General features: G+C 63.9%; 54 protein-coding genes, 2 tRNA genes and 1 pseudogene (2 of these 57 only partly in view). 36 read left to right on the forward strand and 21 right to left on the reverse strand.

Annotated elements, in window-relative coordinates:
• The 12 genes from IPK75_14595 to IPK75_14650 form a co-directional block, all read left to right on the forward strand.
• Positions 1-585: the 3' portion of a toll/interleukin-1 receptor domain-containing protein gene (locus IPK75_14595; GenBank protein ID MBK8199579.1), read on the forward strand. The gene continues 558 nt to the left of window position 1, outside the view; only the last 585 of its 1,143 coding nucleotides appear in the window; the start codon falls outside the window, past its left edge; it ends in the stop codon at positions 583-585.
• A gap of 35 nt (positions 586-620) precedes the next feature.
• The gene (locus IPK75_14600; protein MBK8199580.1) at positions 621-920 is read left to right on the forward strand and encodes a septum formation initiator family protein; all 300 of its coding nucleotides are present in this window, start codon (positions 621-623) and stop codon (positions 918-920) included.
• 64 nt (positions 921-984) lie between these two features.
• Positions 985-1,995: a pyruvate dehydrogenase (acetyl-transferring) E1 component subunit alpha gene (gene pdhA / locus IPK75_14605; GenBank protein ID MBK8199581.1), complete on the forward strand. Its 1,011-nt coding sequence runs from the start codon at positions 985-987 to the stop codon at positions 1,993-1,995.
• A complete protein-coding gene (locus tag IPK75_14610) occupies positions 1,995-3,401 on the forward strand; it encodes a pyruvate dehydrogenase complex E1 component subunit beta (GenBank protein MBK8199582.1) in 1,407 nt (468 codons plus the stop codon). Before pdhA ends, IPK75_14610 begins: the two co-directional genes overlap by 1 nt.
• Positions 3,401-4,738 (forward strand): pyruvate dehydrogenase complex dihydrolipoamide acetyltransferase, encoded by a 1,338-nt coding sequence (locus IPK75_14615; GenBank protein MBK8199583.1) that lies wholly within the window; start codon positions 3,401-3,403, stop codon positions 4,736-4,738. Before IPK75_14610 ends, IPK75_14615 begins: the two co-directional genes overlap by 1 nt.
• Positions 4,684-5,076: a hypothetical protein gene (locus IPK75_14620; protein MBK8199584.1), complete on the forward strand. Its 393-nt coding sequence runs from the start codon at positions 4,684-4,686 to the stop codon at positions 5,074-5,076. Before IPK75_14615 ends, IPK75_14620 begins: the two co-directional genes overlap by 55 nt.
• Positions 5,076-6,491, forward strand: a complete 1,416-nt coding sequence (lpdA, locus tag IPK75_14625) for a dihydrolipoyl dehydrogenase (protein MBK8199585.1) — start codon at positions 5,076-5,078, stop codon at positions 6,489-6,491. The genes IPK75_14620 and lpdA overlap by 1 nt, the downstream gene beginning before the upstream one ends.
• Positions 6,492-6,567: 76 nt before the next feature.
• Positions 6,568-7,701 carry a DUF2891 domain-containing protein gene (locus tag IPK75_14630; GenBank protein ID MBK8199586.1) on the forward strand — a complete coding sequence of 378 codons (1,134 nt, stop codon included), beginning with the start codon at positions 6,568-6,570 and terminating at the stop codon, positions 7,699-7,701.
• Positions 7,698-8,906 carry an Nramp family divalent metal transporter gene (locus IPK75_14635; GenBank protein MBK8199587.1) on the forward strand — a complete coding sequence of 403 codons (1,209 nt, stop codon included), beginning with the start codon at positions 7,698-7,700 and terminating at the stop codon, positions 8,904-8,906. Before IPK75_14630 ends, IPK75_14635 begins: the two co-directional genes overlap by 4 nt.
• A complete protein-coding gene (gene pxpA, locus IPK75_14640) occupies positions 8,903-9,655 on the forward strand; it encodes a 5-oxoprolinase subunit PxpA (protein MBK8199588.1) in 753 nt (250 codons plus the stop codon). The genes IPK75_14635 and pxpA overlap by 4 nt, the downstream gene beginning before the upstream one ends.
• The gene (locus tag IPK75_14645; protein ID MBK8199589.1) at positions 9,652-10,293 is read left to right on the forward strand and encodes a carboxyltransferase domain-containing protein; all 642 of its coding nucleotides are present in this window, start codon (positions 9,652-9,654) and stop codon (positions 10,291-10,293) included. The genes pxpA and IPK75_14645 overlap by 4 nt, the downstream gene beginning before the upstream one ends.
• A complete protein-coding gene (locus tag IPK75_14650) occupies positions 10,290-11,216 on the forward strand; it encodes a biotin-dependent carboxyltransferase family protein (GenBank protein ID MBK8199590.1) in 927 nt (308 codons plus the stop codon). The genes IPK75_14645 and IPK75_14650 overlap by 4 nt, the downstream gene beginning before the upstream one ends.
• Here the strand turns inward: IPK75_14650 and IPK75_14655 are convergent, their stop codons facing one another.
• The 5 genes from IPK75_14655 to IPK75_14675 all read right to left on the reverse strand — a co-directional run bounded on the left by IPK75_14655 (position 11,217) and on the right by IPK75_14675 (position 18,205).
• Complete coding sequence (locus IPK75_14655; protein MBK8199591.1) at positions 11,217-13,262, reverse strand: TonB-dependent receptor; 2,046 nt, start codon at positions 13,260-13,262, stop codon at positions 11,217-11,219.
• Positions 13,263-13,371: 109 nt separating this feature from the next.
• A complete protein-coding gene (locus IPK75_14660) occupies positions 13,372-14,115 on the reverse strand; it encodes a glucose 1-dehydrogenase (GenBank protein ID MBK8199592.1) in 744 nt (247 codons plus the stop codon).
• Between the two features lie 79 nt (positions 14,116-14,194).
• Positions 14,195-15,553, reverse strand: a complete 1,359-nt coding sequence (locus IPK75_14665) for a sodium:proton antiporter (protein MBK8199593.1) — start codon at positions 15,551-15,553, stop codon at positions 14,195-14,197.
• Positions 15,554-16,825 carry a dipeptidase gene (locus IPK75_14670; protein ID MBK8199594.1) on the reverse strand — a complete coding sequence of 424 codons (1,272 nt, stop codon included), beginning with the start codon at positions 16,823-16,825 and terminating at the stop codon, positions 15,554-15,556. It abuts the gene before it with no gap.
• Between the two features lie 81 nt (positions 16,826-16,906).
• Positions 16,907-18,205 (reverse strand): adenylosuccinate lyase, encoded by a 1,299-nt coding sequence (locus tag IPK75_14675; protein ID MBK8199595.1) that lies wholly within the window; start codon positions 18,203-18,205, stop codon positions 16,907-16,909.
• A gap of 141 nt (positions 18,206-18,346) precedes the next feature.
• Here IPK75_14675 and recJ point away from each other — a divergent pair, with 141 nt between their 5' ends.
• The 8 genes from recJ to IPK75_14715 all read left to right on the forward strand — a co-directional run bounded on the left by recJ (position 18,347) and on the right by IPK75_14715 (position 24,584).
• A complete protein-coding gene (recJ, locus tag IPK75_14680) occupies positions 18,347-20,140 on the forward strand; it encodes a single-stranded-DNA-specific exonuclease RecJ (GenBank protein ID MBK8199596.1) in 1,794 nt (597 codons plus the stop codon).
• Between the two features lie 77 nt (positions 20,141-20,217).
• A tRNA-Glu gene (locus IPK75_14685) sits at positions 20,218-20,292 on the forward strand.
• A 124-nt stretch (positions 20,293-20,416) separates the two neighbouring features.
• Positions 20,417-20,944 (forward strand): cold shock domain-containing protein, encoded by a 528-nt coding sequence (locus tag IPK75_14690; GenBank protein ID MBK8199597.1) that lies wholly within the window; start codon positions 20,417-20,419, stop codon positions 20,942-20,944.
• Positions 20,945-20,994: 50 nt separating this feature from the next.
• The gene (locus tag IPK75_14695) at positions 20,995-21,450 is read left to right on the forward strand and encodes a DUF192 domain-containing protein (GenBank protein ID MBK8199598.1); all 456 of its coding nucleotides are present in this window, start codon (positions 20,995-20,997) and stop codon (positions 21,448-21,450) included.
• Positions 21,437-21,877, forward strand: a complete 441-nt coding sequence (locus tag IPK75_14700; GenBank protein MBK8199599.1) for a PaaI family thioesterase — start codon at positions 21,437-21,439, stop codon at positions 21,875-21,877. The genes IPK75_14695 and IPK75_14700 overlap by 14 nt, the downstream gene beginning before the upstream one ends.
• 90 nt (positions 21,878-21,967) lie before the next feature.
• Positions 21,968-23,386 (forward strand): cytochrome ubiquinol oxidase subunit I, encoded by a 1,419-nt coding sequence (locus IPK75_14705; GenBank protein ID MBK8199600.1) that lies wholly within the window; start codon positions 21,968-21,970, stop codon positions 23,384-23,386.
• Between the two features lie 9 nt (positions 23,387-23,395).
• On the forward strand, positions 23,396-24,448 hold the full coding sequence (cydB, locus tag IPK75_14710) for a cytochrome d ubiquinol oxidase subunit II (GenBank protein MBK8199601.1): 1,053 nt from the start codon (positions 23,396-23,398) through the stop codon (positions 24,446-24,448).
• Positions 24,441-24,584: a DUF2474 family protein gene (locus IPK75_14715; protein ID MBK8199602.1), complete on the forward strand. Its 144-nt coding sequence runs from the start codon at positions 24,441-24,443 to the stop codon at positions 24,582-24,584. Before cydB ends, IPK75_14715 begins: the two co-directional genes overlap by 8 nt.
• On the opposite strand, the gene IPK75_14720 is transcribed toward IPK75_14715, so the two are convergent.
• The 3 genes from IPK75_14720 to IPK75_14730 form a co-directional block, all read right to left on the reverse strand.
• Positions 24,577-26,184 (reverse strand): acyl-CoA synthetase, encoded by a 1,608-nt coding sequence (locus IPK75_14720; protein MBK8199603.1) that lies wholly within the window; start codon positions 26,182-26,184, stop codon positions 24,577-24,579. The two genes, IPK75_14715 and IPK75_14720, sit on opposite strands and share 8 nt — an antisense overlap.
• Positions 26,185-26,329: 145 nt before the next feature.
• Complete coding sequence (groL, locus tag IPK75_14725) at positions 26,330-27,973, reverse strand: chaperonin GroEL (protein MBK8199604.1); 1,644 nt, start codon at positions 27,971-27,973, stop codon at positions 26,330-26,332.
• 51 nt (positions 27,974-28,024) lie between these two features.
• Entirely contained in the window at positions 28,025-28,315 is a 291-nt protein-coding gene (locus tag IPK75_14730; protein ID MBK8199605.1) for a co-chaperone GroES, read from the reverse strand.
• A 325-nt stretch (positions 28,316-28,640) separates the two neighbouring features.
• Between IPK75_14730 and IPK75_14735 the strand changes: the two genes are divergently transcribed.
• The 3 genes from IPK75_14735 to IPK75_14745 all read left to right on the forward strand — a co-directional run bounded on the left by IPK75_14735 (position 28,641) and on the right by IPK75_14745 (position 31,846).
• Complete coding sequence (locus IPK75_14735) at positions 28,641-29,537, forward strand: GGDEF domain-containing protein (GenBank protein MBK8199606.1); 897 nt, start codon at positions 28,641-28,643, stop codon at positions 29,535-29,537.
• A 75-nt stretch (positions 29,538-29,612) separates the two neighbouring features.
• Complete coding sequence (locus IPK75_14740; GenBank protein MBK8199607.1) at positions 29,613-30,815, forward strand: CoA transferase; 1,203 nt, start codon at positions 29,613-29,615, stop codon at positions 30,813-30,815.
• 76 nt (positions 30,816-30,891) lie between these two features.
• Positions 30,892-31,846 (forward strand): IS630 family transposase gene (locus IPK75_14745; protein MBK8199608.1). Its coding sequence is split into 2 segments (ribosomal slippage): positions 30,892-31,239 and positions 31,241-31,846, totalling 954 coding nucleotides; the frame shifts between segments, so codons are not numbered across the junction.
• A 12-nt stretch (positions 31,847-31,858) separates the two neighbouring features.
• On the opposite strand, the gene IPK75_14750 is transcribed toward IPK75_14745, so the two are convergent.
• On the reverse strand, positions 31,859-32,677 hold the full coding sequence (locus tag IPK75_14750) for an SDR family oxidoreductase (protein ID MBK8199609.1): 819 nt from the start codon (positions 32,675-32,677) through the stop codon (positions 31,859-31,861).
• Between the two features lie 165 nt (positions 32,678-32,842).
• Between IPK75_14750 and rpsD the strand changes: the two genes are divergently transcribed.
• Positions 32,843-33,460: a 30S ribosomal protein S4 gene (gene rpsD, locus IPK75_14755; GenBank protein MBK8199610.1), complete on the forward strand. Its 618-nt coding sequence runs from the start codon at positions 32,843-32,845 to the stop codon at positions 33,458-33,460.
• A 75-nt stretch (positions 33,461-33,535) separates the two neighbouring features.
• Positions 33,536-34,363 carry a polyphosphate kinase 2 family protein gene (locus IPK75_14760; protein MBK8199611.1) on the forward strand — a complete coding sequence of 276 codons (828 nt, stop codon included), beginning with the start codon at positions 33,536-33,538 and terminating at the stop codon, positions 34,361-34,363.
• 10 nt (positions 34,364-34,373) lie between these two features.
• Here IPK75_14760 and IPK75_14765 read toward each other — a convergent pair whose 3' ends face one another.
• Complete coding sequence (locus IPK75_14765; GenBank protein ID MBK8199612.1) at positions 34,374-35,309, reverse strand: DUF2807 domain-containing protein; 936 nt, start codon at positions 35,307-35,309, stop codon at positions 34,374-34,376.
• 94 nt (positions 35,310-35,403) lie between these two features.
• The gene (locus IPK75_14770) at positions 35,404-36,381 is read right to left on the reverse strand and encodes a GlxA family transcriptional regulator (protein ID MBK8199613.1); all 978 of its coding nucleotides are present in this window, start codon (positions 36,379-36,381) and stop codon (positions 35,404-35,406) included.
• 66 nt (positions 36,382-36,447) lie between these two features.
• Here IPK75_14770 and IPK75_14775 point away from each other — a divergent pair, with 66 nt between their 5' ends.
• On the forward strand, positions 36,448-37,155 hold the full coding sequence (locus IPK75_14775; GenBank protein MBK8199614.1) for a DJ-1/PfpI family protein: 708 nt from the start codon (positions 36,448-36,450) through the stop codon (positions 37,153-37,155).
• On the opposite strand, the gene rimO is transcribed toward IPK75_14775, so the two are convergent.
• From rimO to grxD, 3 genes are read right to left on the reverse strand one after another with little or no spacing between them, the layout of a single operon-like run.
• On the reverse strand, positions 37,137-38,495 hold the full coding sequence (gene rimO / locus IPK75_14780; GenBank protein MBK8199615.1) for a 30S ribosomal protein S12 methylthiotransferase RimO: 1,359 nt from the start codon (positions 38,493-38,495) through the stop codon (positions 37,137-37,139). The genes IPK75_14775 and rimO overlap by 19 nt on opposite strands.
• A gap of 45 nt (positions 38,496-38,540) precedes the next feature.
• Positions 38,541-39,662 carry a hypothetical protein gene (locus IPK75_14785; GenBank protein ID MBK8199616.1) on the reverse strand — a complete coding sequence of 374 codons (1,122 nt, stop codon included), beginning with the start codon at positions 39,660-39,662 and terminating at the stop codon, positions 38,541-38,543.
• A gap of 19 nt (positions 39,663-39,681) precedes the next feature.
• Positions 39,682-40,020 (reverse strand): Grx4 family monothiol glutaredoxin, encoded by a 339-nt coding sequence (gene grxD / locus IPK75_14790; GenBank protein ID MBK8199617.1) that lies wholly within the window; start codon positions 40,018-40,020, stop codon positions 39,682-39,684.
• Positions 40,021-40,237: 217 nt separating this feature from the next.
• Between grxD and IPK75_14795 the strand changes: the two genes are divergently transcribed.
• Complete coding sequence (locus IPK75_14795; GenBank protein ID MBK8199618.1) at positions 40,238-41,173, forward strand: hypothetical protein; 936 nt, start codon at positions 40,238-40,240, stop codon at positions 41,171-41,173.
• A 78-nt stretch (positions 41,174-41,251) separates the two neighbouring features.
• Here the strand turns inward: IPK75_14795 and IPK75_14800 are convergent, their stop codons facing one another.
• Together IPK75_14800 and IPK75_14805 are read right to left on the reverse strand one after the other, a co-directional pair.
• The gene (locus tag IPK75_14800) at positions 41,252-43,075 is read right to left on the reverse strand and encodes a M2 family metallopeptidase (GenBank protein MBK8199619.1); all 1,824 of its coding nucleotides are present in this window, start codon (positions 43,073-43,075) and stop codon (positions 41,252-41,254) included.
• 82 nt (positions 43,076-43,157) lie between these two features.
• Positions 43,158-43,388: a BolA family transcriptional regulator gene (locus IPK75_14805; GenBank protein MBK8199620.1), complete on the reverse strand. Its 231-nt coding sequence runs from the start codon at positions 43,386-43,388 to the stop codon at positions 43,158-43,160.
• A gap of 88 nt (positions 43,389-43,476) precedes the next feature.
• Here IPK75_14805 and IPK75_14810 point away from each other — a divergent pair, with 88 nt between their 5' ends.
• From IPK75_14810 to IPK75_14820, 3 genes are all read left to right on the forward strand, one after another.
• A complete protein-coding gene (locus IPK75_14810; GenBank protein ID MBK8199621.1) occupies positions 43,477-44,511 on the forward strand; it encodes a M28 family peptidase in 1,035 nt (344 codons plus the stop codon).
• Positions 44,508-45,011 (forward strand): DUF1993 domain-containing protein, encoded by a 504-nt coding sequence (locus IPK75_14815; protein MBK8199622.1) that lies wholly within the window; start codon positions 44,508-44,510, stop codon positions 45,009-45,011. The genes IPK75_14810 and IPK75_14815 overlap by 4 nt, the downstream gene beginning before the upstream one ends.
• Positions 45,012-45,276: 265 nt before the next feature.
• Positions 45,277-45,882, forward strand: coding sequence for a porin family protein (locus tag IPK75_14820; GenBank protein MBK8199623.1), 606 nt, complete (start codon positions 45,277-45,279; stop codon positions 45,880-45,882).
• Positions 45,883-45,952: 70 nt separating this feature from the next.
• On the opposite strand, the gene purL is transcribed toward IPK75_14820, so the two are convergent.
• Entirely contained in the window at positions 45,953-48,211 is a 2,259-nt protein-coding gene (gene purL, locus IPK75_14825) for a phosphoribosylformylglycinamidine synthase subunit PurL (GenBank protein ID MBK8199624.1), read from the reverse strand.
• A 166-nt stretch (positions 48,212-48,377) separates the two neighbouring features.
• Here purL and IPK75_14830 point away from each other — a divergent pair, with 166 nt between their 5' ends.
• A complete protein-coding gene (locus IPK75_14830; GenBank protein MBK8199625.1) occupies positions 48,378-48,986 on the forward strand; it encodes a hypothetical protein in 609 nt (202 codons plus the stop codon).
• A gap of 91 nt (positions 48,987-49,077) precedes the next feature.
• On the opposite strand, the gene IPK75_14835 is transcribed toward IPK75_14830, so the two are convergent.
• The 3 genes from IPK75_14835 to purQ form a co-directional block, all read right to left on the reverse strand.
• Complete coding sequence (locus tag IPK75_14835; GenBank protein ID MBK8199626.1) at positions 49,078-50,091, reverse strand: adenosine deaminase; 1,014 nt, start codon at positions 50,089-50,091, stop codon at positions 49,078-49,080.
• 59 nt (positions 50,092-50,150) lie between these two features.
• A complete protein-coding gene (locus IPK75_14840; protein MBK8199627.1) occupies positions 50,151-51,572 on the reverse strand; it encodes a VWA domain-containing protein in 1,422 nt (473 codons plus the stop codon).
• A 96-nt stretch (positions 51,573-51,668) separates the two neighbouring features.
• On the reverse strand, positions 51,669-52,337 hold the full coding sequence (gene purQ / locus IPK75_14845) for a phosphoribosylformylglycinamidine synthase subunit PurQ (protein ID MBK8199628.1): 669 nt from the start codon (positions 52,335-52,337) through the stop codon (positions 51,669-51,671).
• A 169-nt stretch (positions 52,338-52,506) separates the two neighbouring features.
• Between purQ and IPK75_14850 the strand changes: the two genes are divergently transcribed.
• A complete protein-coding gene (locus IPK75_14850) occupies positions 52,507-52,659 on the forward strand; it encodes an entericidin A/B family lipoprotein (protein MBK8199629.1) in 153 nt (50 codons plus the stop codon).
• Between the two features lie 35 nt (positions 52,660-52,694).
• Here the strand turns inward: IPK75_14850 and IPK75_14855 are convergent, their stop codons facing one another.
• Positions 52,695-53,039, reverse strand: coding sequence for a DMT family protein (locus IPK75_14855; GenBank protein ID MBK8199630.1), 345 nt, complete (start codon positions 53,037-53,039; stop codon positions 52,695-52,697).
• Positions 53,040-53,144: 105 nt separating this feature from the next.
• On the opposite strand from IPK75_14855, the pseudogene IPK75_14860 reads away from it, so the two are divergent.
• The 4 genes and pseudogenes from IPK75_14860 to IPK75_14875 all read left to right on the forward strand — a co-directional run.
• Positions 53,145-53,270 (forward strand): annotated as a pseudogene (locus tag IPK75_14860) (entericidin A/B family lipoprotein).
• A 235-nt stretch (positions 53,271-53,505) separates the two neighbouring features.
• The gene (locus tag IPK75_14865; protein MBK8199631.1) at positions 53,506-53,910 is read left to right on the forward strand and encodes a hypothetical protein; all 405 of its coding nucleotides are present in this window, start codon (positions 53,506-53,508) and stop codon (positions 53,908-53,910) included.
• A 346-nt stretch (positions 53,911-54,256) separates the two neighbouring features.
• Positions 54,257-54,332: transfer RNA gene (locus IPK75_14870), tRNA-Trp, on the forward strand.
• 115 nt (positions 54,333-54,447) lie between these two features.
• Positions 54,448-55,963 carry the 5' portion of an alpha-glucosidase gene (locus IPK75_14875; protein ID MBK8199632.1) on the forward strand. It continues 101 nt past the right edge of the window, so only the first 1,516 of its 1,617 coding nucleotides appear in the window; the start codon lies at positions 54,448-54,450; its stop codon lies off the right edge, out of view.

Consider the following 55,963-nt stretch of genomic DNA (forward strand, 5'->3'; position numbering starts at 1 on the left):
CCGTTTGCGTCGACGGGCCTGCTGGCCATCGCTTCGCTTGCCTGGGGCTCAGTCGCCGGCGTGGTCGCCGGATTCTTTGGCGGACGACGTGAAGCGCGCCAACGGCCCGCGCTGAAGAAGGCGCGCGCTGCGCCGCCGCCGCCCGCGCCGGCAGCGGAAGCGCGCGAGGAAGCTGCAGCGCCCGACACCTCCGAACCAGCGGCTGTATTCGTGTCATACTCGCGCCGGGATGGGCCTGTGGTTTACCCGATGGTGGCTGAAGTCGAGGCAGGCGGGCGCGCCGTCTGGATCGACAAGGAAGAGATACACGCGGGCGGAAACTGGGCGGGCATGATCGTGCGCGCGATTCGCGATTCCGACACGTTCTGCCTGATGTGCTCGGCTGAGGCCTTCCAGTCCGACAATGTGCGGCGGGAGATATACATTGCCGACAAGTACAAGCGGAAGCTCCTGCCGGTGCGGCTGGATTTCGCCGAGATGCCCGAGGATTTCGAGTATTTCCTGATCGACCGGCAATGGCTGGACCTCACAGCGGTGGATCCGGCGGAGAGAGCATTACGATTGAAGGCCGCTCTGGCCCGGTAAGGGATTGGTTACCCCCGGCGTTTACCAGTGAGTCCATGGTTACTCGGCTTCAGGCTCTCGGGCTCAGTCTTCTGGTGCTCTACTTCGCCTACCACGCATTCGCGGGGGAGAAGGGGCTCGGCCGTTGGACTGATTCGCAGATCGAACTCGAGAACCGCCAGCGAGACCTTGCTCAGGTGCAGGACGAGATCGAACGCCTGCGCGCCGACATTCGCCGGCTGACGCCGGGCGCTGAAGATCCCGACTATGTGGAGGCATTGGCCCGCGACAAGCTGGCCTTCGTGTATCCGGGCGAGATTGTCTTGCTTGTGCCGGAACGCAGCTCTGCAAATTGACAACGATGTTCTGACTTGTCGCTGCAAAAATGCCGCGACATAAGAAGTCAGGGAGGCACGTTGCATGGCCACTAAACCTAAAAGTTCGAAAAAAGTACCCGCCAAGGCCCCCAAGGCCGACATGCTGAAATTCTACCGCGAGATGCTGCTGATCCGGCGGTTCGAGGAAAAGGCCGGCCAGCTCTACGGCATGGGCAAGATTGCCGGCTTCTGCCACCTCTATATCGGGCAGGAAGCAGTCGTGACCGGTATGCAGGCCTGCCTGAAGGACGGTGACCAGGTGATCACCGGCTACCGCGACCACGGCCACATGCTGGCCTGCGGGATGGACCCGAAAGGCGTCATGGCGGAACTGACCGGACGCGTCGGCGGTTTGTCGAAAGGCAAGGGCGGCTCGATGCACATGTTCTCCAAGGAAAAGAACTTTTTCGGCGGTCACGGCATCGTGGGCGCACAGGTTCCGCTCGGAACCGGCCTCGCCTTCGCCAACAAGTATCGCGGCAATGACAATATTTCGGTGGCTTACTTCGGCGACGGCGCCGCGAACCAGGGGCAGGTCTACGAGGCGTTCAACATGGCATCGCTGTGGAAGCTGCCGGTTATCTACGTGATCGAGAACAACATGTACGCGATGGGAACGAGCGTGGAGCGCCATGCCTCAGAGACCGAACTGTTCAAGCGCGGCATCAGCTTCGAGATCGAGGGCGAAGAAGTTGATGGTATGGATGTGCTGGCCGTGCGCGAAGCAGGCGAGAAAGCCGTGAAGCACGCGCGCAGCGGCAAAGGCCCGTTCATTCTTGAAATGAAGACCTATCGCTATCGCGGTCACTCGATGTCGGACCCTGCGAAGTATCGCAAACGCGAGGAGGTCGACGATATCCGCTCGCACCATGACCCGATCGAGGGGCTGAAGGGCCAGCTGATCGAGCAGGGGCACGCGACCGAAGACGATCTCAAGAAAATCGACAACGAGATCAAGGCGATCGTGAAGGAAGCCTCGGACTTCTCGCTGGAGAGTCCGGAGCCCGATGCGGATCAGCTGTGGACGGATGTTTTGATCGAGGGTGAAGTCTGATGTCGGTGGATATCCTGATGCCGGCCCTGTCGCCAACCATGGAGGAGGGCACGCTCTCGAAATGGCTGAAGAAGGAAGGCGACGCCGTGAAATCCGGCGACATTATTGCCGAGATCGAGACCGACAAGGCGACGATGGAAGTCGAAGCGGTCGATGAGGGCGTGCTGGCGAAAATCCTCGTGCCCGAAGGTACCGAAGGTGTGAAGGTAAATGCGGTCATCGCCGTTCTGTCCGAGGACGGAGAAAACGCGTCAGACGCAGCAGCCAAATCGAAGCCTGCCGAGGCGAGGCCTGAGGCCAGGGCGGAAGCTGCTGTGCCGGAGACGGACAAGGCAAAGCCGGAACCGGAAGCCGAACGCGAGGCTGCACCGCCGAAGGCGGCCGTGAAGGCCGATCCTTCGATTCCGGAGGGCACCAACTTCACCGAGACAACCGTACGCGACGCCTTGCGCGACGCGATGGCCGAGGAGATGCGCCGTGACGAGCGGGTGTTCGTCATGGGCGAGGAAGTCGCGCAGTACCAGGGCGCCTACAAGGTGACGCGCGAACTGCTTCAGGAATTCGGCGAGCGGCGCGTGATCGATACGCCGATCACGGAGCATGGCTTTGCGGGTCTTGGTGTTGGCGCTGCCTTTGCGGGCCTGAAGCCGATCGTCGAATTCATGACCTTCAACTTCGCCATGCAGGCCATCGACCAGATCATCAACTCGGCGGCCAAGACGCTCTACATGAGCGGCGGCCAGATGGGATGCCCGATCGTGTTCCGCGGCCCGAACGGCGCGGCGAGCCGCGTCGGCGCGCAGCATAGTCAGGACTACTCGGCCTGGTATGCGCAGATTCCCGGCCTGAAGGTGATCGCGCCCTATGATGCGGCTGATGCCAAGGGCCTGCTCAAGGCCGCGATCCGCGATCCGAACCCGGTCGTCTTCCTCGAGCATGAGCTGCTCTACGGACAGTCCTTCCCGGTGCCGGACATGGACGATTTCATCCTGCCGATCGGCAAGGCGGCCGTGAAACGCGAAGGCACGGATGTCACGCTGGTCGCGCATTCCCGCATGGTGGGTTTCGCCTTGCAGGCGGCCGAGCGCCTTGCTGAAGAAGGCATCAGCGCCGAAGTGATCGACCTGCGCACGCTGCGTCCGCTTGATACGGACACGGTGATCGAGAGCGTGAAGAAGACGAACCGCCTCGTATGCTGCGAAGAAGGCTGGCGCTTCATGGGCGTCGGCGCCGAGATTGCCGCGACGGTTGTGGCCGAGGCGTTCGACTACCTCGATGCGCCGCCGGTGCGCGTGCACCAGAAGGACGTGCCGCTGCCGTATGCCGCCAATCTCGAAGCCCTGAGTCTTCCGAATGCGGATGATATCGTCCGTGCCGCGAAGAAGGTGTGTGAGGGAGCGTTCTGATGCCCGTCAACATCACGATGCCTGCGCTGAGCCCCACGATGGAAGAGGGCACGCTCGCCAAATGGCGCGTCAAGGAAGGCGACGAGATCAAGTCCGGCATGATCATTGCCGAGATCGAGACCGATAAGGCGACGATGGAAGTCGAGGCCGTCGATGAAGGCAGGATGGGCAAGATCATGGTGCCGGCAGGCACCGAAGGCGTGAAGGTCAACGCCGTGATCGCGGTCCTGCTGGAGGAGGGCGAGAGCGCCGCCGACGTGAAAGCGCCTGCCGCGGCTCCGGCGAAGGCAGAAGTTGCGCCCGCGCCAAAGCCATCAACGTCTCCCGCTGCCTCCTCCTCTCCGCCCACCCCGGCGAAAGCCGGGGTCCAGTCTGCGGTGGCCGTTCTGGATCCCGGCCTTCGCCGGGATGAGCGGCAGAGTGGGGGGCGTGTCATGGCGAGCCCCCTCGCCAAGCGCATCGCTGCCAACAAGGGTATTGATCTGAAGGCCCTCAAAGGTTCCGGACCGCATGGACGGATCATCCGCCGGGATGTCGAGAAGGCGAAACCGGGCGCGTCCCAGCCCGCCGCTGGCGGCGCAGCGGCACCGCTCTCGGCCGACGGGCTGATCCTGCCGCAGGTGCTCGACGACCGGGTCTATGCGCCGGACACTTACGAAATGAAGCCGCTCGACGGCATGCGCAAGACGGTCGCGAAGCGCCTGACGCAGAGCTTCATGCAGGTGCCGCACTTCCCGCTGAACGTCGACATCCAGCTCGACAATCTTCTGGAGAGCCGCGCGGCCATCAACGCTGCCGCACCGAAGGACGTGAAGATTTCGGTCAATGACTTGCTGATCAAGGCTTGTGCGCTGGCGCTGATGGACGAGCCGGACTGCAATGCGTCGTACACGGACAAGGGCATCGCCTATCACAAGCAAGCCAACATTTCGGTCGCTGTGGCGGTCGAGGGCGGGTTGATCACGCCAGTGATCTTCAAGGCGGAAGGCAAGGGTCTCGCCGAGATTTCCGAAGAGATGAAGGACCTTGCCGCCCGCGCCCGAGACCGCAAACTGAAGCCCCAAGAATACATGGGCGGCACGTTCTCGATCTCGAACCTCGGCATGTTCGGCATCAAGTCGTTCGCCTCGATCATCAATCCTCCGGAGGGTATGATCCTGTCGGTCGGCGTCGGCGAGAAGCGCCCGGTCGTCGACGAGAACGGTAATGTAGTTGTCCGTACCGTGATGACGGTCACGCTGACCTGCGACCACCGCGTGATCGGCGGGGCAGAGGGCGCAAAATGGCTCGCGGCCTTCAAGCGCTACGTGGAAACGCCAGAGGCGATGCTGTTGTGAAGACAGTAGCGATCATTGGACTTCTGTCAGTTGCGGCCTGCGCGCATACGCCGGTCTATTCAGCCGCCCAGGTCGAGGCGATCATGCAGCCACTGGCGTATGAACAGCAAATTGTTCGCAAATGCGATGAAGCCGCAACCATCGCGGACGCGGACAATTTCCTCGCCAGCCTGCGCGGTGATGCCGCTGAGCAAGCCGCAGAAATCCTCTCTTTCATCACTCTGGAGGTCGCCGAGGGAGAAGCCGAGTACGTCTGCACCGTTGAACTGTACTACTCGACACAGGAGCGCGCCGACGACGCGCGCGCCTTGTGGGCGACACTGAAAGGCAATTCTTGATGTCAAACCAGTATGATCTGATCGTCATCGGTTCCGGCCCGGGCGGCTATGTTGCGGCGATCCGCGCAAGTCAGCTCGGCATGAAGACGGCCATCGTCGAGCGCGAGAGCCTTGGCGGCATCTGTCTCAACTGGGGCTGCATTCCGACGAAGGCGCTGCTGCGGTCGGCCGAAGTGCTGCATCTGGCAAAGCACGCCAAGGATTTCGGCCTGAAGATCGACAATGTCGATTTCGACCTGGACGCCGTCGTGAAGCGTTCGCGGGCCGTGGCTTCGCAACTGTCGAACGGCGTCAAGTTCCTGATGAAGAAGAACAAGATCGACGTGATCGAAGGCACGGCGCGCCTCGAGAAGGGAGCGCCGGCTCCGAAAGTCATCGTCAAAGGCAAGGATGGCAAGGATACGGCTTACCAATCGAAGCACGTGATGCTCGCCACTGGCGCCCGCGCGCGTGACATTCCGCAGGCGGGCCTCGTGGCGGATGGCAAGCTGATCTGGACCTACCGCGAGGCGATGACGCCGGACGTGACGCCGAAACGCCTGCTGGTCATCGGTTCCGGCGCCATCGGGATCGAGTTTGCGAGCTTCTATAACGAGCTCGGCTCTGAAGTGACGGTCTGCGAAGTGATGGAGCGTATCCTGCCGGTGGAGGATGCCGAGATTTCGGCGCTGGCGGAGAAGGACTTCAAGAAGCAAGGCCTGAACATCCTGACCGGCGCGAAGGTTGAGAACCTGAAAGCCGGCAAGACGACTGTGACCGCCGACATCACGACCAAGGACGGCAAGAAGGAAACGAAGGAATTCGACCGGGCGATCCTCGCCGTCGGTATTGTCGGCAACGTTGAAAACCTCGGACTGGAAGCGCTCGGCGTGAAGATCGACAAGACGCATGTCGTTGTCGACGGCTTCGGCAAGACCGGCGTGCCGGGCCTTTATGCGATCGGCGACCTGACGGGACCGCCTTGGCTTGCGCACAAGGCGAGCCATGAAGGCGTGGTCTGCGTAGAGGGCATCCATGGCAAGAACCACGCCGAGCCGTTCGATGCTTCCAACGTGCCCGGCTGCACGTATTCGCACCCGCAGGTGGCGAGTGTCGGCCTGACCGAAGCCGCCGCGAAAGCGAAGGGGTTTGACGTCAAGGTCGGACGGTTCCCGTTCATCGGCAATGGCAAGGCGATTGCGATGGGCGAAGTGAACGGCATGGTGAAAACCGTGTTCGACAAGAAGACCGGCGAACTGCTCGGCGCACACATGATCGGCGCCGAAGTCACCGAACTCATCCAGGGCTATGTGATCGCGCGGCAAGGTGAACTCACGGAACTGGATCTGGCGCACACGATCTTTGCCCACCCGACAATTTCGGAAACCATGCACGAAGCTGTGCTCGACGCAGAAGGCCGGGCGCTGCACATCTGAGCGCACGAACTCGCGGCTTGCGGGCAGGGCCCCGCGCCTGTTACCCAAGACCTCTGGGCAAAGGCGGAGGCGCGGCATGCGGATCAGGTTGTGGGCGTTGGCAGGCGCGGTCTTGCTGGCCGCGTGTTCCCGGAATGATGTGGCGCCCACCCCGGCAGAGGCGGCGCAAATCACCTTGCCGCCCGCACGCGAAGGCGTGGTGGCCGACCGGTTCGCACGCATGGCGCTGGACTGTATCCACCGCGAGTACCCGAACAAGATCAGCCACGTCCTGAATTCGGCCGATGATGTCGGCGCGCCGCACGAGCTTTTTCCAGCGTTCCACGGTTGCTATGACTGGCATTCATCCGTGCACGGCCACTGGCTGCTGGTGCGCCTGTTGAACGCCGATCCGGATACGCCCTTCCGGCAGGCCATCATCGAGTCGCTGGGTCGCAGCTTTACGCCGGAAAATATCGCGGGCGAACTTGCATACTTCCAGGCGCCGGACCGGGCGAGCTTCGAGCGTCCTTACGGCACGGCCTGGTTCCTGCAGCTGATGACCGAGCTGCGGCAGGCAGACTTTCCGGAAGCCGCAGGCTGGATCAGCGCATTGGAGCCGCTCGAAGGTTTCATCCGGGGCCAGACGATGGATTGGCTTACGAAGCTGGTCTATCCGATCCGCATCGGCACTCACAACCAGACCGCTTTCGCTTTCGGCCTGATGCTGGATTGGGCCGACGAGGCTGGTGACACGGAGTTCCGCGCGGCGCTCGCCGCAAAGGCGCTCGCCTTCCACCAGGATGATGTAAACTGTCCGCTGGCCTATGAGCCGTCTGGTGAGGATTTCCTGTCGCCTTGCCTGATGGAGGCGGACCTGATGCGCCGTGTGCTGGCGGAGCAGGCGTTTGCCGAATGGCTGACGGCGTTCCTGCCACAGATCCCCCTTGACGGCAGCGCCGACTGGCTTGCGCCCGGTATCGTGCTTGATGCAACCGACGGAAAGCTTGTGCACCTCGACGGCGTCAACCTTTCGCGCGCCTGGGCGATGGAAGGCATCGCGGCGGCGTTGCCGGCTGATGACGCCCGCCGCGCCTCGCTGTTGGCAGCGGCGGCGGTTCACAAGGAAACAGGGATCGCGGCCGTCAGTGACGCGCACTATTCCGGCGGCCACTGGCTGGCGAGTTTCGCAACGTACCTCGAAACAAAGAGAGGCTTGCCGCAGAAATGAAGTTGCAGGTCGGCCCCGGCGCGCTGGTTGCGGCAGCCTTCATCGGGCCGGGCACGGTCACCGCCTGCACGCTGGCGGGTGCAAATTTTGGCTATGCGCTTCTTTGGGCGCTGGTCTTTGCAACAGCGGCGACGGTCATTCTGCAAGAGATGTCTGCGCGGCTCGGCGTGGTCGCGGGGGTCGGTCTTGGAGAGGCGTTGATGGTGGGCGCCGGCAACGCGGCAATGAAGCTTGCCGTATCGGCCCTTGTGCTGACAGCGCTGGTGCTCGGCAATGCCGCTTATCAAGCCGGTAACCTGACAGGCGGCGCGCTCGGGGGCGAGGCCTTGCTGAGTGCTGCGGCACCGGACCGTCGCGTTATCGTGTTGGGTCTCGCTGTGCTTGCGGCGGGATTGCTTTTTTCTGGCAGCTACAAAGTGCTGGAGCGGGTGTTGATCGCATTGGTCATCCTCATGAGCCTCTCATTCGCAGGCAGCGTGCTCGTCACGCGCCCGGATATTGCAAAACTGTTTGCGGGGCTTCTACCCGCCATCCCCGAGGGCGGGCTGTTCACGGCGATAGCGCTCATCGGCACCACGATCGTGCCCTACAACCTTTTCCTCCATGCCTCGACCGCCCGCGAGCGGTGGGCGGGCGGCGGCGAGCCTGCCCTCGTGGCGGCCCGGCGCGACACACAGGTCTCCGTAGGGCTCGGCGGTCTCATCTCGATCTTCATTCTCGTGACGGCTGCGGCGAGTCTGTTTTCGTCCGGCCTGGTCATCAAGTCCGGCGCCGATCTCGCGGCCGCGATCGAACCGGCGTACGGGCATGTCGCGCGTTACCTGGTCGGGACAGGCCTGCTTGCAGCGGGGCTCAGTTCGGCGATCACCGCGCCGATGGCCGCCGCCTATGCCGTCTGCGAACTCACGCGCCAGCCGCCGCGCGGCCTTGTCTTTCGGATTGTGGCTTTGACGGTCCTTGCCACGGGCGCCGGCGTTGCGCTGCTCGGCTTCAATCCGTTGACGATCATTCTGACGGCGCAAGTGGCGAATGGCATCCTCTTGCCGGTTGTCGCGATTTTCCTGCTGATCGCCATGAACCGGCGCAGCCTGCTGGGCGGTCATGTGAATTCGCCGGTTCAGAATTTCCTCGGTGGGTGTGTGTTGCTGGTCACCATCTGCCTCGGCGCCCGACTGGTCCTGCGCGCAGCAGGCATCTGGCCATGAATCGTGCGATTTGCCTCAACGCCGATCTTGGCGAACTGCCAGGCGCGAGGGGACGGGCGCTAGACGCAGAGATGCTGGCTGTCGTCACACGCTGCAATATTGCCTGCGGCGGACACGCCGGCGACGAGGAATCGATGCGTGAGACCTTGCGCTGCGCGGCCGTGAATGGTGTTCGAAGCGGCGCACACCCATCTTATCCCGATATCGAGCATTTCGGCCGTCGCTCGTTGACCATGCCGCGCGAGGCGCTTGCGGCGGCCCTGTCGCAGCAGGTGGCAGCGCTCGTCGCCATCGCAGCTGAGGAGGGCGTGCGGCTCGCGCACCTCAAGGCGCACGGGGCGCTCTACAATGATGCGGCGCTGGATGGCGACCTGGCAGTCTTGATTGCAAACCTCGCAAGATCATCGGGTATCGGAGAGGTCATCGGTCCGCCGAAGGGGGTAATGCGGCAGGCGGTCGAAGCGGCAGGCTTGAGGTTTGTCGCGGAAGGGTTTGCTGACCGCAGCTATGAGACCGACGGCACGCTGACGCCGCGCGCGCTGCCCGGCGCCGTGCTCGAGAATTCGGAAGGCATGCTGGAGCAGGCACTGGGCTTCATTCAAGAGGCGGCGGTTCGAGTGCGCGGCGGAGGCAGGATCGAGCTCTCCATCGATACGCTGTGCCTGCACGGAGATACGCCCGGCGCAGCTGAGCATGCGCGCGCAATCAGACGGGGTCTCGAAGCGGCCGGGATCGAGGTGCGTGCATGATTGCGGAAGCGTTCGAAATCGTCCCCTGCGGCGACGACGCCTTCCGCGTGCTGTGCGGTCCGGGTGCCGTCCGTCATGCGCTTGCCGATCGGCTCCGAGGAACCGGCGAATGGGTGTCGGTAGTCGTCGGAAAACGGAACGTGACCGTCGAATACGATCCGCATACGGAGCGCGGTTTTGAGGCGAGCGACCGGCTGAAGGAGTGTATTGCTACGCCGGGTGCATCGTCCGTGGCTGTGGGACGCCACCACGTTCTGGAGGCGGAATTTGGCGGGCTCGCCGGGCCCGATCTCGACGCGCTGGCGGACCGCCTCGGTGTGACCGAGGCCGAACTTGTCGGACGCATTGAGGGATCGAAGCTCGAAGTCGATATGCTCGGTTTCACGCCAGGTTTCGCGTATGTTGCGGGGCTGGACGCTTCCCTCGAAGCCGAAAGGCTCGCGAACCCGCGGCAACGTGTTGATGCGGGATCGATTGGGCTGATCACGGGGCAGATCGGATTGTACGCGCTTGCGGGGCCAGCCGGCTGGCCCATCGTAGGGCGCGTGCTGCAGCCATTGTTCGACCGCTCAGCGGCGGACCCGTTTGTGTTGAAGGCGGGGGATACGCTGACGTTGCGCGGCCCGCGCGTGCCATGAAGCTTCTGGTCTTGAACCCCGGCGTGCAGGCAACGCTGCAGGCAGAGCCGCGTCTGGGCTTTCGCCACGCCGGCGTGCCCTCAAGCGGCCCGGCCGATGCTGTCTCCATGGCGCTCGCCAACCGCCTTGTGGGCAATCCACCCCATGCGCCATGCCTCGAAATTTCGAATGGTCCGGCATCCTTCCGGTTTGAATCGGCAGTGCAAGCAGGGCTCGTCGGTGCCCGGACGAATGCGAAACTCGATGAGCAGCCTGCCGGCATGCACGAAACGCTCACCGTTCCGGAAGGGGCGGTGCTGGAGATTGGTGCGATGTCCATGGGGGCGCGCGTTTATCTATCGGTTCGGGGCGGCTTCGAAGCCAGCGCGTTCATTGGGTCGCGTTCGACCTATACGCCTGCGGGATTCGGCGGCTTCCAGGGCAGGGCGCTGGCGGCGGGCGACCGGCTGGAATGGCGCGCAGCCAACGCTGCGGACGCTGTTTCAACGCCTCTGGAACTCCGCCTGTGGCCCACCTCAAGCTACGCGCTCAGGGCGGTTGCCGGTCCCGACGCAGGACCGGATAGAGCGGTCAACTTGCAGGGGACCTTCCGTATCACGGGACGGACGAGTCGCATGGGCGCCGAACTTTCGGGCGATTTTCCAGCTGGGCGTGCAGGCGGGCTGATCCCGAGCTCGGCTGTGTTTCCAGGCGCGCTTCAGGTGACGCCCGAGGGGCGGGGTTTCCTTCTGCTGGCGGACGGCCAGACGACCGGCGGCTATCCGCACCTGCTTCAGGTGGTGCGTGCGGACCGTCATTTGCTGGGCCAGCTGCGGCCGGGAGACTCACTCCGCTTTCTGACGGTTTCGCAGGTGCAGGCCGAAGAGGTCCTGCGCGCCAAGCAAGCCTTGCTGGCGCGCTGGATACCGGACTTCCGTCTGTGATCAGAAGGTGACGCGCAGTCCGGCGCGCACGTTGCGGCCGGGAAGCGGGAGATAATCCTTGAGGACCGACGTGGCCGCGCGCGCCTCCTCATCGGTGGCATTGCGCACATCCACGAAAACCTGCGTGCCGTCGCCGCCATAGCCGAGTTCGGCAAGATTCAGGGCCGCGCGCAGCGAAACAAGCGTGTAGCTGTCAGTCGGCAATTGGCCGATGCCGGCGTCGGACTGGTCCGCGGCCCATTCAGCGCCGGCGCCGAGTTCGAAAAGTCTCCAGCTTGCGGTCGCCTCGGCCGACACGCGCAAGGGCGGTACGAAAGGAACAGCAGTTCCGGTGTCAAGTTTTGCGTCGACGAAATCGATGCCACCTTTCAAATGCCAGTCGGCGCCGAAAACTGCATCGTCAAACCAGGCGTCGCCATAGATTTCCGCTCCCTTGAACACAGCGTCGGCCTGCGAAAAGACAAAGACAGGGAGACCGTCGATTTCGCTTTCGGGTCCGCTGCCCGCATCGGCGGCGCCGGGTGTCAGGTAGATGAAATCCGAAAAGCCGGTGCGGAAGATGTTCACGCCGATCGAATAGCGATCCAGCTTCCAGCGCAGCGAGCCTTCGAGGTTCAGACCGCGCTCCTTGTCGAGGCTGGCATCGCCGACTTCGAATTGGCGCGTTGCGAGGTGCGGGCCGAACGCAAACAGTTCACTCTCGTTCGGAGCGCGCTCAGTGTAGCTGGCCTGAACGCCGGCAAACCAGCCAGTATCGGAGTGGATGTGCGCGCCAGCTGAACCGCTGAACAGGTCGAATTCGGCTTCGCCAAAGTCACGATTGTCGTGCTTGACCCGTTCGGCGCGCAAGCCGCCCTCGAGGCCAAATCCGTTGTCCCAGTCGCGTGCCTCATAAAGAAACAAGGCGCGCGCGTCACTGTCGGTCGGCGCGATAAAGGCTTCATCGCCAACGGTGCTCAGCTCTTTCTGCATCAGCTGAACGCCGAGCGCACCTTCGAACCCGGCGAACGCATGATCGAGCTCGCCTCGGGCTTCGATGCCGTGCGTATCGAAAATCGTGCCTGGCTCGCCGGGGCCCTCAAACTCCGTGTGCGAATAATCCGCGTAGGCAACCGATCCGGAGAGGCGCTTGAGTACGTCACCGCCGAGATCCACGCCCGCGCGGGCATCGTAGCGGGTCTGGTCGAGATCGATGAACGGTTGGGCGTCATCTTCAGGAAGGAGTCCGTAGGTGGCCTGCTGGTTCCGCACGGCCAATCCCGCGAAGCCGAAGGCGCCAACGTAGGAGACGCCTGCACCGAGTGATTGCGTATCGAGGAATGAATTCGAAACGGAACCGCGTTCGTCGTCCGCCGGGTCGCTGCCGCTCAAGGCTTCAAGCGCGCGTTGGCGTGACGACTTTACATATCCCGGGACATCATAGTCGCCAAAATCGCGGGTGGCTGCAGACAGGGCGAGCACGAATGGTCCGCGCGCGCCGCGTAAACGTCCGGCAAGTTCCGTTCCATTGTTGACGCTGCCATAGGCCGCCAGCGCGTCTCCTTCGAAAGCCTTCTCGGGCAGCGATTCGGAGATCAGCCCATCAATGACGTTGACGACCCCGCCGATAGCCTGTCCTCCGTAGGCGAGCGCCGCCGGGCCGCGCAGGATCTCGATCTTTTCGGCGTCGATGCCGTCGGCGGCCACCTGGTGATCGGGACTGGCGGCGGAGACATCGATGACGCCGATACCGTTCGTCAGCACCTGCACCCGCTCGGCGCCCAGTCCGCGCAGCACCGGGCGGCTGGCGCCCTGTCCGAAAGACGTGGACGCAATGCCGGGTTCGCCCGACAGGCTGTCGCCCAGCGTCGAGGCGAGGTCCGCGACGATATCTGCCCGATCGAGGGCGGTGGCGTTGCCAACCAGTTCGTCGCTGGCCCTGTCCGGCCCCGGCGCCGATGTGATGAGCACCGTTTCAAGCCGGCGATCGGCTTCGTCCTCCTGCGCAAAAGCTGCGCCCATGAGGGCATGCGTCGAGAGGGCAGTCGCCAGGAGGGCGCGTTTCATGGGAGGTCTCGCTACAATGTTATATCGTTACGTTTATCGGTCGAGCGTAGGGATGCAAGCCTTTTTTTGCGGCGAGCAGGTCAGACCTTTTTAAATTGAAGCGCGCGCGTCAGGCGGAGCTGCCGTCAACGCGCAGGAGCGATCCTGTCGTGAAGCTGGAACTGGGGCTCGCGAGATAAAGCGCTGCCGTAATGATCTCTTCCGGGTAACCCGGCCGGCCCATGGCGTTGTCGGCGGTCTGGCGCATTTGCTCCGGCCAGGCCTTCGAAATGTCGGTCAGGAACGGCCCTGGACAGATCGTGTTGACCCGCACTTTCGGGCCATACTCATGCGCGAGCGACAGGCTCATGGCATTGAGCGCAGCTTTCGCTGAGCCGTAGGGCACGACGTAAGGCAGCGGCACGAGGCTGCCCGAGGACGAGATGTTGATGATGCTGCCGCCGTCACCATCGGCCATCCGCTTGGCCACCTGGCTGGCGAGGCGGAACGGCCCCTTGAAATTGAGGTTCAAGACGCTGTCAAACAGGCTTTCGGTCACCTCATGGCTGGCCATGCGCGGGCCGGACCCCGCATTGTTGACGAGCACGTCGACCTTGCCGAACTTCGCATAGGTCGCTTCGATCAGGGCGTCGATGTCGTCCCACCGGCCGCAATGGGCGGCATGCGCGTAGGCCTTGCGGCCAAGCGCGCGGACTTCGTCGGCGACCGCTTCGCAGGCATCAAGCTTGCGGCTTGCGATGACGATGTCGGCGCCATGCTGCGCGAAGGCTTTGACCATCTGATAGCCCAGGCCCCGGCTGCCACCGGTCACGAGGGCAACTTTGCCGGTCAGATCGAAATAGGGGCTGGTCATGGTTCAATCCTCGCATCTTTTCTCGCAGTGTTGGGGGCGGCCCGCGCCAGATCAATCCATGCCCGCGCGGCAAGCCGCGTCAGCTGACAAAACCGGCGACGAGGTAGAACGCGAGTGCGCCCGCGCCCGCGAGCAAGGCGTAGGGGATTTGGGTGCGCACATGCTCCAGGTGGTCACAGCCGGAGGCGAGCGAGGCAATGATGGTCGTGTCGGAAATCGGGGAGCAGTGGTCGCCAAACACGCCGCCGCCGAGCACGGCCGCCAGCACCAGCGGCAAGGGCACGCCGGCGCCCGCCGCGAGCGGAATAGCGAGCGGTACGAGGATGCCGTAGGTGCCCCAACTCGTGCCGGTCGTGAATGACGTGATGCTTGCCGCCACAAACAAAGCGCCGGGGATGGCCCAGCTGTAAGGCATGGCGGATGCCATCTGCGCGATGAAGGCGCCGGTGCCGAGCGCCTTCAGACTGCTGCCAAGTGCGAGCGCCAGGAAAATGATGGTCACGGCGGGCAAGAGATCGCCCATGCCCTTGAAGCCCGCGCCCACCAGTTCGCCGCGCTGAGCCTTATGGCGCGCCAACATCAGGAACGCGACAACGGTGGCGAGGCAGACCGACCACAGGATGGACTGCGAGCCCGACCCCGCGAGAATGTTTCCGCCACCGGTCCAGGCCATGAACCCGATCGAGCCGCCGACCAGCACGCACATCGGGATCACGAAGGCCCACACCGAGCCGCTGTTCGGATCGGCGACAGCCGACGCTTTCGGCTCGGCCAGACTGAGTGCATCGGCGGCTTTCATGGGGCCGAAAGAGCGGTTTGACAGGACGACGTAAAACACCAATGCCAACGTCAGGATAGCGTAGAGGTTGAGCGGGATAGCCTTGACCATAACGTCGAGCGGCTGGTCGACATCATTGGCGGCGAGAAGGCCGAGAATATAGGCTCCCCAGCCATTCAGAAGGATCAGCACGCTGACCGGCGCACACGTGGAGTCGATGACGTAAGCCAGTCGCGCGCGGCTGAGTTTTACGCGGTCAAACAGGCGCTGTCCGAGCAGTCCGGTCGCAAGCAGGCTGACATTCGTCTCTACAAAGATGATCACGCCGGCCAGCGCCGTGATGGCGCCTGCCTGGCGCGGGCCCTTGGCGAGCCCTGAGCGCGCCAGCCAGCTCACCATGGCTGCGAAGGCATTGGCGCGTTCTAGGTAGGCGATCAACGCGCCGATGATCAGGCAGAAAAGCAGGATGCGCGTATTGCCCGCATCGCTGAAAACATCAGCGCCCCGGTCGATGCTCCCAAGCAGGCCGAGCGCTGGGTTCAGTCCGGCCAGCAATGTCTCGGACAGCAGGATTGCCGCGCCGAGTGCCCAGTAGACGTTGCGGGTCAGCACAGCGACCAGCAGCGCCATGACGGGCGGAGTGGCTGAAAGCCACTCCATTCAGTTCGGCGTCGCAGGCGATGTTATGGCGGCGGTCTTCGCCGCTTCCACTTCGCGCATCAGCCGCAGGACGTTGCCGCCCCAGATCTTCGCGAGGTCTTCTTCCGAATACCCGGCTTCGAGAAGCGCGGCTGTCACCTTCGGCAGCGCCGTGATGTCTTTCATGCCGTCGACCCCGCCGCCGCCGTCCCAGTCTGCGCCCATACCCACATGGTCCGGTCCGACGAGTTCGAGTGTATAGAGCAGATGCTCCATGAACTTGTCGAAGGTGGAGCGCGGCGCTGGGTAGGTCTTGTCCAGTTCCTTGCGCGCGTCGCGGTAAGCGGCCACCCTTTCCGGGCTGAGCGCGGCGATGTCGGTGCCGTATTCGGCGTCGAGCGCGGCGAGGGCAGCGAGGCGTTCTTCCGATGCGGGTAGGGACTCCAGATAGGCGCCATAGGCGTTCACCTGGATCACACCGCCGCCATCGGCGATTGCCTTCAGAAGGTCGTCCGGCAAATTGCGCGGATGGTCGTAGACGCCTTTGGGGCCGGAATGAGAGAGGATCAGCGGCGTCGTCGATAGCGCCAGCATGTCGCGCACGGTGGCGTCAGATGCGTGCGAGCCGTCGAGGATGAGGCCGAGGCTGTTGGCTTCGCGGACGAGTTGTTCACCCAGCGGGCTGAGGCCGTCGAACACCTGGGCGACATCCGTTGCGCTATCGGCAAACTGGTTGTTGCGGAAATGAACAGGCGAAATCATCCGCAGGCCGCCCGCATAAAATGCGTCCAGCAGGGAAATGTCCGTCCCAAGAGGATAGGCATTTTCCATGCTCTGGAACATGATCTTCTTGCCCGCCGCATTGATGCGGTCCGCATCGTCGGCGGTGAAGGCGAGCTCGACATCGCCGGCATACTTTGCCGCGACTTCCCGGATGGAGACCTGGCGCAGGAAAGCCGCCGTGCGAGCAGCCTTGTAGGACGCGTCATCAAGCGGTCCCTGCGGTGTGAAGATCACCCAGAAACCGCCATCAAGGCCGCCTTCATTCATGCGCGGCAGGTCGACCTGCGTGCCATCTGCGTCCACGTCGCCCCGATTGCCGAACGTGTATTCCGGCGAATGAAAATAGGCCGGCGTGTCGAGGTGGGTGTCCAGCACCATGAAGCGCTGGTGCATTTCTTCGGCGGGCGTTTGTACCGGCGCCTGCGCCGCAGGCTCGCCGCCGGTTGTTGGCGTTTCCGGCGCGCAGCCGGCAAGCATCAGCGCAGGAAGCGCAAGCAGCAATCGTTTCATCAGTCGCCCCATGTGGCCCGGCCCAGCCGGTTCGGTTGGCGCCATCTTGTCGAGCCGGGCGCCCGCGTCAACGACTGCGGCTCAACCTTTTCCGAAGACGCGCTCAAAGATCGTGTCAGCGTGCTTGAAATGATACTCGAGGTCAAAAAGTGCGTCGATCTCCGAAGGCTTCAGGCGCGCCGTCACGTCCGGATCCGCTTTCAGCAACACGTCGAGGTCGCCCTCCTTCTTCCACGTCCGCATCGCATTGCGCTGGACAAGGCGATAGGCGTCTTCACGGCTGGCCCCGCTTTCGACAAGCGCCAGCAGGATACGCTGCGAATTGTGCAGGCCGCCCATGCTGTTGATCGTGCGCAACATATTTTCCGGATAGACAACGAGATTCTCGATCACGCCGCCGAGCCGGTGCAGGGCGAAATCGAGGTGGATGGTCGCATCCGGCCCGATGCCGCGCTCTACGGACGAGTGCGAAATGTCGCGCTCATGCCACAGCGCAACGTTCTCCAGCGCCGGCGTGACCGCTGACCGGACGAGACGGGCGAGCCCGGTCAGGTTTTCGGTCAGCACCGGATTGCGCTTGTGGGGCATGGCGGAAGAGCCCTTCTGGCCAGCCGAGAAATATTCCTCGGCTTCCAGGACTTCCGTACGCTGAAGGTGTCGGATCTCGGTGGCGAGCCGTTCGACTGAGGACGCGATCACGCCCAGCACCGCGAAATACATGGCGTGCCGGTCGCGCGGGATCACTTGAGTAGATACTGGCTCAATGCGCAAGCCAAGCTTGGCGGCAACGTGCGCCTCGACGCGCGGGTCAATATTGGCAAACGTGCCCACAGCTCCGGAAATGGCGCAGGTCGCCACCTCGTCGCGCGCGACCAGGAGGCGGGCGCGGGCGCGTTGGAATTCCGCATGGAAACCGGCGAGCTTGACACCGAAAGTCGTCGGCTCTGCGTGGATGCCGTGGCTGCGCCCGATTGTGGGCGTATGCTTGAATTCATATGCACGTTTCTTCAGCGCAGCGAGCACGCGGTCGATGCCGCCCAGCATCAGGTCGGCCGCGCGAACGAGCTGCACATTGAGACATGTATCGAGCACGTCCGACGAGGTCATGCCAAGGTGCAGGAAGCGCGCTTCATCGCCCACGTGCTCAGCCACGTTGGTCAGGAACGCGATCACGTCGTGCTTCACTTCGCGCTCGATTTCGTCGATCCGGTCGACCTCGAAATTCGCACGTTCGCGCACCGCAGCTGTCACGCCTGCGGGTACCGTTCCCATGCTTTCCATGGCTTCTGCGGCCAGCGTCTCGATTTCAAGCCAGATGCCGAAACGGCTCTCGGGGGTCCAGATCGCAGCCATTTCCGGGCGCGTGTACCGAGGGATCATGGGCGGTTCTCCTTGCGTTGCCTGCCCATAATGGTTTCAGCGCGCCTGCGCCAGTCCGGCCAGCGGGCCAATGCGGCGCAGGCATTCTGTTTCGGCGGCGCAAGGGTTAGTCTGGCGCCTGATTCGAAAGCATTGCGACCGATGTCCCAACCTGCCCGAAAGCCAACTTTGAATGCGCCGGCAGCCGCGCTGTCCGCAGGCGGACGGCGCTGGAAGCTGCTGGACGCCGATCCGAAGCATGTCCAGTCGCTTCTGCCGGCTGTTGGCGGATCGGACCTGCTGGCGCGTCTCCTGGCTGTGCGCGGCGTGCAGGCGGCGGATGCGCCGGGATACCTTGCGTCCACCTTGCGGGCGTTCTTCCCCGATCCGAGCAGTTTTGCGGATATGGACCGTGCCGCCGGGATCATCCTTGATGCGATACAGGACGGCCGCAAGGTCGTGGTGTTCGCCGACTATGACGTGGATGGCGGCACCTCGTCGGCAATCCTTGCGCGGTATTTCCGGGCTTGGGGACGCGATCTTGGCCTGTATGTGCCAGACCGCCTCGAGGAGGGTTATGGCCCGTCGCCGGAGGCGTTCCGATTGCTCAAGTCGCAGGGCGCAGAACTGGTGATCACGGTCGATTGCGGCGCAGCAGCAGTGCGCGCGCTGGACGAGGCGGCGGCGATCGATTTGCCGATCGTGGTAATCGACCATCACCTGATGTCAGGCGCGGTTCCCCAGACCGCGGCGCTGGTGAACCCCAATCGTCCGGACTGCAATTCGGGGCAAGGCCATCTCGCTGCGGCCGGCGTCGTTTACGTGTTCGTCGCAGCGCTCAACCGGCTCGCCCGGGAACGGGGCATCGCGCCGCCGGGCGGGCTGCCCGACATTCTTCCCTTGCTGGATCTCTGTGCTCTGGGGACGCTGTGCGACATGGCGCCCCTCACCGGGGTCAACCGCGCGTTTGTCCGGCAAGGGCTCGCGATGATGGCGCGCGACCAGAACCCGGGGCTCCGGGCGCTCGCGGATGTGTCCGGCATCGGCCAGATCGAGACCGTCTATCACGCGACGTTCCTTCTGGGGCCGCGCCTGAATGCCGGCGGACGCGTCGGCGATCCGTGGTTGGCCGCGAAACTGCTGGCCACCGACGACCGTGCCGAGGCCATCGAACTGGCTGAGCGGCTGCATGGCCTGAATGATGAACGCAAGGCGCTCGAGACGGCCATTCTCGATGCAGCAACGGCGCAGGCCGAACGCGCGCTGGCCGCCCAGCCGGAACGGGGCGTGCTGATAGCCGCCGGCGAAGGCTGGCACCCGGGCGTCATCGGCATCGTCGCGGGCCGCCTCAAGGACCGTTTCCACCTGCCCAGCATCGTGATCGGCTGGGGCGAAGGGCTCGGGCCCGTCGCGAAGGGCTCCGGCCGATCGGTGCGCGGGGTCAATCTCGGCGCCGCCATCGCCGAGGCAGCGCGCCAGGGTGTCATCCTGTCCGGCGGGGGACACGCGATGGCGGGCGGCCTCAGCCTCGAACCAGACCAATTGCCGGCCTTCGACGCCTGGATGCTCGATCACATGTCAGCATTCGCAGCCGAACGCGATGCGGCGCTCGACATGGACGTCGACGCTGTGCTCGCCCCCGGCGCCGCCACTCCGCAACTCATCCGCGAGATCGCCTCGATCGGGCCATTCGGTGTTGGGTCGCCGGAGCCAGTCTTCATGCTTCGCGATGTCAGCGTGACGGGCGTACGCCGCGTGGGTACCCAGCATCTGAAATTTACGGCCGAGGATGCGTCCGGGCGGCTTGAATCAATTGCCTGGCGCGCAGAAGGCACGCCGATCGGCGATGCCTTGCGGCGGGGCGGACGAGTGGACCTGGCAGGCCGCCTGAAGGCCGATACCTGGAATGGACGCGAACGCGTTCAGCTCGAAACCCTTGATGTCAGGCCAGTTTGAACAAACTGTCTGAAACGCTGAAGGGGTGGGTTGCCCTGTCCTGAATCAGAAGCTATATCGCGCGCTTCCACCCGTGCGGTCCCTTCGTCTATCGGTTAGGACGTCAGGTTTTCAACCTGAAAAGAGGGGTTCGACTCCCCTAGGGACTGCCAGGTGGCCTGCCTTCATTTCGCCGCAAGTGCAAACGAATGAGGTCCCGAATCAGTTGGGGCTTGTGAACATCGCGTGACAAGCGCGAGTTCGCAGACTAGTTTTGCCTCTGGGGAATGTGGGTTGATGACGAACAGTGTGGCAAGAAGCGAATCCGAGCCGCCGGCAGCCGAACCAGTTGTCCGCGTAATCGGGCATGTCAAATGGTTCGACAGCGCCAAGGGCTACGGCTTCATCGTTGCTGAATCGACGTCAGATGCGGCGCTGACGGGCGACGTCATGCTCCATATCTCCTGCCTGCGCGACTATGGCGAGACGGTTGCCGATGAGGGCGCCAAGATCGTCTGTGACGCCGTCAAGCGGCCGCGCGGCTGGCAGACCGCCCACATCATCGAAATGGAGCGGCCCCGCGCCGCTGTCGCCAAGGAACGGGGTGAACATCCCGATTTCGAGCCGGTTACCCTCAAATGGTTCAACCGGGCACGTGGCTACGGCTTTGTCCGCAGGGCGAATGAGGAAGTCGACATTTTCGTCCATGCGGTCGCGCTACGCCGCGCGGGCTACGACGACATCGAGCCCGGCACGCCGATCGAGGTTGTGATCGAGACCGGCGCCAAGGGCGACCATGTCCTGACGGTCCGTCCGAAGCGCTGAACAGCCACGGACGCTTGCCGCTTTCGTTCCGGCCCTTTATTCCAGACGCCATGATCCGTTTCGTCACGTCCCTTGTCGCCGCGCTTGCCTTCCTAGGCCAGCTCGCCTTCGCCCAGCTTGCGGTCACGCCGCTGACCATCAAGTCGGACGATGCGTCCCACGTCTTCCAGGTGGAGATTGCCGACACGCCGGACTCGATCCGTCAGGGCATGATGTTCCGCGAAACGATGGGCGCTGACACCGGCATGCTGTTCGACTTCGGCGAAGTCCGGCCCGCCAGCATGTGGATGAAGAACACGCTGGTCTCGCTCGACATGCTGTTCATGGATTCCAACGGCAAGGTCATCGCCATCGCCCGCAACGCCGTTCCCGGCTCCCTGCGCTCGCTCGGCCCCGGGGTTCCGGTGCGCGCGGTGCTGGAAATTCCGGGCGGCCGCGCCAAGGAGCTCGGCATTGTGCCCGGCGACACGGTGGAACACCCGATCTTCGGGAATGCGCGTGGCTGATGCCGGCGCGTCCGCGCGCGAACCCCGTCCGGGCTTTGCCACGACACCCTCACGCGGCAAGTTCACGATCCACAATGGACCGAGTTACCGGGCCACGGCCGAAGGCGACATCCGCACGGGCCTCTGGGTGCTGGACCGGCACTGCAACGGCATGGGCTTCCTGCACGGCGGAATGGTTTCGGCCTTCGCTGACAGTGCGCTCGCCTGGGCCGTCTGGTCGGCCACCAACAAGATGTCGGTCACGATCAAGCTGACCATCGAGTTCATGGAAATTGCCCGTGAAGGCGAATGGATCGAAGCCCACCCGGTCGTCACCGCGATCGAGGGCGATTTCGTCCACGTCACGGCGCGCATCGTCAAGGAAGATGGCGGCCTTGCCGCCCGCGCTGACGCGGTATTCCGGACGGTTCGCCGCAAGGCGGCCTGAGGCAGAACACCGCGCGTCATCGGGCTATGTGACGTGGGTCCGAAAATCTGACACTGTTGCCACAGACCCAACAAGTCCGGGGAATCGGCAATGGAATTGGATGCCCTTCTGCTGTCACGACTGCAGTTCGCCTTTGTAATTGCGTTCCACATCCTGTTCCCGGCGTTCACCATCGGTCTCGCTGCCTTTCTGGCTGTTTGCGAAGGCCTGTGGCTGCGCACGAAGCGCGACGTTTTCCGGCGGCTTTACCTGCACTGGATCAAGATCTTCGCGCTCGCCTTTGCGATGGGCGTCGTGTCGGGCGTCGTGATGAGCTACCAGTTTGGCACGAACTGGAGCGTCTTTTCGGAGATCACCGGTAGCGTCATGGGGCCGCTGCTCGGCTATGAAGTGCTGACCGCCTTCTTCCTTGAGGCGACCTTCCTGGGCGTGATGTTGTTCGGATGGAACAAGGTTGGCCGGAAGCTGCACTTCGTCGCCACCTGCGCGGTCGCGGTCGGCACCACCATCTCGGCCTTCTGGATTCTTTCCGCCAACAGCTGGATGCAGACGCCCACCGGCTTTACGGTCGATCCGCTCACCGGCAACTTTTATGCGGTTGACTGGATGAAGGTGATCTTCAATCCCAGCTTTCCCAGCCGACTCCTGCATATGCTGCTGGCCGCCTATACCACCACCGCTGCGGTGATCATGGCGGCCGGCGCCTGGCAGGTCATCAAGGGGCGCATCACCGAGCCGACGCGCTGGCAGATGCGCATGGCTGCTGGCACGCTGGCGCTCGTCATGCCGGTGCAGATCTTTGCCGGCCACTGGTCGGGCGAGGTCGCCCACGCGCACCAGCCGGCGAAAATCGCCGCCATAGAAGGGTGGTGCACCTCGGCGCCGGTGCAGGGCACTGTTCTCGTCGCGTGGCCGGACGAGTCCGAGTGCGGCCACGCGGGCATCACGGTGCCTGGCACCAGCCCCTTCCTCTTCCCCAATCTCGAAGAGGGCGAGATCCTGCATGGGATCGACGCATTTTCGCCGGAAGACAGCCCGCCGATGTGGCCAGTGTTCTGGTCGTTCCGCATCATGGTCGGCTGTGGCCTCGGCATGCTCGCGATCGGGCTTTGGGGCTGCTTCCTGTGGTGGCGCGGCCAGCTCGACCAGCGCGGCCTGTTCCATCTCGCGGCGGTGCCTGCCGGCACTTTCGGTTTCCTCGCGGTCATCACCGGCTGGATCGTCGCCGAGGTGGGCCGCCAACCCTACACCGTGTACGGTCATCTGCGCACCGCAGACAGTCTCTCGCCTGTGAGTGCGGGGCAAGTGGCTACCTCGCTGCTGGTCTTCATGGTCGTCTATGCGATCATCTTCACCGCAGGGGTGGTCTACATGGCACGCATCGCGACGCGCGGCTTTGACGACGCGCCGCCCGGCACGCCCGGCGAACCGCGCCGGGCTCCGGGGTCGCCGCTGGCAGCGGTCGATGAACCGGCCGAAGCCCCCGACGATATCGTGGCCACGGAATAGGAGCGGGGCATGTCACTCGATCTACCCCTCATCTGGGCTTTCATTCTCGCGGTCGGCGTCATGATGTACGTCTTGCTCGACGGCTTCGACCTCGGCGTCGGCATGCTGACGACGCGCGCGCGCTCGGACGAGGAGCGCAATATGATGACCGCCACCATCGAGCCCGTCTGGGACGGAAACGAGACCTGGCTGATCATTGGCGGCGGCGGACTTTTTGCTGCGTTCCCCACCGCCTACGCCGTTATCATGCCTGCCTTTTACCTGCCGGTCCTGATCATGCTGGCCGCGCTCATCTTCCGCGGCGTGGCGTTCGAGTTCCGGCACAAGGCCGTCCGTGATCTGACGAAAAGGTTCTGGAACGGAGCTTTTGCGGGCGGCTCGTTCACGGCGGCCTTGGCGCAGGGCATCATGCTGGGCGGCATGGTTCAGGGTATCGCGGTGGAAGACGGCGCCTTTGCCGGCGGCACATGGGACTGGCTGACGCCGTTCACCCTGCTCACGGGCGTTTCCGTGGTTGCCGGCTACATCCTGCTCGGCGCCTGCTGGCTGGTGCTGAAGACGGAAGGCGAACTCTTCCAGCGCGCGCGTCGCTGGGGGCTCGGGGCGCTGGCGGCCGTTTCGCTCTGTTTCTTTGCGGTCAGTCTCGCAACATTGGCGGTCGATGCCTCGATTGGCGACCGATGGGGTTTCTCGATGCAGCATATCGATTTTGCGACTCTGCTGCCGCTGTCTCCCGTGCCGCTCGCCGGCATGGCGCTGTGCGTCTGGCTCGCGCGCGATCTCTGGATGAAGCCGGGCCCCGGCGGCGCGCCCGACTGGCGGCCCTTCCTGCTCGCAGCGGGCATTTTCCTCACCGGCTATTTCGGCATCGGCATCAGCCTCTTCCCGCACATCGTGCCGTTCGAGATCACGATCTGGGATGCGGCTGCGCGCGACAACGCCCTTGGCTTCATGCTGGTCGGAGCAGGCGTGATGCTGCCCGTGATCCTCGCCTACACAATTTACGTGTACCGGCTTTTCTGGGGCAAGGTGAAACCGGGTGACGGCTACCACCATGATTGAACCGGTCGGCCCCGGCGACGACGATCACCAGCCGCTACACCAGCGGCTCGCTTGGTTCTTCGGCATCGCCTTCGCGTCTATGCTGGCCGTTGCGGCCGTTGCCTACGCGCTCCGGGCCGTGCTTTTCATCAAGTAAGGCCGAGCTCTGAAAGCGCAAAGGTCTTGATGGACTTGTAGTCCGCCTTGCCATTCGATGCGCGCCCGAGATCGTCCTTGAACAGGATGCGTTTGGGCGATTTGTACCGCGCCAGCTTGCCCTGCACGAAGGCGCGCAGCTCGTCCTCCGACACAGCCTGCTCCAGCGACACGACGGCCGTCACGGCCTGGCCCCATTTCTCGTCCGGCACGCCCACCACCAGCGCGTCGCGCACGGCGGCGTGCGCCTTCAGCGCTTCCTCCACTTCTTCGGGATAGACCTTCTCACCGGCAGTGTTGATGCAGTTCGAGCCGCGGCCGAGCAGCGTGATCGTGCCGTCCGCTTCCACCGTGCACCAGTCGCCGGGGATCGCATACCGCATGCCGCCGATCGTCTTGTAGGTTTTCGCGGTCTTCTCAGGATCCTTGTAGTAGCCAAGCGGCACCGCGCCGCCGCGCGCGATGAAGCCGGCAACGCCGCTACCGGGCACCACTTCCTGATCGTCCTCGGTGAACACCTTGCAGCTGCCACCGATCTCGAACTTCGAAGTCTGCGTGCCGCCCGCCGCCGTCGTGATCGACGATCCAAAGCCGACGGCTTCCGAAGCGCCGAAACTGTCCGTGAGCGCAGTTTGTGGAATGTGCTTCAACAAGCCCTGCTTGACTTCGGCGCTCCACATCACGCCCGAGGAAATGATGTTCAGCACACTGGAGAGATTCCAGCGGCCGGGATTTTCATCCAGCGCCTTCAGCATCGGCTTCGCGAAGGCATCACCGACGATAGCCATTGACGTGACGCCGTTCTCGGCAACGGTATCCCAGAGGTTCTCGGGACTGAACTTGCTCTTCTCCGAAAGGGTCACGACCGCACCGCCATTCAGCATGGCGCCCATCGCGGTGAACCAGCCGGTGCCATGCATCAGCGGACAGGCAGGCAGCTGCCGCGAGAAGCGGCCAACTGTCAGCGCGTTTTCGACATGCTCCGCCATGGTTTCCGGCACAGGTCCGCCGAGTTTGCGCACGCCCTCCATGCTGGCTTCGCGCCAGATATTGTGGGTCCACATCACGCCCTTCGGCATGCCGGTCGTGCCGCCGGTATAGAGCAGGAAAATGTCGTCGCCCGAGCGTTTGCCCTGGATCGGGGAAGGGTCGCCTTCGGTCGCGAGTTTCTCGTAGTTCGTGGCGAACGGCGCGGTTTCGCCGGCGCCGATCTGCACCCAGGCGATGACACGCGGCAGGCGCTGGCGAACACGCTCCACCTCCGCCATGAATTCGGAATCGAAGAAGACAATGGTCGAGTCCGAGTTGTCGATGATGTAGACGAGTTCGTCGTCCAGGTAGCGGTAGTTGACGTTGACCGGCGACAGCCCGGCTTTGAAGCAGGCCGCCATCGCTTCCATGTATTCGGGTTGGTTGCGCATGTAGAAACCGGCCTTGTCGCCGGGCGCCGCGCCGAGTGTGCGGAAGGCCCGGGCGAGGCGGTTCGTGCGCGCTGAGAATTCCGGCCAGTAAGTCTTGCGGTCGCCGTGCGCCAGGGCGAGGTCTTCCGGTCCGAGCGCGGCGCCGACAGCGTCCAGCATATCGCCAAAGTTCCAGTCCATGCGCTCTCTCCCGTTCGCCGCTCCGGCGTTTCTTGTTGGGCGCACCGTATTTTGGCGGGGGAGGTGGGGCAATCCATGCCCCGACGAAAACGGCCCCCCGGAGGTCTCCGGAGGGCCGTTCGTAGTCTGTCGGAAAGAGCCGGACTTAGAAGTCCATGCCGCCCATGCCGCCCATGCCACCCGGCATGCCGCCGCCGCCAGCCGACTCCTTCTTCGGAGCTTCGGCAATGCCGGCTTCCGTCGTGATCAGCAGGCTGGCAACCGAAGCTGCGTTCTGGAGAGCCGAACGGACGACCTTCACCGGATCGATGACGCCCATGGCAACCAGGTCGCCATACTCTTCAGTCTGGGCGTTGAAGCCGTAGGAGCGGGCCTTGTTCTGGAGGATCGTGTTGACGACCACCGAACCTTCAACACCGGCGTTCTCGGCGATCTGGCGCAGCGGAGCTTCCAGGGCCTTGCGAACGATGTCGATGCCGGCTTTCTCGTCGTCGTTGAGGCCGACCACGTCGATGTTCTTGGAAGCGCGCAGCAGGGCCACGCCGCCGCCCGGAACGATGCCTTCTTCGACAGCCGCGCGGGTTGCGTTGAGCGCGTCGTCGACGCGGTCTTTCTTCTCTTTCACTTCGACTTCGGTTGCGCCACCGACCTTGATGACAGCCACGCCGCCAGCAAGTTTCGCGAGGCGCTCCTGCAGCTTCTCCTTGTCGTAGTCAGAGGAGGTGTCCTCGATCTGCTTGCGGATCTGGCCGACGCGGGCTTCGATCTCTTTCTTCTTGCCGGCGCCGTCGACGATGGTCGTGTTGTCCTTGTCGATGGTGACGCGCTTGGCTTTGCCGAGCATTTCCATGCCGACGTTCTCAAGCTTGATGCCGAGGTCTTCGGAGATGACCTGGCCACCGGTCAGGACAGCGATGTCCTGCAGCATGGCCTTGCGGCGATCGCCGAAGCCAGGCGCTTTCACGGCAGCGATCTTGAGGCCGCCGCGCAGTTTGTTGACCACGAGGGTTGCGAGCGCTTCGCCGTCGACATCTTCAGCGATGATGATCAGCGGCTTCTGCGACTGGACCACAGCTTCGAGGATCGGCAGCAGCGGCTGCAGGCTCGACAGTTTCGACTCGTGCAGGAGGATCAGCGCATCGTCCAGCTCGACCATCATCTTGTCGGCGTTGGTGATGAAGTAGGGGCTGATATAGCCACGGTCGAACTGCATGCCTTCGACGACGTCGAGTTCGGTGTCAGCCGATTTGGCTTCTTCAACGGTGATGACGCCTTCGTTGCCGACTTTCGCCATCGCCTGGGCAATCATCTCGCCGATTTCGCGCTGGCCGTTGGCTGAGATCGTGCCGACCTGGGCGATCTCTTCGTTCGTCTTCACCTTCTTGGCGTGGTGGGCGAGGTCCGAGACGACTTCCGTCACGGCTTTGTCGATGCCGCGCTTCAGGTCCATCGGGTTCATGCCGGCGGCCACGCGCTTCATGCCTTCGCGGACGATGGCTTGAGCCAGAACCGTTGCAGTCGTGGTGCCGTCACCGGCGGTGTCGTTGGCTTTCGATGCCACTTCGCGCAGCATCTGGGCGCCCATGTTCTCCAGCTTGTCTTCAAGCTCGATTTCCTTGGCGACGGTCACGCCGTCTTTCGTCGTGCGCGGGGCGCCGAACGATTTCTCGATGACGACGTTGCGGCCTTTCGGGCCGAGCGTGACTTTCACGGCGTTTGCCAGGACGTCGACGCCGCGGAGCATCTTCTCGCGGGCATCAGCGCCGAAAACTACAATTTTTGCAGCCATAGTGAGTTACCTCTTTAATTCGATTGGGAAGGAAAAGGGGGGAGGGGAGACTTACTTCTCCAGCACGCCCATGATGTCGCTTTCCTTCATGATCAGCAGCTCTTCGCCGTCGATCGTGACTTCCGTGCCCGACCACTTGCCGAACAGCACACGGTCTTTCGGTTTCACGTCCAGCGGGATGAGTTCGTTGTCGTCACCGACGGCGCCTTTGCCGACAGCCACCACGATGCCCTCCTGGGGCTTCTCTTTCGCGGTGTCCGGGATGATGATCCCGCCTTTGGATTTCTCTTCTTCCTTGACGCGGCGAACAACGACGCGGTCATGCAGGGGGCGAAGTTTCATGGGATTTGCCTCTTCGATCGACTGAATCTTGGATCTTCAGGTTGAGTTCGGGTCGCCGGCAGCGGGAAAATGTGCCCGAATTTGGCACTCATTCGACCCGACTGCTAACGATGCGCGTGAAATAGACAGTCACCCCTGAATCGTCAACCAGCGGTCAGCGAACATTTTCAAACAGACACAACCGCGTGCCGAAGCGGCGCCTGGGCCGTTGCGGCGCCCAAACGTGGTTAACCTTTCCTGACGCCGCCAGCTTGAAATCGGCCCCGCCAGTGAGCGTGACTTCAAGGATCCTCAGTTACCAAGGCAGGATCGAAAGGGATTCAGGATGAACTCCAAACTTCGCGACATGCTCTCGACGGCGAACTATTTCGCGTTGGTCTGCCTCTCGGCACTGAGCATCTCGTTCATCGTATCGATCGTCGTCTACAACCTCGGTGTTCCCGTCCGCGCGGCTGACTATGTGCGCATCAACCTGTTCGTGACCGCGTGCATCGCGATACCGACCGCGGTGATCGCGTCGCTGCACGACTTCCACACCCGCATCTACCAGCGCCGGCTGGAGGCGCTCGCCTGGACCGACGAGCTGACCGGACTGCTCAACCGACGTTTCTTCCTGAAAGCCGCCGAAGAAGAGTGCCACCGGATGCGCCGCACACGCCAGACAGCGGCGGTCGCAGTGCTCGATCTCGACTTCTTCAAGGAGGTGAACGATCTCTACGGCCACGCCGCCGGCGACCGGGTGCTCAAGAGCATCGCGCAGATTGCGCACGCCGAGCTGCGGGGCCCGTTCGACAAGCTGGGCCGCTGGGGCGGCGAGGAGTTTGTCGTCCTGCTGAGCGACGTCACGCCTGAAACGGCCCAGATCGTCTGTGACCGCCTGCGCAGCCGCATCCAGGCTTCGCTGATCGAGACGGGCGAGTTCCGCGTCTGTGTGACCGCGAGTTTCGGTTACTGCATGCTCGGCGCAGGCGCAGAGGTCAATTCAGCCATCGAGGCGGCGGACCGCGCGCTGTATGAAGCCAAGCGTCTCGGCCGCAACCGCGTCGAACATGCCGAATACGTGCATGCCGAAGTCCAGGATATTGCGGAATTCAAGAAGCGTTCGGTCGCCCATAAGCGCCGCGTCGCTGCGAACGACGATCTTGCCGATGAGTTGCGGTCCGCCGCCATCGAGCAGGTGCCGCGCCTGCGTGCCCACGCTCGCCTCCGCAAGGCACGCTGACCGGCAGCGACGCCGCGTCGCTTGCGGCGCCAACTGTTCTCTGATTGGACAAGTGCGCCCTTGTGGAGGAGCGCCATGCCCAACCCGCCGCCCCGTTCCGGTCCGCTGACTGACCTGCGCGTCATCGAGCTTGGCCAGCTGATCGCTGGTCCGTTCTGCGGACAGCTGTTCGCCGACATGGGCGCCGACGTCATCAAGGTGGAGCCGCCGGGGCAGGGCGATCCGTTGCGTGACTGGGGCCGTGAGGGCTTTCCGCTCTGGTGGTCCGTCGTTGCACGGGGAAAGCGCTGCATCACTGCCAACCTGCGCGAAGCGGCCGGTCAGGACATCGTCCGCCGCCTCGTCGCCGAAGCTGACTTCCTGGTCGAGAACTTCCGTCCCGGCACACTGGAAAAATGGGGGCTGGGCTACGAGGCGCTGAAGGCGATAAATCCGCGCCTCATCATGATCCGCGTATCCGGCTACGGGCAGACCGGCCCCTATGCCACCCGCGCCGGCTACGCCTCGGTGGGCGAAGCGATGGGCGGCCTGCGCTATGTCATGGGCGAGGCTGACCGGCGGCCGTCACGCGCCGGCATTTCGCTCGGCGACAGCCTCGCTGGCCTCTACGCGACGCTTGGCGCGTTGGCTGCCTTGCATCACCGTGACCGGACCGGCGAAGGCCAGATGATTGACGCGACGATCTACGAGTCCGTCCTTTCGGTCATGGAAGGCCTTGTCCCCGAATACCAGTTCGAGGGCTATGTCCGTGAGCGGACGGGTTCGTACCTGCCGGGTATCGCGCCTTCGAACATCTATGAAGGCCGCGATGGCATGGTCATCATCGCCGCCAACCAGGATACCGTATTCGCGCGTCTCTGCGACGCAATCGGCCGGCCTGACCTGAAAGACGCGCCAGCCTACAAGACCCATACTGCACGCGGCACCAACCAGCATGCCCTCGATGCCATCATCCAGGACTGGGCAGCGCCGCACACGGTAGACGAGATCGAACGCGTCATGATCGAGGCAGGCGTGCCGGTCGGCAAGGTCTACCGTGCGGAGGACATGCTTGCCGATCCCCACTACGCCGCGCGCGCGTCGCTCGTGGACGTGCCGAGCGAGCGTTGGCCGGGCATCAAGCAGCAGAACGTCTTTCCGAAAATGTCCGCGACGCCCGGCACCGTCCGCTGGGCGGGACCTGACCGGATCGGAACCCACACGGAGGAAGTGCTGACCGAGCTTCTCGACCTCTCTCCCGAGCAAGTCGAAAAGCTGCGCGCCAGCGGCATCGTCTAGAGCGTCGCGCGGTCACGCAGAATCAAAGATTCCCAGTTTGAGCGGGTTGTGATTCACTTCTTTCAGGAGGTGGCTCATGGCTGAGGCATATTCGAAGGATCTTCGTCGCCGAGTGGTGGCGTTTGTTGAGCGGGGCAACTCACGGCAGGCCGCGGCACGTCAGTTTGGGGTAAGCCCCAGCTTTGCGGTGAAGCTGCTGAAGTTGTGGCAGGAGACGGGGAGCGTCACGCCTCGCCCTGTGGGTGGCCGGCGGCACGCCAAGCTGGCGCCATATCTGGATTTCTTGATTGGCGAGGTTGAGGCGCAGCCGGACGTGACGATGCCGGAATTGGCGCGCCGGCTGGCGTCGGAGCACGGGGTGACGGCGGCACCGGCATCGCTCTCCCGGGTGCTCTGCCAGGCCGGGTTCACATATAAAAAAAGCGCTTCTGGCAGCGGAGCAAGAACGCGCTGATGTGAAAGCCGCCCGGGCGGACTGGAAGCACTACCGTCAGCCCGCGATGCAGGCCGAACCCGGTCGTCTGGTCTTCATCGACGAAACATCCGTGAAGACTAACATGTGCCGTCTTCGCGGACGGTCTCTGTGCGGGAAGCGTCTGAAAGCAACGGCGCCATTCGGGAAATGGGGTACACAGACGTTCATTGCAGGCCTGCGCTGTGGTGAACTCACGGCGCCCTGGGTCGTCGAAGGCGCCATGAACCGGTCTGCGTTCGAAGTTTACATCGAGACCCAGCTCGCCCCGACACTCTCACCCGGCGATGTCGTCATCCTCGACAATCTCAGCGTCCACTACAGCCAGCGCGCCGAAGACGCCCTCGCTGAACGTGGCGCGTGGTTCCTCTACCTGCCGAAATACTCTCCCGACCTCAACCCGATCGAGATGGCTTTCTCAAAGCTGAAAGCCCATCTCCGCGCCGCCGCCGCCCGAACCTTTGAGGACCTCAATGACGCCATCGGTGATATCTGCAAGCTCTTCACACCAGCCGAATGCTGGAACTTCTTCAAAGCCGCGGGCTATGCGTCCAAATGAAAGCGCGATGCTCTAACGCGCCGTCAGGCCGCCATCGACGACGTGTTCCTGGCCCGTCGAGAAACTCGACGCGTCAGACGCCAGCCAGAGGATCAGCTCGGCCACCTCTTCCGGCGTGCCGGCCCGTCCCATCGGCGTGCCGCCCAGCGCGACAATATTCGGATCAAGTGCATTGCCGCCGGAATGCGCCGTCAGCGCAGCCGTCTGTTCGGGGTTCATCGTCTCGGTGACCCGGGTGATCTCTTTCTGCCAGATCGGCGTGTCGATGATGCCGGGATGCACGGAGTTTACCCGGATCTTCAGTCCGAGGGCGCCGCATTCGACCGCAGCCGCCTTGGTGAACAGCCGCACCGCGCCTTTCGAGGCGCAATAAGCCGCGACGCCGGGCGACCCGCGCAGGCCGGCGACCGACGACAGGTTGATGATCGACCCGCCGCCTTTCGCCATTGCCCGCATCGCGGCCCGCGTGCCGAGGAAGACGCTGTCCGTGTTGACCGCCATCTGGCGCTGCCAGTCGGCCAGCGAATAGTCCATCAACGCCCCGGCGATGGCGATCCCGGCATTGTTCACCAGCACGTTGGGCGTCCCGAACTGTTTCTCGGTTTCGGCGAAAACCGCGTCCCAGCGCTTCTCGTCCGTCACGTCCTGGGCGGCCGTCGCGACCGTTCCGCCTGCCTTGGCCGCCAATGCGGCCGTCTCCTTCAGGCCGGCCGCGTCCACGTCGGTAGCCATCACTTTGGCGCCTTCACGCGCCAGCGCGAGTACCGTCGAGCGGCCAATGCCGCTGGCGGCGCCTGTAACAATGGCGATTTTGCCGTTAACCGAACCCATGTTTTCCTCCCGTTTATGCCGTCCACACTAGCAGTCCGCGCGCTTGACGCGAGCGTCATATTGGTGTTTTACCCGCGACTTCATGACGGGATGGTGCGGAGCCGCCGTTGTAATCGCAGGCGCAATGAAGCGTTTGCCGGCCCGCGCTGACATTGAGGTACTACCATGTCACGTCGCCATAGCGCGAAGTACAAGATCGACCGTCGGGTCGGTGAGAACATCTGGGGCCGCGCAAAGTCCCCCTTCAACAAACGCAACTACAAGCCGGGCCAGCACGGCCAGAACCGCCGCAACAAGGTCTCCGACTTTGGTATGCAGCTGATGGCGAAGCAGAAGCTGAAAGCCTATTACGGCGACATCACCGAGAAACAGTTCTCGAAAATCTACGAAGACGCTGCCCGCATGAAGGGCAACTCGGCTGAGAACCTGATCGGTATCCTCGAGTCGCGCCTCGATTCGATCGTCTATCGCGCCAAGTTCGTCCCGACGATCTTCGCCGCCCGCCAGTTCGTCAACCACGGCCACGTCACCGTGAACGGCAAGCGCTGCAACATCGGTTCGGCCCGCCTGAAGCCGGGCGACGTCGTGCAGGTCCGCGAAAAGTCGCGCAACCTCGCCCTCGTCCTCGAAGCCCTCGGCAGCGCTGAGCGCGACATCCCGGACTACGTCGAAGTCGACCCGAAAGGCATGACCGCCGCATACAAGCGCGTGCCGGCCCTCGCCGACGTGCCGTATCCGGTGAAGATGGAACCGGCGCAGGTGGTCGAGTTCTACTCCTCGTAAACCATCTGAATTTCTTGAAGTTTCGGGAAGGCCGCGCCAGACTGGTGCGGCCTTTTCATTTCAGGAAACATCCGCATGGCCATTCCCTCGATCAGCGCCGTTCGCAAGGCTCTCATTGCCGCGCCGGGAAAGCCGTTTGATCTCTCTGCCCGCGAGACTTCCGGCCGCAGCGTCTTCGAGGACAAGGCCGCTGCCGAGACCAGCCTCAAGAAAGACGCCGCCTGCATCAACGAGCTGAAGGACATGCTGTATGCCGAAGGCCGCCGCTCGCTGCTCGTCATCCTGCAGGGCATGGATACGGCCGGTAAGTCCGGCACCATCAAGTCGGTTTTTGCCGACACGACGCCCCTCGGAATGGAAGTGAAGGCATTCAAGGCGCCGAGCACCGACGAACTCGCCCGCGACTATCTGTGGCGTGTCCATAACGCGGTGCCCCGCCGCGGCAATGTCGGAATCTTTGACCGCTCCCACTACGAAGACGTGCTCGTTGTGCGCGTCCGTGGCTACGCCCCGCTCGAAGATGTCGAGAAGCGCTACGAACAGATCAATGCGTTCGAGAAGCACCTGACCGAAAACGGCACCACCGTCCTGAAATTCATGCTGAACCTCAGCCATGAGGAGCAGGGGATCCGGCTGAAGGAACGCCTCGTCGAGGCCCACAAGCTCTGGAAGTTCAACCCCGCCGATCTCGACGACCGTTCGCGCTGGGCCGAGTTCATGCACGCCTACGAACTCGCGATCCGCCGCTGCTCGACTCGCCACGCGCCCTGGTACGTGATCCCGTCAGACAGCCGCACGCGCCGCAACGCGCTGATCGCCCGCATCGTGCGCGGCGCGCTCGAAAACATGGACCTCAAATGGAAGGACCCGGGCCTCAAGCCCGAGTCCTTTGATTTCAGCTGACCTTGCCGGCTCAGTTGGTGAAGCGCACCGATCCGCCGCTGGATTCAGACATCTTCTGCTCGCCGGCCGCGCCCGAGAAGGACACGTCGCCGCCGCTCGAGGCATGGCCTTTGGCGTAGTCGGTTGCGTGGAGATCCACTTCCGCTCCGCTGGACGCGCTGGCGGTCGCGGATTTGCAGTGCAGATCGTCGCCGTCGACTTCCGCGCCGGACGAGGCCGAAACCTCGATGCTGCTGCAGGCGCCCGAAAGTTCGACGCTGCCGCCCGAAGACGCGTTCACATTGAAGCTCGCCGCGGAGGTCGAATAGACCGTGGCTTCGCCTGAAGACGATGCATCGATCATCGTCTCGCCGGTGCCGGTCACAGTCCCGGTGGCCTCGCCGCTGGACGATGCCGAAATGTCGAGCACCTTCGCATTCAGCTCTTTCGCATAGACTTCGCCCGACGACGAAGCAGAGAGGCGCGTTTCGCCAGATGTGCCCGCCAGCTTGGCCTTGCTGCTCGACGATGCGCTGACAGCGAGGTCGCCTGCGTCGATCGCCTTTCCGTCAAACGTCGACGATTGCGACACCTGCACCGACTCCAGGTCCGGCCCGGTCACGTACACTGTGTAACGCGGCACGCGCTTGCCGTTCACCTTGATGGTGTCGCCATCATGGGAAATGTCGGTCGAGCCGCCCCAGGAAAAGAAGCTGCGCTTCTTCTGGAGGCTTTCGCGCGTCACGACCAGCGTGTCGCCTTCGTTCATGATCAGCGCATCGGAAAAGTCACCGGAGGGCGTCTCGACCGTCACTTTGGTCTCGGCGCCATCCTTGTAGACGACGTCCATCACGCCTTTGACTTCGATCTTGGAGAACGGCTTGGCGCTGAAAGCCTTGCTCTCGGCGAGGGCGGCCGGCGCCAGCAGAACTGAGATCGCGGTCAGCGCGGTGAGGGTCTTTTTCATGTCTGTTTTCCTCTCGTGGGGTCGATGGACCCTGTATGGATTATCGAAATACGATATGTCAATCGTTGTTTTTCGATAATTTCGGAAAGCGAAATCAATCAGGGCCTTGAGGCCGGCTTTGCCGGCGCAGCACCATGGGCGGTTGGCCATACGCCCGCATGAACGCAACCCGCATGCGTTCGGCGTCGCCGAATCCGGTCGCGCCCGCGATCTCCTGCAACGACAGCGAGCTGGTCTCGACCTGCTGGCGCGCGGCTTCAAGGCGAAGCTTTTCGACGAAGCGGGCAGGCGTCGTCCCGGTCTCTCCGCGGAATACACGCGCGAAGTTGCGCGGGCTCATCGACGCCTTGGCGGCGAGCGCCTCGACATCCAGTGCGCCCGCAAGGTTCGCTTGTATCCATCCGATCAGCGCATCGAACCGGCCGGATGCGAGGCGCACATCCTGAAGCACGGAGAACTGCGATTGCCCGCCTGCACGCCGCTGGTGCACCACCAGCTCGCGCGCTGCCCGGCGCGTCACGTCTTCGCCGAGGTCGTCCTCCACCAGAGCCAATGCCAGGTCGATGCCGGCCGTGATGCCGGCCGACGTCCAAAACTTCCCGTCGCGCACGTAGATCCGGTCTGCCAGCAGCCGCGTCTCGGGAAAAGCCCGCGCGAATGAGTCGGACCGCCGCCAGTGCGTCGTGGCGCTGCGCCCCTTGAGCAGGCCAGCGGCTGCAAGCAGGAAAGAACCCGAGCAGACCGAACATGTGCGCCGCGTGCGTGCCGACAGGTCGCGCAAGGCTTCCAGCATGGTCTCGTCGCCCAGTGCTTCGCGCGTGCCTTCGCCGCCTGAAACGATCAGCGTGTCCAGCGTCAAACCTGGCTGAAGCTTTTCCGAAAGCAGGCTGGCGCCGCACGATGCCTTCACCGGTCCGCCCGCCAGCGAGTACACTTGCAGCGCATACGGCGGCGGTGTCATTCCGCGCGTCGGCATTTCAAACACGCCGATTGGCCCCGCCGCGTCCAGCAGCTGGAAGCCATCAAAGATCAGGACACCGACAGGCTTCGGCGCGGTCGTGGCAGTAATCATGGGAACAACGTCCTTTCTGCCAAACGGTCTCTAGGGCACAAAGCAAGCGCCATCAAGGAGGCCGCCATGACCGCTCAGCCCTTCACCACCGTTTTCGCAATCTATCCGAACCTCACCCATCTGGATTTCACCGGCCCGCATCAGGTCCTTTCGCGTCTTCCGGGTGCCCGCACGGTGATCGCCAGCCGCGATGGCGGCGAGATTGAAGCTGAGGGCGGTCTTGTGATCGGACGTACCGCGAAGCTCGCCGATATTGATCGCTGCGACCTGATCTGTGTGCCGGGCGGCGTCGCGGCCACGGAAGTCGCGCTGGACGACGCTTTTGTCGCCGAGGTCCGCCGCCTCGCGCTCGGCGCGCGTTACATCACGTCGGTGTGTACCGGCTCGCTGATACTCGGCGCCGCTGGCCTGCTGGAAGGCAAGCGCGCGGCCTGCCACTGGGCCTGGCGCGGCATGCTCACCGAGTTCGGCGCCATTCCGGATACGGATCGTGTGGTGCGCGACGGGAACATCTTCACGGGCGGGGGCGTAACCGCCGGAATCGACTTCGCCTTCACGATGCTCGCCGAAATCGCCGGAGAGGCTTACGCCAAGGCGGTCACACTCGGGCTGGAGTATGCGCCCGCGCCGCCGTATGGCTGCGGCCGCCCGGAACTCGCCGATGCGGAAACGCTGGAGATCATGGCACGCAATACGGCAAAGATGATGACCAACCGGCTGGAACAGGCAAAGGAAGCCGGCGCGCGCCGCTCACGCTATGCGGTTTCGCCGTAAAGGTCGTAGTCGTCCGCGCCGGTGATCTTGGTGCGGACGATATCACCCGGCTTCAGGGGGCGCTTGCTGGCGACGTAGACCACAGCGTCGACCTCGGGCGCATCCGCCTGGGACCTGCCGATCCAGCTGCCGGGTGACTGTTCGTCCTCACCATCAATGATGACGTCGAGCTTCTTGCCGACCTGCGCCGCCGCCCGCGCCGCCGACACCTCGGCCTGCGCCGCCATGAACCGGTGCCAGCGTTCTTCCTTCACCTCTTCGGGTACGTGATTGTCCAGTTTGCCGCTCTCGGCATGCGCGACGTTCTCGTACCGGAAACATCCCGCGCGATCGATCTTCGCCTCGCGGATAAAGTCGAGCAGGATCTCGAAATCCTCGTCTGTCTCGCCTGGGAAACCGACAATGAATGTGGAGCGGATGGCGAGATCGGGCACATCGCGCCGCCAGCTGGCAATCCGCTCGAGCACCTTGTCCTGGTTGGCGGGCCGCTTCATGGCCTTCAGCACCGCCTTTGACGCATGCTGGAACGGGATGTCCAGATAAGGTGTAATCAGACCTTCAGCCATCAGCGGGATCACATTGTCGACGTGCGGGTAGGGGTACACGTAGTGCATCCGCGTCCACACGCCGAGGCTGCCCAGCCCCTTGGCGAGATCGAGGAAGCGCGTCTCGTATTCCGTGCCGCGCCAGGTTTCCGGCTTGTACTTTATATCCAGTCCGTAGGCTGACGTATCCTGGCTGATAACCAGCAATTCCTTGACGCCCGCCGTCACAAGTTTCTCGGCTTCCATCAGTACGTGATGGATCGGCCGCGACACCAGATCACCGCGCAGCTTCGGAATGATGCAGAAGCTGCAGCGATTGTTGCAGCCTTCCGATATCTTCAGATACGCATAATGGCGCGGCGTCAGGCGCAGTCCGCTTTCCGGCACAAGGTCGTGATGCGGATTGTGCGGCGGCGTCAGGTGCGTATGCACCGCGTCCATCACCGCTTCATACTGGTGCGGCCCGGTCACCGCGAGCACCTTGGGATGCGCGCGCTGGATCACCTCCGGCTCGGCGCCGAGGCATCCGGTGACGATCACCTTGCCGTTCGCCTCGATGGCTTCGCCGATCGCCGACAGGCTTTCGTCGCGCGCCGAGTCAAGAAAACCGCACGTGTTCACCAGAACAAGATCGGCGCCCGAATAGTCCGGCGCAATCTGGTAGCCCTCGGCCCGCAGGCGGGTGATGATGCGTTCGGAATCGACCAGCGCCTTCGGGCAGCCGAGCGAAACGATGCCGACTTTCGGCGGTTTGGCCGGCTTGATCGGGGCGGGGGCGATGGGCGTCGTCGTCATGCGCGCCCTGCTAGCGCGAAACCCCGTGCGGGGAAAGCCGCCGCCTCAGGTTCTGCGAACCGGCATCGCCCGCAGCGACGGCCCGTTGTCGCTGTCATAAGGCAGCGGCTGCCAGTACGCCTCGACCGGAAGCGGCGCGCTGGGATTTGCCTTGTAGAAGGCATGCGGCGCGGCGCTGACTGACCGGCGTGCCGCCGCCGCCAGCGGGCCGATCAGGCGCAGCGTATCGCGCGACACCATCTGCAGCCGCAGCCGCGCGGCGCCGCCACGCTTTGCCAGCGCCATGCCTGCCCGCAGCAAGGCCTGCGCCGCGTCCGAATCCTGCGGATCAAGCGTCACCAGATCCGTCACGTCGAGGTAAGGCGGTTCAGCCTCGGAGGGCTTGTTGAATTGCAACAGCGCCAGTCCGCGTATGGCGCCCTCCGCGGGATACGCCACCAACACGGGCGGCGTGTCCGACTCCGGATCAGCCAGCCGCCAGGCCAGCGCCTCCGGCGAGCGTTCGGTGAACAGGCGCGCCCCGCGGCGCAACGACAGGTCAAACGCCGCAAGCCGGGTGTCGCCGTTCGGGTCGATGATCCGCCGCACGTCGCCGCCGTACGCTTTCAGTATTCGCTCAACGTCGGGTGCCGGTCGCCGGATATCCGCTAACCGGCGCGCGTGGCGATGCCCGGTGACAGCGTGCAGCCGCCAGCTCGCGGCCCCGGCAAGCACGGCGCCCGCGTTGGTCACCCAGCTGAACCGAAGCGATCCGGTGTCTGCATAAGTCGCCAGCCGCATCGCCTGATAGAGTTCCGCGCTGACCGGATTGCTGTTCAGGCCGCTCAGGATCAGCGGTTCGGGCTGTCTCAGGAACCGGCGGATCAATCCGAACGCCAGCCCGCCGCGACCCGGCCGGGCGATAAAGCTGTGCCCTGCAGCGATCAGGTGCGCTTCGCCGAGGCGCCAGGCACGTTGCACGAAATTGCCGAGGAAGGCCTGTACGCCCGTTTCATCTGACGCAACCCAACCCGGCGGCAAACCGGACTGTCCGGGATTGCGCGCCATCAGCCAGTCGAAACCATCCGCCGACCGGCGCGGAAACCAGACCTGCGACAGCAACACATTTATCTGTGGAAGGTCTTCGAGGGCGACGGGCCGTATCGTGTATCGTCCGCCGCCGGTCATGCCCACATCCCGGCCAGCCTCAGCTGGCCGCGAGCTCGATGCCTTTCTCGGAGAACAGCTCTTTCAGTTCGCCGTTCTCGAACATTTCCTTCACGATGTCGCAGCCGCCAATGAACTCGCCTTTGACATACAGCTGCGGGATCGTCGGCCAGTTCGTGTACTGCTTGATCCCGTCACGCACGGCGGCATCTGCCAGCACGTTCGTCGACACGTACTCGACCCCGAGATAATCGAGAATCTGCACGACCGTCGAAGAGAACCCGCACTGCGGAAACGTCGGCGTACCCTTCATGAAGAGGACAACGTCATTTTCTTTGACGGCTTTGTCGATGGCGGCGAGGGTGGCTTGGTCGGTCATGTCGGGGCTCCGCTTGCAAATCCTGATGTGGCGTGCGCAGGGGAAGGCGTCAAGCAGCGGGCGCTCGCCCGCCGTGCGGTCGTTCAGTTGCGCCCCGCGCCGCCTTGCGAATTATTAATTATCGATATGGTATTGCCATTTATCGAAAATCGATTATCAATAATCGATAAGCAACGCGAACTCGTTTGCGCCGGAATGAATGCAGGAGGCCTACCCAATGTTGAATGGAATCAAGTTCAAAGCCGTCACCGCGTCTGCGCTGTTGGCGCTGTGTGCAGCCTCCTATGGCGTCGCCCAGGTCGCCGAAGCAGCAGAGCCTGCGGACGAACAGGCGCTCGTCAACGAGAAGGTGGTCGTCACGGCCCGCAAGCCGGCCGAAACCAAGAACTATGTCGAGCAGGTCACCGCCCCGCCGTTCGGCACCGAGCAGCTGGCCCGCTGGGATGACAAGATCTGCGTCGGTGTGTCCGGCATCGGCGAGGACCAGGCCCAGTTCCTTGCCGACCGGGTCTCCCAGCGCGCCGTCGAGATCGGCCTGCGCACCGGCAAGCCGGGCTGCACGCCCGACATCACCGTCCTCGTCACCACCGAGCCCGCGGCCCTCATCGGCAAGATGCAGGAGCAGTACTCGAACCTCTTCGCTGTCAGCACCGAGAAGCGCGTGGGCACACTCGGGTCTGCCGCGTTCGAGCAGTTCAAGACCGAAGACCGGCCGGTGCGCTGGTGGCACGTTTCCGAAACCCGCGGCGCCGATGGCAGCCGGATTGCCGGCGAAGCCCGTCAGGGCGTCACCGACGGCGTCACCGGCGCGCCAACTGTCCGGTCGGAAGGCAGCCGCCTTCGCTCCGCCACCCGCCAGGACCTGAACCGCGCGATCATCGTGGTCGATGCCAATCTCGTGCAGGGCGTCTCGGTGGACTCGCTCGGCGACTACATCGCCTTCGTGGCGCTGATGCAGGCCGACCCCAACGGTAATACGACGGACATCAGCACGATCATGAACCTCTTCCGCTCCGACGTCGGCGACAAGCGCGCCACAACGATGACCGACTGGGACAAGGACTTCCTGCGCGCCCTGTACTCCATGCCGCGCAACACGGCATCGCTGACCCAGGCGCAAAGCTACCTCGCGTCGCGCATGGAACGCGACTGACCTTTTGATCGGGTTCACAACGAGAAAGGGCGCTCCGTCCGGAGCGCCCTTTTTTGTTTCAGGCGAGATGCCCGGCCGTTACCAGCCGCATTCCTGACCTTCGTTCTGTTCCTTCAGGTAGACCATCAGCGGATCGAAATACTCGATGATTGCGCTGCCATCCATCTGCCGGGTGCCGGTGAACTTCTCCAGCGTATCCGGCCAAGGCTGCGAGGCGCCGGCTTCGAGCATCGCGTTGAACCGGCGGCCGACTTCCTTGTTCCCGTAGATCGAGCAGCGGTGCAGAGGGCCATCCCAGCCGGCCTGCTCGCAAGCCGCCTTGTGGAACTGGAACTGCAGGATGAAGCTCAGGAAGTAACGCAGGTAAGGCGTGTTGCCCGGAATGTGGTACTTCGCGCCGGGGTCGAACGCGTCCGCCGGGCGAGGGCCCGGAGGCACGAGGCCCTGGTTCTTCAGGCGCAAGTCCCACCAGGCCTGGTTGTAGTTCTCGGGCGTCGTCTTGCCGGACAACACATCCCAGCGCCATCCGTCGACCGTGAGGGCGAACGGAAGAAAGGCGATCTTGTCGAGCGCGGTCTGCATCAGCAGCGCGGTATCGGAATCCGGCCCCGGCATCTCGGCTTCGGTGATCAGGCCGATCTGTTTCAGGTATTCCGGCGTGATCGACAGGCCGATGAAATCCCCGATGGCTTCGTGGAAGCCGTCATGGGCGCCGTTCTTGTACAGGAAGTCCTGATTCTTGTAGGCGCGCTGGTAGAAGTTGTGACCGAGCTCGTGGTGGACCGTATAGAAGTCCTCGGAGTTCACTTCGGTACACATCTTGATGCGCACGTCATCCGCGTCGTCGAGGTCCCAGGCCGATGCGTGGCATTGGACTTCGCGGCCTTCCGGACGCACGATCATCGAGCGTTCCCAGAACGTCTTCGGCAGCGGATCAAGGCCCAGCGACACGAAGAAGGCCTCGCCCGTCTCCACCATCTTTATCGGCGTGTAGCCCTGCTGGACCAGACGCTCTGTCAGGTCGTACTGGATCGGCACGGTGCCTTCGGGCTTCACGATGTCGTAGATCGACGACCACTGCTGCGCCCACATGTTACCCAGGAGGTCGGCGCGGATCGGGCCGGTCAGCGGCTGCACGGCGTCGCCGTACTTCGCATTCAGCTTGGTGCGCGTGTAGCAGTGCAGCTCCTTGTAGAGCGGCTCGACCTGGCCCCAGAGACGCTGAACCTCAGCTTCCATCTGCTCGGGCGGCATGTCGTAGCCGGACAGCCACATCTGGTCGAGGCTCGGATAACCCAGCTCGTTGGCGCCTTCGTTGGCGAGCGACACCATCGCGGCGTAGTTGTCTTTCATCGCCGGCGAGACGGTCCGCCAGCCTTCCCAGACCGCTTTCAGTTCAGCCGGATTGCGCGACGTCTCGATGATCGTCGAGGCTTCGTCGAGATTGATCATCTTGCCCTTGTATTCGAACTTGCCGGTGCCGTAGGCCGCATCAAGGTCGGTCGTCAGCTTCGACAGTTCCTCGGCAGCGCCTTCGCGCGAGGGGGCAGGGATGGTGATCCCGCCGCGCAGGATCTGCATCTTGCGGGCAAGGTCCGGCGGCAGGGTCGAGACGTCGAACTTCTTGGATTCGTTGGCGAGCGAGACGGCCAGCTTGGTGGCCTTGGCGCCTGCTTCGGCAGCGGCGGCGTTGGTTTCCTCGCGGATGTCGGTGGCCTGGTTCCAGAAGGCCAGTGCGGCTTCCTTGTTCATGGCGGCGAGTTCGGAATCGACCCGCGTCAGGAACGCCCGCGCCTCGATGGCCTGTTCCTCGGCCGCGACGGCAGAGGCGTCGACCCCCCCGTTCCCGGCGGAACACGAGACCAGCACAAGGCCAAGCGCCGCGGCGCTGACCGACTTCATCAATTTTGACATGGATATTGGCCCTCCCTGAGGTTTGCCGCAAAAGACAGCGAACCGGACGCAGGGTCAATATTCCCGGTGCTTATGGTGCCCGGGTTTTGAGGGCCAGCGCATGAAGCGCTCCGCCCATGTGCCCTTTCAGGGCATCATAAACCAGTTGGTGCTGGCGCACGCGCGGCAGGCCGGCAAATTTCGGGCTGACGATTTCAGCCTGCCAGTGGTCATTGTCCCCGGCGAGGTCCGTCAGCGTGATCTCGGCCTCCGGGAAGGCATCAGCCAGGAACTTCATCAGGGTGTCGTAGCTCATAGCCATGGCGGGCCTCCTGCTGGTCGGGTGGCTAGGCACATGCGTCGGCGCACCGTAAGGGTCAAGCTTTGCGGTTGGCATACGGGAGACCTCATTGACCACTCGGCGAAGCCTTGCCCTTGCAGCGGTCCTCGGCCTGGCAGCCCTCCTGATCGGCGGGGGACTGCTCTGGCTCGGGCGGAACGACGACGAGATTCCGGGGGTCACCTACCGCCCGGTCTATGTCGATGCTGGTCCGATGCTGCACCTTGTGGACGTCCTGTCGTCCGACGCGCTGGAGGGGCGCGCATCCGGCACGCCCGGCGGTGAAGCCGCCCGCGGTTTCATCCGCAAGCGCTTCGAGGATATCGGCCTGCGCCCGTGGCTCGACAGCGGCTGGGAGCATCCGGTCACCATCCTGCCGCGCGAAGGCGTCGAGGAGCCGGGCCCTGGCGCCGACCTGATCGCCTGGGTCCCCGGTAAGACGCCCGGCGAAGGCCCCATGCTGGTCGTCACCGCCCACTACGACCATCTCGGCATCCGCAACGGCGAGATCTACAACGGCGCCGACGACAATGCCTCCGGCTGCGGCGCGCTGGTCGCCATCGCCGAGTATTTTGCCAACCACCCGCCCGTCCACGACATCATGTTTGTAGCGCTGGACGGCGAAGAGATCGGCTTCCTCGGCGCCAACGCCCTGATGCGTGATCCGGCCATTCCGCTGGACCGCATGGCGCTGGACATCAACCTCGACATGGTCAGTCGCTCGGAGGCGGGCGAACTCTACGCATCCGGACTCTACCATTTCCCGGACCTTGCGCCGATGATCACCGAAATCGCGGCGACCGCGCCCGTCCGGCTGCTGACCGGCCACGACCGGCCGGAGGACGGCGTGAACGACTGGACGCTCCAGTCAGACCACGCGGTCTTCTTCAAGGCCGGCATCCCCTTCCTCTATTTCGGGGTCGAGGACCATCCGGGCTACCACCAGCCCTCCGACGACTTTTCCGAAATCACGCCGGACTTCTACGTCCGCGCCGCCGATACGCTGGTCCAGGTGGTCCTTGCCGCCGACGCCCGGCTTCCCCAGATCTACGCCCTGCGACGCGCGCCGGACGCAGCTGCTCAACAAGAAGGAATACCCGAATGACCACAACGGTCTCGTACCTGCTGAAATCTTCCTCGGCGCAAAGCCTAGGCGTGCTCAAGAGCCTGCTCGCCAAAGGCGAGGCCTATGCCGGCACGATGAAGTGCGAGGAGGCCGCCATCCTCGCCCAGCGCCTCTATCCGGACATGTATCCGATCCCGCGCCAGGTGCAGATCGCGTGCGACACGGCTGCCCGGGGCGCTGCCCGGCTTGCCGAGATGGACATGCCAAGCTTTCCGGACACGGAGCAAACCTTCGCCGAGCTGATGACGCGCTGCCAGAAGGCGCTCGACTATGTGAACGGCATTGAGGACGCGAGGATCGACGCCACCGCCGCCAAGACGCTGCAGATCCCGATGGGCCAGGCCACCATGCCGATGACCGGCGCGCAGTACCTCTCCAGCTTCATCCTCCCGAACTTGCACTTCCATGCCTCCATGACCTACGCCCTGCTGCGCATGCAGGGCGTCGCGATCGGCAAACGGGATTTCCTGATGCCGTGAGAGATGACATCTTGGTCATTAATCTGGTTACGGATCGTGCAGAATGATGAACGGCAGGCCCTCGGGCCTGCCGCTTTCACATCAGATTCAATGCGGTGCGGGGCTAACGCAGCAGAATTGCGGTTTGTGAGGAACCGTGGCGTGTCGGCAACACGTGCAAATTGCTGAAATTACACTGGAACTTCAAGCCATTGGCGCCCGTTGTCTGCCTGTCTCGCCACCCGGCGGGCACACAACGTCAGAAGCGTTTCTGGAAGGAAGAACCATGTTCCGAACGATCCTCCTCGCGGCCGCCGCAACCGGCCTCGCTGCCTCCGCTCATGCCCAGGACTCGGGTCTGTATGTCGAAGGCGGCTACCAGTATCTCGACATCAAGCCGGACGGCGCCGAAAGCGGCGTCGACACCAACGGCATTGCCGCGCGCGCCGGCTACAAGTTCAACAACGTCTTCAGCCTTGAAGGCGAACTGGCCACCGGTATCGACGATGGCGAGTTCGACTACAATGTCGACGAAGACGACTTCAACTTCGACGACAACAATGATGGCGACCTGAACGACATCATCGCCGCCTCGGGCGACGTCGGCCTCAACTACCTGACCGGCATATACGGCAAGGCCGAACTTCCGCTCACGGAACGTCTCGGTGCCTATGCCCGCGCCGGCTACGCCTATGTCGACCTTGATGCCTCGCTCGTCACCCCGGGCGGCCAGACCATCAATGTGGAAGATTCCGCAGACGGTCCCGCCTTCGGTGCCGGCATGAACTTCGACCTGACGGACAACATGTACCTGAAAGGCGACTATACCTACTACTCGTTCGACAACACCGACACGAGCGGTGTGATGCTGGGTCTCGGCTACAAGTTCTGATCAGCTCTTGACGCCGGCCCCAGGGTCGACGGCGCCCTCTCCCGCGTTGCGGGGGAGGGCGTCACTCGTTTCAGACCGCGCTCATGTAGGCGGGCAGCCAGCCCTCATGCGCTGCGCGAAGGTCCGATAGCTTCACCGAAGCTTCGGGGGCCTTGTCGCCCCAGCCTGTCTCCAGCACGACGGCGTCGCCGCCGAACGCGCCGAGCCGCGCCGGCACGAATCCGCGCGCGCCCCACGCCTTCACCTGGGCCTCCGATGCCGCCACGAGGTAAAGCGCCGAAGCCTCGCCGAAGAGGGCCGCCTCATCGCGCGCCTCACCCGGTTCGCGGTGTCCGACCAGCCGGACGCCGACAGCCGACGCCATCGCCATTTCCGCGGCTGCGCACGCCACGCCGCCATCGCTCACATCGTGCACGGCGTTTGCAAGCCCGTCATTAATCAGGCTGCGGATGAACCCGCCCGTTTTCTTTTCGGCTTCGAGGTTGACGGGCGGCGGCGGTCCGAGCGCCTCGCCTTTCAGGCCCAGCCACTGGCGCGCATAGAGTGACGCGCCCAGCTGCCCTGGTGCGTCGCCAATCAACATCAGCGCATCGCCGGGCTGCGCGCCTTTCAGGGTCGCAGTCTTCGCGAGGTCCGCGATGAGGCCCACACCGCCCACCACCGGAGTCGGCGGAATCGCCTTGCCGTCGGTCTCGTTGTAGAGCGACACGTTGCCGGAGACGACCGGGAAGTCGAGCGCGCGGCAGGCTTCCGCCATGCCTTCGATCGCCTTGACGATATAGCCCATCGTGGCGGGCTTTTCCGGATTGCCGAAGTTCAAGTTGTCGGTGATCGCGATCGGCGTCGCGCCAACGGCGGACAGGTTGCGGTAGGCTTCCGCCACCACCTGCTTGCCGCCCTCATAAGGATCGGCCGCTACATAGTGCGGGTTGCAATCCGAACAGATCGCCAGTGCCTTCTGTGTGCCGTGGACGCGCACGATAGCCGCATCGCCGCCAGACTGCGACGAGTCCAGCGTGTCGCCCATCACATGCCGGTCATACTGTTCCCAGACCCAGCGTTTCGAAGCCATGTCCGGCGTCGACATCAGCTTCAGCAGGACGTCGCCATAGTTCGTCGGCTCAGGATACCTGGAAACATCAAAGTCAGGCCGTTTCGGCGGCTCCGTCCACGGACGGTCATAGTTCGGGGCGTCCTCGCCCAGCGGCGCAACCGGAATATCGCACACCACGGCGCCATGCTGTTTCAGCACGAGGCGGCCAGTCTCGGTGGTCACGCCGATCACTTCCGCGTCGAGGTCCCATTTGTCGAAGATTGCCTTGGCCACGGCTTCCTTGCCGGGCTTCAGGATCATCAGCATCCGCTCCTGGCTTTCCGACAACATGATCTCGTAGGCCGTCATGCCCGTCTCGCGCTGCGGCACGGCATCGAGGTCCATCTCGATGCCGACGCCGCCCTTGTCCGCCATCTCGACGGACGAGGAGGTCAGGCCAGCCGCGCCCATGTCCTGGATAGACTGGATCGCGTCCGTCGCCATCAGCTCGAGGCAAGCCTCGATCAGCAGCTTCTCCGTGAACGGATCACCCACCTGCACGGTCGGGCGGTTGTCTTCCTCGCCCTCGGTGAACTCCGCCGAAGCCATCGTCGCGCCGTGGATTCCGTCGCGGCCCGTCTTGGAGCCGACATAGAGGATCGGCAGACCGGGCAGGGCGCCGCGGGCGTAGAATATCTTGTCCTGGTCTGCGAGGCCGACCGCCATCGCGTTCACGAGGATGTTGCCGTTATAGCCTTCGTCGAACTGGGTCTCGCCCGCCACGGTCGGCACGCCAACGCAGTTGCCATAGCCGCCGATGCCGGCCACCACGCCCGCAACCAGCTGGCGCGTCTTGGGATGGTCCGGCGAGCCAAAGCGCAGTGCATTCACCAGCGCAATCGGCCGCGCGCCCATCGTGAACACATCCCGCAGGATGCCGCCCACGCCGGTCGCCGCGCCCTGGTAAGGTTCGATGTAGGAGGGGTGGTTGTGCGACTCCATCTTGAAGATCGCCGCCTGCCCATCGCCAATATCGATGACGCCGGCGTTCTCGCCCGGCCCCTGGATCACGCGCGGGCCCTTGGTCGGAAACTTCGCCAGATGGCGGCGCGAGGATTTGTACGAGCAATGCTCGCTCCACATCACCGAATAGATGCCCAGTTCAACAAGGTTCGGGTTGCGTCCGAGCCGGGAAACGAGGCGTTCCCATTCATCGGCCTTGATGCCATGTCCGGCGCCGGACGCGGCGTCCTGTTCTGCGGTCAGGTGGGCGATAATCGCGGATGTATCGGTCATCCGGCGCCTTTAGCCGCAAACCCCACGAGTCGCCAGTGCTTCACGCCGCGAATGTCGCCGCTGCCGCAGCTGGGGCGAAACGGAGGCCATTTCGCGGCAGGCGAAACCCGCTCCGCCCGGAGGCGTTGGCTTTGACAGTGGGGGAGACAAACCCTGGAGCCTCGCCATGCGTAACCTCATCATCGCCCTTATCCCGGCCGCGCTCGCGGCGTGCGGCAATGCCAGCGCCCCGGCTGCCGAAGCGCCTGAAGCCGCCGTCAAGCCGCCTGCCCAGCAGGCCCAGGCCGAAAAGCCTGCACCCAAGCCCGCCACCCAGATCACCGAAGCCGCCGGCACCTGGTCGCGCTCTGGCAACAGCGTTGTCTACGCCGCCGCCGACGGCGCCCCGCTGTTCTCCGCCAAATGCCTCGCCGCCAGCGAAGACCTCGGCGGTCCGGCCCTCGAACTCACAAGCATCTCGAGCGCCGACGACGCCGCAGGCAGCATCGACATCTTCACGTCCGCCGGCAATGCCCGCGTAGATGCCCGCCCGGACAAGACGCCGGGCACCGCGTTTGGTGTCACCGATACTGTCGGCCAGGCGCCCTATGTGCTGGCCGCGGGCTCGGGCGAAATCCGCGTCGTCTCGGGCACGAAAGGCGTCACCTTCGAGACCGACCAGATGCTTGAAGACCTGATCGAAAGCTGCCGCCCGGCTTACACCCCGCCGGCGGACGACGAGAAAGGGGAAGAGGCGACAGATGCCGAGCCGGAGGAAACTCCGTCCGGCACCTGACACCCCTTGGACGTTGCCGTCCGGGCCGGGCCCGGTCCGGGCGGCAATGTCTTCGCCTTCAGTTCACTTGCACTCCAATCTTCCGCAGCGATCAGGCGAGCACCGCGTCGATCTCCGCAAGATGGCGGGCCTTGTCCGCGTCAGGAAGGAAGCTCGCGGCGAAGCTGTTGCGGGCCAGCTGCACGAGCTGCGCGTCCGACAGGCCGAGCGCGTCAGCCGTCTTTTCGTAGTTGCGTCCGATATAGCCGCCGAAATAAGCCGGATCGTCGGAGTTCACCGTCACCAGCAACCCGGCCTCCAGCTGCGCCTTCACGGGGCTGTCCTTCAGATCCTTGATCACGCACAGCGACAGGTTCGACAGCGGACAGTTCGTCAGCGGCACCTGCCGTTCCTTCAGGATACGGATCAGCTCCGGATCTTCCATCGACCGGTTGCCATGATCGATCCGGTCCACCCCGATCTCGACCAGCGCCTCGCGCACATATTCAGGCGGGCCTTCCTCGCCAGCATGCATGCACAGTTTGAAACCCATTTCCCGGCAACGTTTGTACAGCCGCTCGAACTTCTTCGGCGGATGTCCCATCTCGGACGAGTCGAGGCCGACGCCGACAAACCTGTCATGCCAGCCTTCGGACTCCTTCAGCAGCGCAAAGCCGTCTTCTTCGGAAAGGTGGCGCAGGAAACTCAGGATCAGCTCGCTCGTCACGCCCAGCTCGGCTTCCCCGCGTTTCAGCGCCGCGAGAATGCCGTCCGCCACCACGCCGAACGGCACCCCGCGTTCGGTGTGCGCCTGCGGATCGAAGAACATCTCGACATGGCGCACATTGTCCGCTGCCGCGCGCTGCAGGTAGGCCCAGGTCAGGTCGTGGAAGTCTTCTTCCGTGCGCAGCACCTGCATGCCCTCATAATAGAGGTCCAGGAACTCCTGCAGGTTCGAGAAATTGTAGGCGGCCTTTGCCTCCTCCAGCGTCTTGAAACGCAGGTCGATCCGGTTGCGCGCCGCCAGCTGCATCATCAGCTCGGGCTCGAAGCTCCCTTCGATATGCAGGTGAAGCTCGGCCTTCGGGAGGCGCTGGATCAGGTCGTGGCGGGCGGCATGTGTCATCCGCCTTTTAGACTAGGCGCGCCGGAACTTGTCCAGCCGTTCCGGCGCGCCGTTTGCCTTTACTCCTGCGGCTTGCCCACAAGCTCGGGATCAACCTTGCAGACGCCCGCGCGGTAGTTGCCGACCGTGCGGATCACCTCGTCGCCCTCCGGCTCCACGCGCTCGCCGCGCACCAGGCTCGTCAGCACCCGCGACACCAGCGAATCAAGCCGCGTCACCACATAGCAATCGACCGTCGGCTCGGCATGTGCATTGCCGATGCCGCTGTCATCCGTCAGGAACAGGTACCGCCCACCCGTGATCTGCGCCATCGCGCGCATCAGGAACTCGGCCCGCTTGTCGACTCCGCTGGCCGCCACCGACACGACATGGATTCCCTGCGTGCGTGACACCAGCGCGCTGTTCCAGGTCGAAGCCACATCGCCGTCATGCGGCGGGGCGTCCGCCATCAGCAGGTTCACCTTCACCGCATCCGGGCGCCACGCATAATCGAGGCTTTTCGCCATCGCATCCTGCATCGCTTCTTCCATGTCGCCGCCGCCGGCAGCCCCTTGCGCGCTCAGCTGGCCTTTCAGCTTGCTGATGTCACCCGTGAGCGGGAAGTCGCGCATCACATACTCGTCGCCCTTGTCGCGGTAGACGATCAGGCCGACCTGGATGTCGATACCCGGATTGGCGCTCTCCACCCGGTCGAGGATGCCGACCAGTTCCTGCTTCAGGTATTCCATCTCGTCGCTCATCGACCCCGTCGCATCGATGGTCAGCAGCAGGTCGAGCTGTTTCGGTACCGCCCGGTCGCCGCCGAGTTCGATCACCAGCTCGCCGCCCGTCTCGATCAGGTCCGCCGTCACCGTCGCCGACTTTGCCGCGCCGGCCTTCGCCTTGGCGGTCACCTTCATGCCGGGCTCGAGCGCATCGTACAGGGGGTAGATGTACGCCGCTCCGTCGGCGCCCGTGCGCAGCGGGAACATCTTCGTGCCGTCCGCCGTCTCCAGCTGCAGGCTTGCCAGCGGCACCGGCTTGCCCAGACGGTCCGTCACCCGGATCGCGATGCGCTGGTTGGCATCGACATAGGGCAGGTCCAGTCCGGCCAGTTCGCCCTGCAGCGTCTTGTCGAGATAGATCTTGTAGAGGTCCGGGTTCAGCACGTCATCATAATCGCCTGCGGTCAGCAGGCCGGCCTGCGGCACCGGGGTGTTGCGCGGCTTGTCCTCATCGGGCGCAATGCGGTCGCGCTCCGCCACGGCGCTCTCGGTCGGCGAGGCCATCTTGCGCGCGCCGGTGACGACCACGCCGTCGGCCGCGGCTTCTTCACCCGTGGACACGGACATCGGTGGCGGTGGTGGTGGGGGCGGCGGCGGGGCAGGCGGCGCGATCTCCCCGGCATCCGTTTTTACACTGCCGCCTTCCGATGTGCTGCACCCCGCCAAAGCGGCGAGCGCCACGCATCCCGCTGCCATCCAGATCACTTCCCGCCGCATGCCGATATCCTCCCACGCATGAATCGATGCGCCAGAGGACGGCGCCAATCAGGCGGAAGCAAGCGCCGAATTTGGACGTTTTGCGGACAAGCGCCCTCAGGCGGCGGCCATCAGGCTTTCAAACAGGGCCACGCCGTCGCGGCCGCCTTCGTGTCCGCCGACCGCCCGTTCGGGGTGGGGCATCATGCCCATGACGCGGCCATTCTCGGACAATACGCCGGCAATGTCGCGCGCCGCGCCGTTCGGGTTCTCACCCGCCGCATAGCGGAACGCCACGCGCCCGTCGCCCTCGAGCCGGTCGAGGGTTGCCGCGTCGGCATAGTAGTTGCCTTCGGCATGGGCGATCGGGATCACGATTTCGCTGCCGCCGGTATAGGCGCTGGTGAAGGCCGTGTTGGCGCTTTCCACTTTCAGCTTCTGCGGGCGACAGACGAAGTGCAGCGACGCATTGCGCACCAGCGCGCCGGGCAGCAGGCCCGTCTCGGTCAGGATCTGGAAGCCGTTGCAGACACCCAGCACATAGCCGCCCCGGCCCGCATGCGCCTTCAGCTGGGCAATGATCGGCGAGTTGCCCGCCATCGCGCCGCAGCGCAGGTAGTCGCCGTAGGAAAAACCGCCGGGTACCATCACCAGGTCGGTTCCAGCCGGGATCTCGCCATCCTTGTGCCAGACCATCGCCGGCGCCTTGCCGGTCAGCTTCAGCAAGGCGTCATGCGCATCGCGGTCGCAGTTCGAGCCCGGAAAGACGATCACAGCTGTTTTCATGGCCGCTCCTTAGCAGGGAGTCGCGCCGGTTGAAAACTGCCCTCGGCTGCGCCTGTGGCAGTGCGTCTTTTGCGCAACAGTCTGCCGCCTCGGGCCTTCCGAAAAGGCTTGCCCTCGGTCGTTGCCCGTCACATTCTCGCGCGCATCAACCAAGCGGGAGTTTGATACCATGAAGAAAATCGTTGCTGCCCTGTTCGTCGTCGCGATGCTGCCCAGCCTGACGGCCTGCAACACGGTCAAAGGCGTCGGCAAGGACGTCCAGGCCGGCGGTGAAGCCGTCGAGGAAGTCGCCAAGGACGTCGAAGACGAAATCACGAAGTAAGTATCCGGCACCGGCGGGGCCCAGCGTCCCGCCGGTCAGCCCTTGCCCTGGAAGATGAACCAGGCGCCGAGCGCGATCAGCCCGAACCCGATGGCGTGGTTCCAGCCGAGCGGCTCCTTGAGCACCCAGACCGAAAATCCGGCAAACACGATCAGGGTAATTACCTCCTGGATCGTCTTCAGCTGCGCGGCCGAATAGACGCTGTGCCCCCAGCGGTTGGCCGGCACGGCGAAGAAATACTCGAACAGCGCAATCCCCCAGCTGGCAAAGATCACCAGCAGCAGGGGCGCCGCCTTGAACTTCAAGTGGCCATACCAGGCCGCCGTCATGAACAGGTTCGAGATGGACAACAGGACAATCGGCAGGATATGCGGCGGCATGGCGGCTCCGGAACGAGGGGGCGTCAGGTCTGGAAGGGGCAAGCAAAGACGCCCTGTTTCCGCGACACTATTTGTGCAGAACGCAGAGCGAAAGGTGATCCGAACATGAACCGCAAGATGATTTTTCTGCCTGTCTTCATCGGGCTCGCCAGCCTTGCGGGTTGCAACACGATTGCCGGCATCGGCCAGGACCTGCAGGCCGGCGGGCGCGCGCTCGCTGCGGCGTCGGACGAAGTGGCTGACGCGGTCACGCGGCCGCACACCTCGACCACGGCCTCCGCCGAGACGTGCGACCGGGGCGGCGACGAACTGAAGGGCCGCAGCAGTCAGCCGGATTGCCGCTGAGCGACTTATGCAACAAAAAATGATGTCTCGGCGCAGAAAATAGCGCGCGACATCAATGCATTAAAAGAAAGTTCGCCAAAACTTACGCCACCCCTCCGCGCACGGAGTTATACTGCGTGGCATGTACTCCATCGCCCGCCTCCGCAGCCACCCACACTTCGCGCCCTTCTTCGCGCACGTGCATCCCTTGTGCTGGCTGATCCTCTGGTGGGAGCTCAATCGCCTGCTCCGCTGGTTCAACGCCTACGGAATCGGGAACGCGCTCTACTCGGTCAACGAATGGGGCTTCGTTTCCATCCACTATGCCGTCCCCCAGCCAGACCCGAACGCCTATAAGCCCGCCCAGAGAACCTTCCGTCCCCTGACGGACCCCTCGTGGGGGTCTGCTGTTCCGGCATGTTTGGATATTGAGGCGCTCGCTGCCGCCATCCTCCCCCGCTGGGCGGGGGCTTGCCGGGACCAGCAATCGCACTGCGATCGCCCCGGCAAGAATTCAGGCGGTCTCATCCTTCTCGACACGTCCTAGCTCAGGCCCACCTCAAGAAGCTCATCCTGAGCGAAGTCGAAGGATAGAGCGGGCTAAGCGCCCACTCCAAACCCATCCCCCACCCGTGTCATCCCGGCGAACGCCGGGACCCAGAAAAGGACCCGCGCACCCTCTCCGCAGATGCCTGCGTAGGCAGGCATCCAGCCGCAACCCTCAACGCAAAACACCTGGACCCTGCCTGCGCAGGGGTCCGCGGAAAGGGCACACCCAGCAATCCCAAACCGGCCAGCCCCCGCTGCGCCCGGCCTTTCGTGCTGGCGCAAAGGTTTTTCAGGGCCGGTCTTGCAGCCGGGCGGGAGTTGGGGCAAACCCCGCTCTGGCCTGAAGGGGTATAGCTCAGTTGGTAGAGTGGCGGTCTCCAAAACCGCAGGTCGTGGGTTCGAGTCCCTCTGCCCCTGCCAGGCCCACAGACGCATTTGGCGCCTGTTTTCCCCCGATCCCCAGCGTCCCGGACGCTTTGGCGATTGAGCCAGCGCGTCGCCGCGCTAAGGTCGCTCAAACAGGAAGGGCAGGCGCGTGACCGGCAAGAATGACACTCCAGCGCAGCCTTGGTGGCGGGGCGCCGTCGTCTACCAGATCTACCCGCGCTCCTATCTCGACACCAACGGCGACGGGATCGGCGACCTGCCGGGCATCACCCGCAAGTTGGACTACATTGCCGGGCTAGGCGTCGACGCAATCTGGATTTCGCCCTTCTTCCGCTCCCCGATGCGCGATTTCGGTTATGACGTGTCAGACTATTGCGACGTCGATCCGATCTTCGGCACGCTTGCGGACTTCGATTTGCTGCTGGCCGAAGCCCACCGGCTGGGCCTGAAGGTCATCGTCGACCAGGTCTATGCCCACACCTCCGATGACCATGACTGGTTCGCCCGGAGCCGCGCCTCGCGCGACAATCCGTATGCGGACTGGTACGTGTGGCGGGACGCGAAGCCTGACGGCACCCCGCCGAACAACTGGCAGTCGGTCTTCGGGGGCGCAGCCTGGACCTGGGATGCGCGCCGCCAGCAATATTACATGCACAATTTCCTCTCGAGCCAGCCGCAGCTCAACGTGCACAATCCGGCCGTGCAGGACGCGCTCGTCGCGGTGGCAAAGTTCTGGCTCGACAAGGGCGTCGACGGTTTCCGGCTCGATGCCATCAACTTCGCGATGTTCGATCCGGACTTCCGGGACAACCCGCCCTGGCCGGCGGAGCGGCGCACGATCACCCGGCCGTTCGACCTGCAGCACCATGTCCATAACCAGTCGCACCCGGACATTCCGGTCTTCATGGAGCGCATCCGGTCGCTCGCCGATACCTATGGCGCCATCTTCACCGTCGCAGAAGTGCCCGGGCCTGATCCGCTGCCGGAAATGCGCGCGTTCACGGTCGGCGACAAGCGCCTGAGCTCGGCCTACAGCTTCGATTTCCTGTATGCCCAGTCCCTCTCGCCGCGCCGGGTCAAGGCCTCGCAATCGAACTGGGCCGGCCCGTTCAGCGAAGGCTGGGCCTCGTGGGCTTTCTCGAACCACGACGCGCCGCGCTGCATCAGTCGTTGGTGTCCGCCGGGCGGAGACCTCTCAGCCTTCGCAAAGCTGACCAACGCGCTGCTGCTCTGCCTGCGCGGGAACCCGATCCTTTACCAGGGCGAGGAACTCGGCCTACCGCAAGCCGAGGTGGCGTTCGAGGATCTTCAGGATCCGGAAGCCATCGCCAACTGGCCGCGCACGCTCGGCCGCGACGGTGCCCGCACCCCGATGCCCTGGTCGAAGGACAATACCTTCGCCGGCTTTTCCGAGCACAAGCCGTGGTTGCCTGTCGGCGCGGGTCATGCCGAACGCGCCGCCGCGGTGCAGGAGGCCGATGCCGGGTCGGTCCTGAATTTCACCCGGGCAGCGCTGGCCCTTCGCCGCGGATCGGCGGCTTTGCAGCTGGGCGAGATCAGCTTTCCCGACGTGCCGGCGCCGCTGCTCGCCATCCGGCGTGAACGGGCGGGCGAGACTGTGCTTTGCCTGTTCAACCTCGGGTCCGACGCGGCGACCGTACCTG

This window comes from Acidobacteriota bacterium (genome assembly GCA_016712445.1).
In the GTDB taxonomy this organism is placed as follows: domain Bacteria; phylum Pseudomonadota; class Alphaproteobacteria; order Caulobacterales; family Hyphomonadaceae; genus Hyphomonas.

Coding starts and splice junctions, on each gene's coding strand:
- cydB (MBK8199601.1), top strand. CDS start 23,396: ATGTCACTCGATCTACCCCTCATCTGGGCTTTCATTCTCGCGGTCGGC.
- IPK75_14865 (MBK8199631.1), top strand. CDS start 53,506: ATGTACTCCATCGCCCGCCTCCGCAGCCACCCACACTTCGCGCCCTTC.
- IPK75_14600 (MBK8199580.1), top strand. CDS start 621: ATGGTTACTCGGCTTCAGGCTCTCGGGCTCAGTCTTCTGGTGCTCTAC.
- IPK75_14635 (MBK8199587.1), top strand. CDS start 7,698: ATGAAGTTGCAGGTCGGCCCCGGCGCGCTGGTTGCGGCAGCCTTCATC.
- IPK75_14775 (MBK8199614.1), top strand. CDS start 36,448: ATGACCGCTCAGCCCTTCACCACCGTTTTCGCAATCTATCCGAACCTC.
- lpdA (MBK8199585.1), top strand. CDS start 5,076: ATGTCAAACCAGTATGATCTGATCGTCATCGGTTCCGGCCCGGGCGGC.
- groL (MBK8199604.1), bottom strand. CDS start 27,973: ATGGCTGCAAAAATTGTAGTTTTCGGCGCTGATGCCCGCGAGAAGATG.
- IPK75_14675 (MBK8199595.1), bottom strand. CDS start 18,205: ATGATCCCTCGGTACACGCGCCCGGAAATGGCTGCGATCTGGACCCCC.
- IPK75_14660 (MBK8199592.1), bottom strand. CDS start 14,115: ATGACCAGCCCCTATTTCGATCTGACCGGCAAAGTTGCCCTCGTGACC.
- pxpA (MBK8199588.1), top strand. CDS start 8,903: ATGAATCGTGCGATTTGCCTCAACGCCGATCTTGGCGAACTGCCAGGC.
- IPK75_14820 (MBK8199623.1), top strand. CDS start 45,277: ATGTTCCGAACGATCCTCCTCGCGGCCGCCGCAACCGGCCTCGCTGCC.
- IPK75_14785 (MBK8199616.1), bottom strand. CDS start 39,662: ATGACCGGCGGCGGACGATACACGATACGGCCCGTCGCCCTCGAAGAC.
- IPK75_14735 (MBK8199606.1), top strand. CDS start 28,641: ATGAACTCCAAACTTCGCGACATGCTCTCGACGGCGAACTATTTCGCG.
- IPK75_14610 (MBK8199582.1), top strand. CDS start 1,995: ATGTCGGTGGATATCCTGATGCCGGCCCTGTCGCCAACCATGGAGGAG.
- IPK75_14740 (MBK8199607.1), top strand. CDS start 29,613: ATGCCCAACCCGCCGCCCCGTTCCGGTCCGCTGACTGACCTGCGCGTC.
- IPK75_14670 (MBK8199594.1), bottom strand. CDS start 16,825: ATGAAACGATTGCTGCTTGCGCTTCCTGCGCTGATGCTTGCCGGCTGC.
- pdhA (MBK8199581.1), top strand. CDS start 985: ATGGCCACTAAACCTAAAAGTTCGAAAAAAGTACCCGCCAAGGCCCCC.
- IPK75_14645 (MBK8199589.1), top strand. CDS start 9,652: ATGATTGCGGAAGCGTTCGAAATCGTCCCCTGCGGCGACGACGCCTTC.
- grxD (MBK8199617.1), bottom strand. CDS start 40,020: ATGACCGACCAAGCCACCCTCGCCGCCATCGACAAAGCCGTCAAAGAA.
- recJ (MBK8199596.1), top strand. CDS start 18,347: ATGTCCCAACCTGCCCGAAAGCCAACTTTGAATGCGCCGGCAGCCGCG.
- IPK75_14690 (MBK8199597.1), top strand. CDS start 20,417: ATGACGAACAGTGTGGCAAGAAGCGAATCCGAGCCGCCGGCAGCCGAA.
- IPK75_14805 (MBK8199620.1), bottom strand. CDS start 43,388: ATGGCTATGAGCTACGACACCCTGATGAAGTTCCTGGCTGATGCCTTC.
- IPK75_14655 (MBK8199591.1), bottom strand. CDS start 13,262: ATGAAACGCGCCCTCCTGGCGACTGCCCTCTCGACGCATGCCCTCATG.
- IPK75_14750 (MBK8199609.1), bottom strand. CDS start 32,677: ATGGGTTCGGTTAACGGCAAAATCGCCATTGTTACAGGCGCCGCCAGC.
- rpsD (MBK8199610.1), top strand. CDS start 32,843: ATGTCACGTCGCCATAGCGCGAAGTACAAGATCGACCGTCGGGTCGGT.
- IPK75_14715 (MBK8199602.1), top strand. CDS start 24,441: ATGATTGAACCGGTCGGCCCCGGCGACGACGATCACCAGCCGCTACAC.
- IPK75_14630 (MBK8199586.1), top strand. CDS start 6,568: ATGCGGATCAGGTTGTGGGCGTTGGCAGGCGCGGTCTTGCTGGCCGCG.
- purL (MBK8199624.1), bottom strand. CDS start 48,211: ATGACCGATACATCCGCGATTATCGCCCACCTGACCGCAGAACAGGAC.
- IPK75_14650 (MBK8199590.1), top strand. CDS start 10,290: ATGAAGCTTCTGGTCTTGAACCCCGGCGTGCAGGCAACGCTGCAGGCA.
- IPK75_14730 (MBK8199605.1), bottom strand. CDS start 28,315: ATGAAACTTCGCCCCCTGCATGACCGCGTCGTTGTTCGCCGCGTCAAG.
- IPK75_14695 (MBK8199598.1), top strand. CDS start 20,995: ATGATCCGTTTCGTCACGTCCCTTGTCGCCGCGCTTGCCTTCCTAGGC.
- IPK75_14835 (MBK8199626.1), bottom strand. CDS start 50,091: ATGACACATGCCGCCCGCCACGACCTGATCCAGCGCCTCCCGAAGGCC.
- IPK75_14615 (MBK8199583.1), top strand. CDS start 3,401: ATGCCCGTCAACATCACGATGCCTGCGCTGAGCCCCACGATGGAAGAG.
- IPK75_14830 (MBK8199625.1), top strand. CDS start 48,378: ATGCGTAACCTCATCATCGCCCTTATCCCGGCCGCGCTCGCGGCGTGC.
- IPK75_14815 (MBK8199622.1), top strand. CDS start 44,508: ATGACCACAACGGTCTCGTACCTGCTGAAATCTTCCTCGGCGCAAAGC.
- IPK75_14795 (MBK8199618.1), top strand. CDS start 40,238: ATGTTGAATGGAATCAAGTTCAAAGCCGTCACCGCGTCTGCGCTGTTG.
- purQ (MBK8199628.1), bottom strand. CDS start 52,337: ATGAAAACAGCTGTGATCGTCTTTCCGGGCTCGAACTGCGACCGCGAT.
- IPK75_14850 (MBK8199629.1), top strand. CDS start 52,507: ATGAAGAAAATCGTTGCTGCCCTGTTCGTCGTCGCGATGCTGCCCAGC.
- IPK75_14665 (MBK8199593.1), bottom strand. CDS start 15,553: ATGGAGTGGCTTTCAGCCACTCCGCCCGTCATGGCGCTGCTGGTCGCT.
- IPK75_14620 (MBK8199584.1), top strand. CDS start 4,684: ATGGCTCGCGGCCTTCAAGCGCTACGTGGAAACGCCAGAGGCGATGCT.
- IPK75_14855 (MBK8199630.1), bottom strand. CDS start 53,039: ATGCCGCCGCATATCCTGCCGATTGTCCTGTTGTCCATCTCGAACCTG.
- IPK75_14700 (MBK8199599.1), top strand. CDS start 21,437: ATGCGCGTGGCTGATGCCGGCGCGTCCGCGCGCGAACCCCGTCCGGGC.
- IPK75_14720 (MBK8199603.1), bottom strand. CDS start 26,184: ATGGACTGGAACTTTGGCGATATGCTGGACGCTGTCGGCGCCGCGCTC.
- IPK75_14760 (MBK8199611.1), top strand. CDS start 33,536: ATGGCCATTCCCTCGATCAGCGCCGTTCGCAAGGCTCTCATTGCCGCG.
- rimO (MBK8199615.1), bottom strand. CDS start 38,495: ATGACGACGACGCCCATCGCCCCCGCCCCGATCAAGCCGGCCAAACCG.
- IPK75_14705 (MBK8199600.1), top strand. CDS start 21,968: ATGGAATTGGATGCCCTTCTGCTGTCACGACTGCAGTTCGCCTTTGTA.
- IPK75_14840 (MBK8199627.1), bottom strand. CDS start 51,572: ATGCGGCGGGAAGTGATCTGGATGGCAGCGGGATGCGTGGCGCTCGCC.
- IPK75_14765 (MBK8199612.1), bottom strand. CDS start 35,309: ATGAAAAAGACCCTCACCGCGCTGACCGCGATCTCAGTTCTGCTGGCG.
- IPK75_14770 (MBK8199613.1), bottom strand. CDS start 36,381: ATGATTACTGCCACGACCGCGCCGAAGCCTGTCGGTGTCCTGATCTTT.
- IPK75_14800 (MBK8199619.1), bottom strand. CDS start 43,075: ATGAAGTCGGTCAGCGCCGCGGCGCTTGGCCTTGTGCTGGTCTCGTGT.